Raw genomic sequence first — 41167 nt, forward strand, 5'->3', positions numbered from 1 at the left:
GCACAACTATGACCGAAGGCCGTAAAAAGCTTTGAACCCCACACCCCAACCGCAGCCCGCCCCGCAAACTCCAGCTTCTCAAAAAGAGGGGATCCGAGCCCCGAGTAGCGCCGCGCCCCGAGCCCGGAACCCCGAGTTCCGAGCCCCAAGCCCCGAGAGCAGGCAGTTATCCGCTTAGCTCAGGTGGGATGGAGGTCAGGGCGTTCGATCCCAGGCTTGCAACATCTGGCTGGCCATCTTCAGATCGTTCTTGGAATCGAACGTGAACTTCTGCCCGGGGATCCCCGGCAGCACACGGGCGACCATCACAGCGAAGCGGTTCCTGGCCAGCGCCGTCGTCAAGGCCGCGCGCTTCGGCCGGTTGCGTCGTCCCTTGTAGAGGTGTTCGGCCAGGCCGAGCCCGTGGACGATCGCGGCAAGGCTCACATCGCGTTCGCTCGGCCCCGGTGGCGACTCGCTCGACGCGGGCCCGGGCTGAGGTCGCGGCGTCGGTGTCGAGGAGATGGAAGCGGCCGTACAGGGCCGCCCTGTTCTGTGGTCTGTCCCAGGTGAGGACTTCTCGTCCTCGCAGTGACTTGAGGTGTGCGAACAGCGAAGGCGAGTGCCAGTTCTTGAGGCAGCGTTCGGGATGCCGATCGCCCTTCTGCGTCTGCCGGACTTCCAGCAGTACCTCCTCCAGGAGCAGCTCTTCCCCCAATGTCAGCACTCTTCGACGGTAGCCCCGATCGCCCGATCGTCCCACCCCGTCGGCCGCGAACCGACGCACTGTCAGATTTCCAGAACGTTACCCCGCCGTTATTGCCCAGCTGCCCCGCCGGGTGTTGACTGCTCCCCGGAACCGGTTTCGGAACCGGTGCCGTAAGCGGTCGCGAGACCGGTTCCGGTACCGCGGAGACTGATTCCGCAGCCGTCACCAGCCCCCGAAAGGCGCCGTCCATGCCGATCACCATCGCCGATGTCGCGGCCCGGGCCGGGGTCAGCAAGACCACGGTCTCCCGCGTGCTCAACGGCAAGGGCGAGCTCGACGCGTCCACCGTGGAGCGGGTGCGGCAGGTCATCGACGAACTCGGTTACGTGCCCAGTGCGCGGGCCGTGTCGTTGGCGCGCGGGCGTACCGGTGTCATCGGGATGCTGGTGCCCTCGCTCACCTGGCCGTGGATCGGTGAGGTGATCCAGGGCGCGGTGGACGTGGTGGAGAGCGGCGAGTTCGGGGTCATGCTGTTCACCTGCAATCAGGGGGACCGGTCCATGCGGCGGTTCGCCAGCCAGGTCAACGCCAAGGCCTTCGACGGGCTGCTCGTCATCGAGCCCGACGGGACCCTGGACTACATCACCGAGCTGCACACCAACGGGCTGCCGGTGGTCCTGATCGACGACCGGGAGAGCCGGCCGGGGTTCGCCTCCGTCGCCACCACCAATCGCGCCGGGGGACGGCAGGTGGCGCACCACCTGTTGGAGATCGGCCGCCGCCATCCGGTGGTCGTCACGGGGAATCCGGGCTTCGGCTGTGTCACTGAACGGCTTGAGGGCTTCACCGACGTCTTCGAGCAGGCCGGCATCCCCTTGCCGGCCGAAGCCGTGCTGGAGGGCGACTTCAGCATCGGGTCGGGCCATGCCGCTGTGGCGGGGGCCCTGGCCCGGGGAGTCGAGTTCGACTCCGTGTTCGCGCACAACGACCTCTCCGCTGCGGGCGCCCTACAAGCGCTGAGAGAGGCCGGAATAGCGGTGCCGGAGGACGTCGCCGTCGTCGGGTTCGACGACGTGGAGTTCACCGCGCTGACCGAGCCGCCGCTGACCACGGTCCGCCAGCCCCTGCGCGAGTTGGGGGCGACGGCGGCCCGGATGCTGACGGCGCACCTCGGCGGCGAGACCCTGCCGACCGAGCCGGTCGTGATCCCGACCGACTTCGTCATCCGGGGCTCCACCGCACCGAAGAGCTAGATCAACGCCAGATCACAGTCAGATCGACACCGGCCACACCGGCCATCGAGATCAACCCTAGATCAACGTCAGATCAAAGCCCGACCATACCGCGACCCCACCCGGATCCGTCCGGCGCCCAAGGCCACCGGCCAGGTGCCGCGCCGCCGCACACCCTGGCCCAGGGAGCGCGCAGCGGATCCCCCAGCTTGGAGGAGAAGCAATGACCCTCGCGACATCCGGCTCCGCAGCCCGGCGTCCGCTCGCCGCGCTGCTGGCAGCGGGCCTGGCCGTCACCCTCGCCGCCGGTTGCGGCGGCGGGAAGAGCGGCGGTTCCGGCGGTGGCAAGACCACGCTCAACGTCGGCATGCCGGACGGGGCGACGCTGCCCGCGAACAACAACCCCTTCCTGGACTCCTCGTTCGCCAAGAAGCTCGGCTACACCTGGCTGATCTGGGAGCCGCTGGCCATGCAGGACGAGGCCAAGCCGGACCAGGACCCGGCGCCGTGGCTGGCCACCAAGTGGACCTGGTCGCCGGACTACAGCCAGGTGACGCTGACCGTCCGGGACGGCGTGAAGTGGTCCGACGGCACCCCGCTCACCGCCGACGACGTCGCCTACTCCTTCCAGATCCAGAAGGACCACAAGGACGTCAACTACTACTCGCTGCCGATCAACAACGTGACCACCAGCGGGAACCAGGTCACCGTGTCCTTCGACGGCTCGCAGTACGTGAACCGGACGAAGATCCTGTCCACCCAGGTGATCAACAAGAAGCAGTGGTCGGCGATGGCCGACCCGTCCAAGGACACCGTCGCGAACCCGGTCGGCACCGGCCCCTACACCATCAAGACCACGACGCCCTCGACGGTCACCGTCAGCGCGCGCAGCGGCTACTGGGGCACGGCGCCGAAGGTGAAGACCATCAACTTCACCACCTACAGCTCCAACGACACCATGGGCGCGGCCCTGGTCGACGGCCAGGCCGAGTGGAGCTACTACTTCATGTCCGATGCCAAGAGCACCTTCGTGGGCAAGGACCCGGCGCACTTCAAGCTCTACTTCCCGGCCCAGCTCTCGGCCGACGGCCTGTGGTTCAACACCACCAAGAAGCCGTTCGACAACCCGCACCTGCGGCGGGCCATGAGCATGGTGATCAACCGGACCGACATCTTCAACCAGGGCGAGGCCGGGTACTTCAAGCCGGAGATCGACAACATCACCGGCATCCCGACCCCGCAGGGCGAGCCGTACATCGCCGCGGAGTTCAAGGGCGTCTCGCCGACGACCGGGGTGGCCGCGGCGAAGCAGGAGCTGACCGGCAACGGCTTCACCTACAGCGGCAACACCCTGATGGACCCGACCGGCAAGCCGGTGACGCTGACCATCACTGACCCGGCGGACTGGAACGACTACCAGACCGACCTGGAGATCATCAAGGACAACCTGGCGACCATCGGCATCACCGCGACCATCGACAAGGCCAACGACGACGCCTGGGACGACGCGATCGCCAAGGGCGACTTCGACGCGATGCTGCACTGGACCAACTCCGGCACCACCCCGTACGACATGTACGAGGAGATCATGGACTCCGCGGGCCTGGAGCCGATCGGCACCGCCGCCACCGCGGACTTCGGCCGGTATCAGAACCCTGCCGCCGACGCCGCGCTGAAGGCGTACTCCAACGCCACCGACGACAACAGCCGGACCGCGGCCATGGACAACCTGGAGAAGCTGTTCGTCCAGGAGATGCCGATGATCCCGACCTCGGCCGGCAACCTCGGCGCGGAGTACTCCACCCGCAACTGGGCCGGCTGGCCGACCGCGGACAACCCCTATGAGGCCCCGCAGCCGACCCGCTGGGGCATGGAAGACGTCGTCCTGCACCTGACCCCGTCCTCCTGACCGGCCGAACCACAGTCCCTGTGACCAGGGCCGGGCGGAGGCGTTGAGGGGCGCCGCCGCCCGGCCCGTGGAAGGAACCCATCGATGACCTCCGAGGTGGTCCTGGAAGCCGAGGCGCTGACCAAGCACTTCCCGGTGCGGGCCCGCGGCCGTGCGGCGCTTTCGCGCGGGCCCAAGGTGGTGCACGCCGTGGACGACGTCTCCCTGAGCCTGCGCCGCGGCCGGGTCACCGCGCTGGTCGGCGAGTCCGGCTCCGGCAAGTCCACGGTCGCCCGGCTGCTGGCCCAGCTGTATCCGCGCACCGGCGGCGACATCCGCATCGGCGGCGTGTCCACCGCGGTCAAGGGCGGCGGCCGGCACTTCAAGGCGTACGCGCGCCGAGTCCAGATGATCTTCCAGGACCCGTTCGCGTCGCTGAACCCGGTGCACACCGTGCGGCACCACCTGACCCGGGCGCTGAAGATCCACGGCCGGTACACCGGCGAGGAGTCCCTGGCCGAACTGCTGGGCCGGGTACAGCTGACACCGGCCTCGCTGTATCTGGAGAAGTACCCGCACGAACTGTCCGGCGGACAACGCCAGCGGGTGTCGATCGCCCGGGCCCTGGCCGCCGCCCCCGAGGCGCTGCTCGCCGACGAACCGGTGTCGATGCTGGACGTCTCGATCCGGCTCGGCGTGCTGAACCTGTTGCGGGACCTCAAGGAGCGGCTGGATCTGGCCATCCTCTACATCACCCACGACATCGCCTCAGCCCGCTACTTCGCCGACGAGACGCTGGTGATGTACGCCGGACGGATGGTCGAGGGCGGGGACTCCGAGACCGTCACGCAACGGCCCGCGCACCCCTACACGCACCTGCTGGTCCACTCGGCGCCGGATCCCGAACGCGTGCGGGGCGGACCGGCCCCCTACGACGACGAGGACACCGGCGAGCCACCGAGCCTGATCGACCCGCCGAGCGGCTGCCGGTTCCATCCGCGGTGCCCGAAGGCGATGGACGTGTGCCGGACGCGGGTGCCGGAGCGGACGCTGGTCGGCGACGCCCCGGACCACTGGGTCGCCTGCTGGCTGTTCGAGGACGAGGGTAGGGGCGAGGGTCAGAGCGCTGACGCCGAGACCGATATCGAAGTCACCGACATCGAAACCACCGATGTCGAAGGTGCCGAGCCCGAAGCCGCCGAGCCCGAAGCCCCAGAACTTGAGGGGGCCGCACCGTGAAGTACTTCGCCCGGCGCCTGGGCTTCTACATCCTCACCCTCTGGGCCGCCATCACCATCAACTTCTTCATCCCGCGCATGATCCCCGGCAACCCGGTGGACTCCCTGATCGCGCAGCGCCGCGGCGAGATCGACAGCAACGCGATCAAGTCGCTGGACATCCTGTTCGGCCTGGACAAGCACCAGAGCCTGCTGTCCCAGTACTGGAGCTACCTGGGCCAGCTCGCGCACGGCGACCTCGGCATCAGCTTCCAGAACTTCCCCGAGCCGGTGACCTCGGTCCTGGGCTCGGCGCTGCCCTGGACGCTCGGACTGATCGGCACCACCACGATCCTGGCGTTCCTGATCGGCACCCTGCTCGGCGTCTTCGCCGGCTGGAAGCGGGGGACCTGGGTGGACGGGCTGCTGCCGGTCACCACGTTCCTGTCGTCGATCCCGTACTTCTGGCTCGGCCTGATCTCGGTGACCCTGTTCACCGGCGTCGACAGCTGGCTGCCCAGCTCCGGCGGCTACGACCCGGGCCTGGTCCCGGGCTGGGACTTCGGCTTCATCGGCAACGCGCTGCGGCACAGCATCCTGCCGGCGGCCACCATCATCATCTCCTCGGTCGGCGGCTGGCTGCTGGCGATGCGGAACATGATGGTCACGGTCTCCGCCGAGGACTACATCACCGTCGCGCACGCCAAGGGCCTGTCCGACCGCCGGGTGATGACCAAGTACGCCGCGCGCAACGCGCTGCTGCCCTCGGTCTCCGGCTTCGGCATGGCGCTGGGCCTGGTGGTCGGCGGGACGTTCCTGGTCGAGTACGTGTTCTCCTATCCCGGCGTCGGCTTGCAACTGCTCAACGCCATCTCCGGGCACGACTACCCGCTGATCCAGGGTGTCTTCCTGACCGTGACCGTCGCCGTACTGGCCGCGAACTTCCTGGCCGACCTGGCCTACATGGCGCTGGACCCCCGCACTCGGAAGGAGGGCTGAGCCGTCATGAAGTTCCACTTCCGGCTGCCGGGCGTGAAGGTCATGGTCGGCCTGGTGCTGCTCGCCGTGTTCACGTTCCTGGCGTTCTTCGGCTCCGCGCTGGCCCCGTACGACCCGTCCGCGCGCAGCAACGACATCCTGCAGAGCCCGTCGGCCAAGCACTGGTTCGGCACCACGCACATCGGCCAGGACATCTTCAGCCAGATCCTGGTCGGCACCCGCAGCGTGATGTTCGTCGGCTTCTTCGCCGGGATCCTGGCCACGGTGATCGCCGTCATCATCGGCGTCACCTCCGGCTACCTGTCCGGGTGGGCCGGCGAGGCGGTGTCGACGGTGTCCAACGTGTTCATCGTCATCCCGGCCCTGCCGCTGATCGTCATCGTCACCAACGTGATCCCGAACTCCGGGGACTGGGCGATCGCGATGGTGATCGGCTGTACCGGGTGGGCCTGGGGCGCCAGGCTTCTCAGAGCCCAGACACTGTCGCTGCGGCAACGCGACTTCGTGCAGGCCGCGCGCGCCAACGGCGAGTCCACCTGGCGGATCGTCGGGGTGGAGATCCTGCCGAACCTGACCGCGATCATCGCCTCGTCGTTCATCGGCACCGTGATGTTCGCGGTGATGACCGAGATCGCGCTGGCGTTCGTCGGCGTCTCCGGCATCTCGCAGTGGAACTGGGGCGAGGTGCTGTTCTGGGCCCAGGGCCAGCAGGCGCTGGCGATCGGAGCGTGGTGGTGGTTCGTGCCGGCCGGGCTGTGCATCGCGCTGCTCGGCACGTCGCTGGCGCTGATCAACTTCGGGATCGACGAGATCGTCAACCCGCGGCTGCGCGGGGCGGGGCGGACCACGGTCCGCACCGCCGACGGCCGCAAGGCCCGGATGCGGTTCGGTTTCACCCCGGTGCTGACGCCGAGTGCGGACGAAGGAGGCGGCCGGTGAGTTCGGAGAACGTGATGAGCGCGCAGAAGTCCGCGAGCCAGCAGAGCCCGGACAGCACGACGAGCGCGACGAGCAAGACGGGCCAGGGCAACCCCGTCCTGGAGATCAGGGGCCTGTCGGTCGACTACGGCGTGGGCCCGCAGGCCGTGCGCGCCGTCAACGACGTGCACCTGACGCTGAACCGCGGCGAGGTCCTGGGCCTGGCCGGGGAATCCGGCTCGGGCAAGTCGACGCTCGCCTACGGCGCCACCCGGCTGCTCCCGCCGCCCGGCGTGGTCACCGGCGGATCAGTGCTCTACCACCCGGACGACGGCGATCCGGTCGACCTGCTGCGGATGACACCCGGAGAGCTGCGGGCCTTCCGCTGGAGCCAGCTCTCAATAGTCTTCCAGGGCGCGATGAACTCGCTGAACCCGGTCACCACGGTCGCCGCGCAGCTGACCGACGTCATCGCCGAGCACCGGCCGAAGACCTCGAAGGCCGACCGGATGGCGCGCGCCGCCGAGCTGCTGGCCCTGGTCGGCATCGCCCGGGACCGGCTGGACAGCTATCCGCACCAGCTCTCCGGCGGCATGCGGCAGCGGGTGATGATCGCGATGGCCCTGGCCCTGGAGCCGCGGGTGGTGATCATGGACGAGCCGACCACCGCGCTGGACGTCGTGATGCAGCGGCAGATCATGCGGCAGCTGGCCAAGCTCAAGGAGCAGCTGGGCTTCTCCGTCATCTTCATCACCCACGACCTGTCGCTCCTGGTGGAGTTCAGCGACCGGATCGCGATCATGTACGGCGGCCGGATCGTCGAGCAGGCGCCGGCCGTGGAGCTCTACGACAACTCCCTGCACCCCTACAGCGACGGCCTGCTGCACTCGTTCCCCGCGTTGCGCGGCCCGCGCCGGGAGCTGACGGGGATCCCCGGCTCGCCGCCGGACCTGCGGGACATGCCGGTCGGCTGCGCCTTCCAGCCCCGCTGCCCGAAGGCCTTCGACCCCTGCGGCGGCTCGCCCCCGCCGCTGGTCCGCCCGGCCTCGGATCCGGGGCGGTCCGTGGCCTGCTACTTGCATCCTTCTGCGTGAGCTAGCTGTATCAGATTATTGAGGAGAACCATGTCTTTGGAGCTTCCCCGCGACTTCCGGTGGGGCGTCGCGACCTCGGCGTACCAGATCGAGGGAGCGGTCGCTGAGGACGGCCGGACCCCGTCGATCTGGGACACGTTCTGCCGGGTCCCGGGCGCCGTCGAGAACGGCGAGGACGGGGACGTCGCCTGCGACCACTACCACCGGATGCCGGAGGACGTGGCGCTGATCAAGACGCTCGGGGTCGACACCTACCGGTTCTCCGTGGCCTGGCCCCGGATCCAGCCCGGCGGGCGGGGTCCGGTGAACCCCGCCGGCCTGGCGTTCTATGACCGGCTCGTGGACGAGTTGCTGAGCGCCGGGATCACTCCTTGGCTGACGCTCTACCACTGGGACCTGCCGCAGGAGTTGGAGGATGCCGGCGGCTGGCCGCACCGTGACACCGCCTACCGGTTCGCCGAGTACGCGGAGCTCGTATATGCCGGCCTCGGCGACCGGGTCGAGCACTGGACGACGCTCAACGAGGCGTGGTGCTCGGCCTGGCTGGGTTATGTCGAGGGCGTGCACGCGCCGGGGCGCCGGGACTTCGCCGACGGCGTCGCCTCCGTGCACCACCTGCTGCTCGGCCACGGCCTGGCGGTCCAGCGGCTGCGCGCCGCGGCGGCCGCCGCCGACCGGCCGATCGACCTGGCGATCACCCACATCCTGGGCAACGCGGTCCCGGCCTCGGACTCGCCGGTGGACGTCGAGGCCGCCCGGCGCGGGGACGCGCTGCACTTCCGGATGTACATGGACCCGATGTTCAAGGCCGCCTACCCGCCGGACCTGATCGCCGACCTGGACGCGGTCGGGGTCTCGATCCCGGTCCAGGACGGCGACCTGGAGATCATCTCGGCCCCGCTGGACACCCTCGGCGTCAACTACTACCGCTCGATGAAGACCACCGGCTTCGCCGAAGACGGCACGACCACCACCGACGAGGCCGGCCGCCCGGTGACCCGGACCGTCGACTTCGGCGACCGGCCGAAGACCTACATCGACTGGGAGGTCATGCCGGACGACTTCGCCGATCTGCTGGTCCGCATCGGCACCGACTACCCGGGCATCCCGTTGGTGATCACCGAGAACGGCGCCGCCTACGACGACGTCCCGGACGCCGACGGCTTCGTCGACGACCAGGAGCGGACGAACTACATCGCCGAGCACCTCGCGGCTGTGGCCCAGGCCCGCCGGCGCGGTGCGGACGTCCGCGGCTACTTCGCCTGGTCGCTGATGGACAACTTCGAGTGGGCCTACGGCTACGACAAGCGCTTCGGCATCATCCGCACCGACTACCAGACCCAGACCCGTACCCCCAAGCGCAGCGCTCTGTGGCTGCGCGACACCATCGCCCGCGCCCGACGCCCCCGCGGCGAGGACTGACGAGGGAACGAGGGACTCCCGGCGGCCGATCGCAGCCGGCCGCTGGGCGGTGGGGCGGGGACCGCGTGCGCGGGTTCCCGCCCCTTTCAACGGCCGGGAGCGCCGGTACGTGCCACGACGCGCACGGGGTTGGCTGGTCCAGGTCCCTACTTCCGGGTGGTCTCCCCCTGCCCGTGCCGCTTCGCCTCCAGCATCAGCAGGTCCGCCTCCCGGAACGCCTCCGCGAGTCCCTGCCCGGCGAGCGCCGTGAGCCCCATGGTCACCGTCACCGGCGTCCCGGGCGCGAGTTCGGCCCAGTCGTGCGCGGCGACCGCCGCGCTGAGCCGGGCCATCACCTCGCCGGCCTCGGCCAGGGTGGTGCCGGGCAGGACGATCACGAACTCGTCGCCGCCGTAGCGGGCCAGGAAGTCGCCGCCGCGCAGGGTCTGGGACAGGATCGCCGCCGCCTGCTTGAGGACCTCGTCGCCGACCAGGTGGCCGTGGACCGTGTTGACCTCCTTGAAGCCGTCCAGGTCCGCGACCCCCAGGACGCCGGAGCCGCCGTGGTCGGTCAGCTCCGCGACGTAGCGCTCCAGGTGGCGGCGGTTCGGCAGGTCGGTGAGGGGGTCGGTCTGCGCCTCGTCGGCGTAGCGGCTGGCGTTGCGGCGCAGTTCGTCGAAGTCCAGGCGGGCGGTGATGCCGTCGACGAAGAGGTCGTAGACCTGGTCGCTGGCCCGCGCCAGCAGGTAGGTCACCTCGCGGTCGGCGGCGTGCGCCGCGGCGTGGTCGCCGGAGGCGATGTGGGCCAGGGCCCTGAGGCGGGGGACCTCGGCGCGGCCCAGGCGGGTCTTGGAGGTGCGGGCGTCGCCGAGGATCTCCAGGGCTTCCTTCGGCCGGCCCTCGGTGATCTGCAGGGCCGCCTCGCCGAGCCGGGACAGCTCGATGCTCTCCGGGAACTGCTCGTTGCGCAGACGCAGCAAGCGTCGCGCGTCGCCTTCGTAGGTTCCGCCGAGCACGCCGTAGCGGGCCATCGCGTAGCCGAGGTAGGGAACCTCCATCGCGATCAGGTCGTGGGCGTTCAGCCGGTCGATCAGGTCGCCGAGGACGGCTTTGGCGGTGCCGGTCTCGCCGCGCTGGTCCAGGAACGCCGCCTGCCGGACGCGGATCTCGGGGTGGGCCGTGAGCCGGCGGTCCTCCACGCTGCCGAACCGGGCGATGTCCTCGGCGTGCCGCTGGGCCGCCACGGCGTGCCGGTGGAAGCCGACCAGTGAATAGGTGACGGACATCGAGATCCAGGGGAAGATCGCGCTCCGGTCGGGGGTCGTCGCCTCCAGGGCCTGCGCGCCGCGGACCAGGTCGGTGATGCACCGCTCCAGCGAGCCCTTGCGGTAGGCGAAGAACGCCGCGAGGGCGTGGAACTGGCCGACGTCGGCCGGGCGGGCGCCGTGGTCCCGGATGATCGCCCAGGCCGCGTCGATCACCGGCGGGCAGTCGCTGAGCCGGTCCATGTTCAGCAGCGAGGAGAGCTTGGCCAGCTGTACGCCCAGCACTTCCTGCGGGTCGGTCAGCTCCGCGATCAGCCCGTCGGCCATCACCACGGCCTCGGCCTGCCGGTTGGACCAGTTCAGCCGGCTTATCGCCGTGCGCGCGTCGTCCTGCGCGTGGGCCGATCCGTATTCGGCCGTGGAGGGCTCGGGCACCTCATCAGCCGTCATCGCCCCCGCCCCCCGGCGACGGAAACGACCAGCACACTCCCATCATCAATTACCCTCGACAGGCGCGCCACGGGATGCAGAGCACTCCGGCTGGCGTCGCGGTCGCCATTTGAGGGAACCTGTAGGGGTGAATGCCACGCGCCGGAGCGCGCGGGGTCAACGGCGCCACCCCGTCGTCGGTGTGGCCACCGCCCTACTGGAGGCCGACGGCCGCATTGTCCACTGGAGTGCCGGGGCCGAGGCCATGCTGGGCTTCTCCGCCGAGGAAGCCGAGGGCAGCTACGCCATCGAGCTGATGGGGTCGCTTCAGCGGCGTGCTGACATTCTGGCCATCTACGAGCGGATCCTGCACGGCCAGGACTGGTCCGGGGTCTTCCCGGTGCGCCAGCGGGACGGCCACATGGTGGATCTGGAGATCCACACCTACCGGATCGACTCCGGCGACCGGGCGCCGATGGTGCTGGCCACGGCCGTGGACGCGCGCGCCGTCCGCTCGGTCGAGGCCGACCTGGCCGTGCTCGACAGCTTCTTCAACCAGTCGCCGGTCGGGATGGCCGTCTACGACACCGAGACCAGGTTCGTGCAGGTCAACGCGGCGTTGGCGGCGGCGCACGGGATCGGGGTCCCCGAACACCTGGGCCGCCGGGTCCGCGACGTGCTGCCCGGCGGCGAGGGCGCGCGGATCGAGGCGCAGGTCCGGCAGGTGCTCAAGACCGGCGAGCCGATCGCCGACGCCCGCTGGGCCGGTCCGGCGAACGGCGACGCCCAGCACGGCGACGGCGTCCACGACCACACCTGGTCGGCCTGGTACTCCCGGCTCCAGGACGCCCGCGGCCGGGTGTTCGGCGTCAGCTCGACGGTCATCGACGTCACCGAGCGTCACGAGGCCGAGGAGCAGGCCGCCCGGGCCCGGCGCGGGCTGGCCCTGCTGGCCGAGGCCAGCGCGGCCATCGGCAGCACGCTTGACGTCCGGCAGGCGGCCGGGGAGCTGGTCACGGCGATGGTGCCGGAGGTCGCCGACGTGTGCGGCGTCCACGTGCTGGAACACCGGTCCCAGCCCGGCGACGCCGCGATGCCGGCCGATCCGGAGGTCTCGGTGATGCGCCGGGTGGCCTTCGGCGCGGTCAGCGAGGACTTCCCCCGCGACGACCAGCCGATCGGCCAGCTGCAACGGCTGGAGCCGGGCTCGCCCTACGCCGAGGCGCTGCGGCTGCGGGAGACGGTCGTCGTCGCCCCGGGCGAGTTACAGCCGGGCAGCGGGTCGGCTGGCGGTCCGGCCGGCGGGTCCGGCGGTGGGTCGGCCGGTGCGTCGGGCTCCGCCGGCTCGAACGGCCAGCTGAGCACCTTCGCCGCGCTCCGGGCCGAAACCGTGCGCGTCACCCCGCTGGTCGCGCGCGGCGCCGTCCTCGGCTTCGTCTCCTACGCCCGCCGCGAGGAGCGCGAGCCCTTCGACGACCAGGACATCACCCTCGGCGAGGAGCTCATCGTCCGGGCGGCCACCGCGTTCGACAACGCCCTGCTCTTCCAGCGCCAGCGGGACACCGCGTTGGCCCGGCAGGAGACGCTGCGCCAGGCGAACGCGGCCCAGGGCCGGCTCGCCCTGCTCAACGACGCCAGCGTGCGCATCGGGACCACGCTGGACCTGCAACGCACCGCCGAGGAACTCATCGACGTGGTCCTGCCGCGCTTCGCCGACTTCGCGACCGTCGACCTGCTGTCCTCGGTGATGCGCGGCGACGAGCCGATCTCGCCGCCGCTGGACCAGCCGGTGGTGCTGCAGGCGGTCGCGGTCGCCGAGTCCTTCCCCTCCGGGCTGACGTCCATAGCCGACGCGGTCGGGAAGACCACCACGCGCGACCCGCACAAGGGCTACGCCCGAAGCCTGCGAAGCGGGCGGCCGGTCCTGATCCCGATCGTGGACGAGGAATCGCTCGGCGCGATCTCGACGTCCCCCGAACGCGTGGCCCCGGGCCTGGCCGCCGGCATCCACTCCTACCTGATGGTCCCCTTGCGGGCGCGCGGCGTGGTCCTCGGCGGCGCGGAGTTCATCCGCATGCAGGACCGCGAACCCTTCGGCCCGGCCGACGTGGCACTGGCCGAGGAACTGGCGGCGCGCGCGGCGCTGTGCATCGACAACGCGCGCCTGTACCGGCGGGAGCGCGCGACCGCGCTGACGCTGCAACGCAGCCTGCTGCCGCAGAACGTCCACCACACGCTCGGCATGGAGATCGCGCACCGCTATCTGCCGAGCAGCCGGGTCAGCGAGGTCGGCGGCGACTGGTTCGACGTCGTGCCGTTGTCCTGCGGGCGGGTGGCGCTGCTGGTCGGTGACGTGATGGGGCACGGGATCCGGGCCGCGGCCACGATGGGGCAGCTCCGCACCGTCGCGCGGACCCTGGCCACGCTGGACATGGAGCCGGAGCAGGTGCTGACGCGGCTCGACGCGACGGCGGCGAGCACCGGGCAGGACCAGTTCGCCACCTGTATCTGCGCGGTCTACGACCCGGTGGAGCGTTCCGGCGCGATCGCCTCCGCCGGACACCTCCCGCCGGTGGTCGTGGCTCCGGACGGGACCACGACGCTGCTCGACGTGCCGCCCGGGCCGCCGCTCGGCGTCGGTGGCGTTCCGTTCGAGAGCGTGGAGTTCAGCCTTTCCGAGCACAGCGTTCTGGCGCTCTACACGGATGGGCTGGTCGAGCGGCGCGGGCGCGATCTCGACGACGGGATCAGCCTGCTGCGCAAGGCGTTGGCGCAGCGCGGGCGGCCGTTGGAAGAGGCCTGCGACGCTGTCCTGTCGGCGCTGGTCCCGGGCGGCGCGGAGGACGACGTCGCGCTGATCATGGCCAAGACCGTGTCGCTGGCCGGCGAACGCGTGGCCACCCTGGCGTTGTCCGGCGACCGCCGCATGGCCGGCCAGGCCCGGAGCTTCACCCGGGCCAAGCTGCGGTCCTGGGGCTTGGCCTCGCGCACCGACCTGGCCGAACTACTGGTCAGCGAGCTGGTGACCAACGCCCTCACGCACACCGACCGGCCCCGGCAGCTGCGCCTGTTCTGCGACCACAACCTCACCATCGAGGTCGCCGACTCCGACCCCCGCGCGCCCACGGTCCGCAGGTTCACGGACTACGACGAGAGCGGCCGCGGCATCGGGCTCGTGGACGAGCTGGCGCACCGGTGGGGGAGCCGGACCACCCGGCACGGGAAGGTCGTCTGGTTCGAGTTGGAGCTGCCGTCGGGGTGGCAGCCGTCGGCTGGGTCGGCTGAGTCGGCTGAGTAGGGACCAAGGCCGGCCACGTTCGGGGCGAGATAAACGGCGGCGTCCACACATGTGAGACGCACGCCGCTTGATCACTCAGGGGCGGGGGTTGCCCTGTGCCGCCCGCGGGCTCCCTACTTCTTGAAGGCGTCCTTCACGCGGTCCGCCACGTTCTCGGCCATGTCCTTGGCGTCGTCGGCGAGCTGCTTGAACTTGGACTCGGTCTGGTCGGCCTTGCCCTCGGCCTCCATGTCGCGGTCGCCGGTGAACTCTCCGACCTTCTCCTTGGCCTTGCCGACGGCTTCCTGCCCCTTGTTGGTGAGGTCGCTCATGGTGCGCTCCTTCCCGGCACTGCGTGCATGCCGACCGCGCAGTGTCGCGCGTTGACTCCACTTTGCGCAGACCCGCGCGCGGAGCGCATGTCCAGCTGTTCCCGTCCGTCCCACGCGTCGCTGCGGTCTCGGCGGGTCACTTGCTCCGCGCCTTGATCGCGCCGGTGACAGCCCCGGCCGCGAACAGCACGATGCCGATGACCAGCAGCCACAGCAATCCCTTGACCACGGCTCCGACGACCCCGAACACCAGCGCCACGATGATGATGAGTGCGATCCATGCCATGTCTTCATCATTCGCCGACTTCGCCACCCTCGCAGCCGCAAGGACCCGACCGCTGCGGGTAGCCGTCTAGGATCGCCGAAAGCCACCTCGCAGGGCGAAGGAGCTGGGAGCCATGCTGATCGCCTCGATGAGCGTCTCGGTCGACGGCTTCATCACCGACCGCGACGGCGGGATCGGGTGGACGGCCCCCACCGAGGACCGGTTCCGCTTCCATTTGGAGCAGACCCGCGAACTCGGCGCGCATCTGCTCGGCCGGAAGCTCTACGAGACCATGCTGGTCTGGGAGACGGACCCATCGCTGCGCGACGGCGAGCTCTCCACGGAGTTCGCCGACCTCTGGACCGCGTTGCCGAAGGTCGTGTTCAGCCGCACCCTGGACCGCGTCCAGGGCAACGCCCGCCTGGCCAGGGGACCGCTCGCCGACGAGATCGCCGCCGTCCTGGCCGCCACCGACAAGCCCGTCGGCATCGGCGGCGCCACCCTGGCCGGCGCGGCGATCGAGCTCGGCCTCGTCGACGAGTTCCACGTGTTCCGCAACCCGATCGTCGTCGGCGGCGGCACGCCCTTCCTGCCGCCGGTCGCCGAGCCGATCGCGCTGGAGCTGATCGAGACGAAGACGTTCGGCTCGCGGGTCGTCTTCGAGCGCTACCTGCGCGCGCAGGGTGAGTCGGACTGAAGCCTCGGTGCAGCTGTTTCTACGACTGCTGCGGTAGCACGCTGAAGTAGTGCCGGTCGCCGAAGGGCCCCAGCAGGGTGACGGCGGCGGCCAGGCCCAAGCCCACGAAGAGCGGGACGTTCGCCGGGTCGCTCGCCGAGTGCTCCAGCCGCTGCTCGATGAGGGCCGCGGCGATCACGATCACCGCCTTGCTCGCGACCAGCGGGATCAGGTGGACGTCGATGCGGGCCCGCTTCAGCCTGGCCTTCAGCACGGCCATCAGGACCGCGAACACCGCGATCGTGCGCAGCGCCTCCTCCCACGGCGGGCGGTGGCGGTTGAGGTACCAGAACCCGCCGATCATCACCCCGCCGAGCAGGTAGCGGACGGCTTTTGGCACTCCGGTCATGGTTCGTCTCCCCAGCGACTGTCGACGGCGACGTGCGCGCCGTTCACATAGGTAACGCTATTCGGATAACGATCGCTATGTCAATTGCCGCCGAGGGGGTGCGGACACGCGTCAACGCCGCCGCGGGCAGGGGCCGGCGGCGGCGTTGACGTGCGGGTTCGCGGGTGGGGGAGCTGGTCGGCGGCTCAGCCCTCGTCGGGCTTCGAAGCGTTGCCGGCGCCGTTGAACAGCCACCTCAGGGCGGTGCCGTAGAGCTCGGGGGGCACCAGCTCCGGGTCGGTGCGCCGCAGCTGGACGAGCCCTTGGAACAGGGCCAGCACCACGGTCGCCAGGTCCGTGAACGGAACCTCCTCGGACCGGCCCCGGGCCTGCGCGCGCCCGGCCAGCAGCTCGGTCAGCGCGTCGCGGTTGCCGCGGAAGCGTGCGGCGAGCTGTTCCAGCAACTCCGGGCGCCGGATCGCGTAGAGCCACAGCTCGGCTTGCAGCAGGGCGACGTCGTTGTCCTCGTCGGCGAACTCGACGAGGATCCGGTTCAGTTCGGCGCGGACCTGCTCCAGCGTCCGGTCCCCGCTGCCCACGACGGCGACCGCCGCCTCCTGGCGGAACCGGGTGCGGCTGGCCAGCAGCTCCATGAACAACTCGTCCTTGCCGCCGAAGTTGGAATACAGGGCGCCGGTCGAGTAGCCGGCCGTCTCGGCGATCTCATCGACCGAGGCGCCGCCGAATCCCTTGCGGGCGAACACTTGCGCGGCGGCGTCCAGGAGCCGGGCCCGGGTCTGGGCCTTGGCCTCGGCACGGGTGAGACGCCGCGGCGGGGCCTCGGCGTCGGGGGCGTCGCCGTCGATACTCACATAACGACGCTATTGGGATAGCGATCAAGATGTCAACGCGCGGACCGCTCGGCACCCCGGGCGTCACGGCGTAGACCGAGGTCACGCGGTTACCCTGATCCCCATGGACGAGAATCGAGCGCTCCGCGTCGTCGACGCCCTCCGCGAACGCGGAGTCGACGCGCACGTCGCCAAGGTCAGCGTGTACCAGTTCGGGATCCGGGTGATGCTCCCGGGCGGGCGGCAGGCCGAGTGGGACACCGATGACACCGCGGGGCTGGAAGCGCAGGTGATGAAGGACGGGATGCTGGTCGGGTACGTGCCGACGATCGAGGGTTCCGAGGACTTCGACGAGCAGCAGACCATCGACGCGCTGCTGCGCACCGACTACGACCAGCCCGTCGCCACCCGGCGGACCGAGGCCCCTCCTGCGCGGCCGCCGCTGCCGCGCGACGGCGGCGTGTTCCGGCGGTTCCTCGGCGGATTCCGCGAGCGCTGAGGCACCTGCCGGCGGCGATAGGATCGCAGTCCCCTCCGGTCCCAGGTGAGGACACGATCGCATGAGCAGCCCCGGTATCGTCCATGAAGGCCTGACCTACGCCGAGATCCAAGGCTTCCGGCCGCTGCTGCTGGACCTCCACGTCCCGGCCACGGCCAGTCCCGAGAACCCGGTGCCGCTCGTGGTCTGGATGCACGGCGGGGCGTTCTGGGCGGGGGACCGGCGCCACCTGCCGTCGAACCTCGCCCCCAACGCGGTGTTCGACACCCTCGTCGCGGCCGGTATCGCCGCCGCCACCATCGACTACCGGCTCTCCGGCGAGGCACGGTTCCCGGCGCAGCTGGACGATGTCCGCACCGCTGTCAGATATCTGCGTTCCAACGCCGCGCGGTGGGGGATCGACGCGACGCGCGTCGGGGTCTGGGGCGAGTCGGCCGGCGGGACGCTCGGTGCGCTCGCCGCCCTCGCACCCGCTGACACCGCGAATGACGACGACGCCTCGGGGGCTTCCGACGGTTCTGGCGTCTCCAACGTCTCCAGCGTCTCCAGCGTCTCCGACGCCGACCCGCCGCTCGCCGCAGCCGCCCTCTGGTGCTCGCCCACGGATCTGGTGCCGCTGCGCCACTTCAGTGCCATAGCGGCTTTCCTCGGCGGCACCGGCGAGGAGTTCGAGGCGGTGGCCGCGCAGGCCAGCCCGACGACCCACGTCCGCCGCGACGCGCCGCCGTTCCTGATCATGCACGGCGACGCCGACCGCACCTGCCCGGTCCAGCAGGCCGAGGCTCTGCACGAGGCCCTGCTGGCGGCCGGCGCGCGCTCGGAACTCGCCTTGGTCGAAGGCGCCGACCACGTCTTCAAAGGGCACCCCGACGCCCAGCGGCTCGTCGAGCAGGTCGTGGCCTTCTTCTCCCGGGAACTCGCCCCGACCGTCCCGTAGGCGGTGCGGTAGAAGGTATCCAGAGGAACTGCTCGCGGCGATCAGGCGGCGCGCGGCGGCCGGCGAACCCCACGTCCCAGCTGACGTCCTGCGCTACAACACCGAACTCGCCGCCCAGGCGATCCCCGAATGGCAGGCGACCCTGGACGCCCTCCTGGGCCTTCCCGAGATCACCGCACTCGGTTCGGCGGGGAAGACGCTGCACGCGAATCCCGGCGGGCACCAAGTGACGCCGCTGTTCGAGGTGGACAGTTCACTGCGTTTCTTCCGCCGTCATCTGCGCCGGCGCTGACCTTCTCGATCAGGGATGACTCATGCCGCCGACGGGGGGGATGGTCGGCGGCATGAGTGACCGCAGCTGTGGGGCGCAATCACCGACCCCGCGTGCGATGACGTGCGATCGGGGGTGCGCATCGTCCGAGCGGGTCCGTCGGGATTTACTGACCCTGCGGCCGGAACGTCAGGCTACCAAGGCAATCTCTTACATTTCGGACGTTCAACTGATGCCTTCTTCGCAGTCGAACGCGTGCATTGATCTGGTATATGCGCAGGTGGGGATGGGATAGCAGGGCTCTGGCGGGCAATGGCAGTTGGACGTGGGGACGGATTCGGCGGGCGTCGCCGTACGATCGGGGCGTTTCGCGGGGGCGGGGCCGCTGAGCCCGCCTTCGCCGGCGGAGCGTGCTGCCGATGGCGTCGTGACCGCGACGCCCACGGAAGGGGAGAAGGCTCGCCATGGTCCTCGTCCGGTTGTTGCGCGGCTACCTGCGGCCGCACGCGCGCAGCCTGACGCTGATCGGCGTGCTGGTCGTGATCCAGACCGCGGGCAACCTCTACCTGCCGAGCCTGAACGCCGCCATCATCGACGACGGCGTGCTCGGTGGCGACAGCGGGTACATCTGGCGGGCCGGCGGTGCCATGCTCGTCGTCGCGCTGCTGCTCGGCATCGTCGCGGTGCTGTCCGTCCGGCTCGCCACGCAGGTCGCGAGCGCGGTCGGCGCGGCGCTGCGGGACGGCGTGCACCGGCGGGTGCTGGGCTGGTCCGAGCAGGACCTGAGCCGCTTCGGCATCCCCTCGCTGGTCATCCGGAACGTCAACGACGTCCAGCAGGTGCAGCTGTTCCTTCAGGCGGCTCTCAATCTGCTGCTGTTGTCGGTGGTCACCGCGCTCGGCGCGCTGGTGATGGCGATCCGCTCCGGACCGCGGCTGTCGCTGCTGGTCTGGGCCACGGTCCTGGCGATGGCGGCGATCGTCGCGGTGATGCTGCTGGCCGTCGTCCCGCTGTTCCGGGTGGTGCAGGGCAAGATCGACCGGCTCAACCGGGTGGTCCGGGAACAGATCACCGGGGCCCGGGTGATCCGCGCCTTCGGGCGGCAAAGCGCCGAGGACGCGCGCTACCGCGAGGTCAACGACGACATGACCGGCACCGCGCTGCGGGCCAACCGGATCTTCGCCGCGCTGCTGCCCGCCGTCCTGGGCCTGGTCAACCTGACCAGTGTCGGTCTGATCTGGTTCGGCGGGCGCCTGGTCGGGGCCGGCGAGATGTCGATCGGCGACCTGACGGCCTTCCAGATCTACATCCTGCAGGTGCTGCTGTACGTCGCCATCGGGGTCAGTGTCATCATCTTGCTGCCCCGGGCGGTGGCCGGCGCCGAGCGGATCACCGAGGTGGTCCAGGCCGGCACCGGTATCGCCGATCCGCCGCGGCCGGTCGCGCCCGAGGCCGGCACCGGGACCGTGGAGTTCCGGGACGTCAGCTTCGGCTACCCCGGCAGCCGGCATCCGGTGCTCGCCGGCCTGTCGTTCACCGTGCGGCCGGGCCGGACCACGGCGGTCGTCGGCGGCACGGGAAGCGGTAAGACCACGGTGCTCCAGCTGGCTCTGCGGTTCTGCGCGGCGACCGGCGGCACCGTGGCCGTCAACGGTGTGGACGTGCAGGAGCAGGCGGCCGAACGGCTGTGGGCCCGGATCGGCCCGGTGCCGCAGACCGCCTTCCTGTTCGCCGGCACGGTCGCGGAGAACCTGCGGATCGCCCGGCCGGAGGCGTCCGAAGCAGAGCTCTGGCATGCCCTGGACGTCGCCCAGGCGCTCGACTTCGTCTCCGCCATGCCCGGCGGGCTGGACACCCCGCTCGACTCCGGCGGGCGCAACGTCTCCGGGGGCCAGCGCCAGCGGTTGGCCATCGCCCGCGCGGTGCTGCGCCGGCCCGACCTGTACGTGTTCGACGACTGCTTCTCCGCCCTCGACCCGGCCACCGAGGCCCGGCTGCGCGCGGCCCTGCGCGCCGAGACCGCGAACGCCGCGGTGCTGATCGCGGCCCAGCGCGCGGGCACCATCATGGACGCCGACGAGATCATCGTGCTCGAACACGGGACGGTCGCCGGGCGGGGCACGCACGCCGAACTGATCGAGGACTGCGTTCCCTATCAGGGGATCGTGGCCGCCCAACTCGGCGCCGGGGCGACCGCGTGAGCGCCCCGGCGGTCGGCGTGGCCGATGCGGATGCGGACGCTCAAGGCGACCTGCGGCGCGCGGGCGGGCAGAGCGGCGCGGGCGACCCGGGCCGCGCGGGCGGCGCGGCCGGCCCGGGGATCCGGACCGCACTGCTGGCCGGGGAACGGTTCCGGCTGTCCCTGGTCGTCCTGTTCGGGGTCGCGTCGGTCCTGTGCCTGATCGCCGGGCCGATCGCGCTCGGCGCCGCCTCCGACATCCTGTTCACCGGTCTGGTCGGGTCCCAGCAGCCCGCGGGGCTGAGCAAGGCGCAGGCGGTCGCCGAGCTGCGCGCGCAAGGGCACCAGCGCCTGGCCGAGATGGTCTCGGCGATGAACGTGGTGCCGGGGGTCGGCGTCGACTACCACCGGCTGGGCCGGGTGCTGCTGCTGGCCGCCGCGATCTTCGCGCTCGGGGCGGTGTTCGGCTGGGCGCAGAACCATCTGATGGCCGGCATCGCCATGCGCGTCGTGCACCGGCTGCGCGCGGCGGTGGCGGGCAAGCTGCACCGGCTGCCGCTGCGCTACTTCGACACCCACCCGCACGGCGAGATCCTGAGCCGGGTCAGCAACGACGTCGACAACCTCAGCACGGCCCTGCTGGAGGGTCCGAGCCCGCTGCTCACCTCGGTGCTCACCGTGCTCGGTCTGCTGGTCGTGATGTTCTGGCTTTCTCCGCCGCTGGCCCTGGCCTGCCTGGTGAGCATCCCGATGGTCATCGCGCTGCTGCTGGTCCTGGCCCGCCGCTCGGCGAAGTGGTTCGCCAGGCAGTGGAAGCTGACCGGGTCGCTCAACGCCATGGTCGAGGAGGGGTACACCGGACACGGGCTGGTCCTGGCGTTCGGCCGCCGGGCCGCACGGATCGCCGAGTTCGGGCGGCGCAACGACGAGGTGCGCGAGGCGGGTTTCCGCGGACAGTACCTGTCCGGGCTGACGGTGCCGGCCGTGCTGCTCGTCGGCAACCTCAACTACGTGGCCATCGCGGTGCTGGGCGGCTACCAGGTGAGCACCGGCGCGATCTCGCTGGGCGCGGTGCAGGCGTTCATCCAGTTCTCCCGGCGGTTCACGGTGCCGGTCGGCCAGATCGCCGGGCAGTTCACCATCATGCAGTCCGGGCAGGCCTCGGCGGCGCGGGTCTTCGAGCTGCTCGCGGCGCCCGAGGAGGCGGCGGTGGGACCGGCGGACGGACAGCCGGCGGCGGGCCCGTCGGCCGTGGACGCCGACGGCGGGCACCGGGTGGAACTGCGCCACGTGTCCTTCCGCTACCAGCCGGACCGGCCGCTGATCGAGGACCTGAGCCTGGTCGCCGAGCCCGGCCAGACCGTCGCGATCGTCGGTCCCACCGGGGCCGGCAAGACCACCATCGTCAATCTCCTGATGAGGTTCTATGAGATCGACGGCGGCTCCATCCTGCTGGACGGGGTGGACTATCGGGAACTGTCCCGGGAACGGGTGCGCCGGCGGTTCGGCATGGTGCTCCAGGACACCTGGCTGTTCGCCGGGACGATCTGGGAGAACATCGCCTACGGCCGGGCCGGCGCCACCGATGAGGAGATCCTCGCCGCGGCCCGGGCGGCCCATGTGGAGGAGTTCGTCGGCGCGCTTCCCGATGGCTACCGGACCCGGCTGGACGACGAGGCCTCGGTGATCTCCACCGGCCAGCGGCAGCTGCTCACCATCGCCCGGGCCTTCCTGGCCGATCCGGGCGTGCTCATCCTCGACGAGGCCACCAGCAGCGTCGACGTCCGCACCGAGGCGATGATCCGGGACGCGATGGACGGGCTGCGGCACGGCCGCACCGGATTCGTGATCGCGCACCGGCTCTCCACGGTGCGCGACGCGGACCTCATCGTCGTCATCGACGCCGGAAGGGTTGTCGAGCAGGGCACCCACACCGGGCTCCTCGCCCGGCGCGGGGCCTACCACCACCTGTACACCAGCCAGTCGGACCCGGACAGCGGTCCTGTGCGAGAGGTGTTCGATGTCGAAGTCTGATTCCCTGTCGGCGGTGACCCGGCCGGAGCCCGGACCGTCCGATCCCGGGCCGTTGGAAACCGGGTCGTCCCCGTCCCCGTCCCCGTCTCCGTCCGCGGCGGTGGCGGTGGCGACGGCGGCGCCCGCCGCGCCGGAACCACCCCCGGCGCCGGCGGCGGCCGAGCCCGTCGTCATCCACCCGTTCGACAAGCGGGTCTTCGGGGTCGCCCTGGCCGTCCTGGCCCTGATGATCGCGTTGGCCAGCCGCTACGGCTATTTCGTCGACGAGCTGTACTTCTTCGACTGCCTGCGCCACCTGTCGGCCAGCTATGTCGACCAGCCCGGGCTCGCCCCCCTGCTCATGCGGTTCTCGGTGGCGGTGTTCGGGACGTCGGCCACCGCGATCCGGATCCTGCCCGCGCTCGCCGCCGCGGCCACCGTCGTGATCGGCGCTCTGACCGCGCGCGAGTTCGGCGGCACCCGGCGGGCTCAGTTCGTCGCCGCCATAGGCGTGGCCACCATGCCCGAACTGCTCTCCAGCGCGCACGTCGCCAACACCACCTCCTACGACCTGCTGGCCTGGTCGGCCTTCGCCTTCGTGGCGCTGAAGGCCGAGCGCACCGGACAGCCGCGTTGGTGGCTGCTCGGCGGCGTGGTCCTCGGGCTCGGGCTCAGCGACAGCCGGCTCATCGTCTCCTTCGCCATCGTGTTGGTGATCGGCCTGTGGATCAGCGGCGGCCGTCGGCTGGTGACCAACCGCTGGGCCCTGGGCGGCGCCCTGATCGCGGCGCTGTGCGCGGTGCCCGACCTGTGGTGGCAGACCCAGCACAACTGGGCCGGCTACACGTTCACCCACTCGCTGAACCAGCAGAACGGCGGGCCCGGCAACATCCCGACCTGGTTCGTGGGCCAGCTCTTCCTGGTCAGCCTCGCCCTGGTGGGGGTGTGGATCAGCGGTCTGCGGCACCTGTGGCGCAGCCGCAACCCCATGTGGAAGGCGCTGTTCTGGTCCTACGCCATCCTGTTCGTGCTGTTCGCGGTCACCAGCGGGGGACGGATCTACTACCTGGCCGGTGCCTACATCTACCTGCTGGCCGCCGGCGCCGTGGCGATCGATGCCCGGTGGTCCTCGCGCCGCCGGCGCGTGCTGTACACCGTGGGCGGCACGCTGACCACGGCGCTCATGCTCATCATCGGCCTGCCGCTGTTGAGCGTGAACAGCATCGGCTGGACGTACGGCGTCAACCGCAACCTCGGCGACACCGTCGGCTGGCCGCAGCTGGTGAACTCGGTCGACGCGGCCTGGCGCTCGCTGCCGGCCGACCAGCGGGCCTCCACCGTCATCTACACCCAGAACGACGGCGAGGCCGGCGCCGTGAACCAACTGGGCGCCGGCACGGGCCTGCCGACCGCGGTGAGCGCCCAGAACACCGACTGGTTCTGGGGGCCGGGGAACCCGAACGCGACCACCGTGCTGGCCGTGGTCCCGGGGCCGGTCGGCGGGAGCGAGGCCGGATTCAAGGCCGCGCTCCAGGCGGATTTCGGCGACGTGCGCGAGGTCGGCACCATCAGCAACCCGTACGGCATCCACAACAAGGAGTACGGCGGCAAGATCTACGTGTGCACCCGGCCGCGTGAGTCGTGGGGCAAGCTCTGGCCCTCGCTCCTGCACTACGCGTAGCGGACAGCTGGCAGGCCCGCCCGGTGGGAACCGGGCGGGCCTGCAGTCGTTCTCTTAACCCAATTCGGCTTGCAGTTCCTGGACCTCGGTCTGCAGTTCCTTGGCGAAGTCCAGCCACATCTGCGCCACCTGCCGGGCCAGTTCCATGATCTGCGGCGTGCAGTGCGGCGGTACCACATTTATCAGATTGTTGAGATCGCTGGCACCTGAAGTGCAGGACCGCAACAGGATCAGCAGTTTGCGGCCCGCGTCGTGCTGACGCAGTGACGGGTCGCGGGACAGTTTGGTCAGCAGCAACGCCGCGTCGCTCACCGCCATCGCCGGCTCGGCCGGGACCGCGGGCTCGGCGACCTGCGTCACCTGCTGCCGGGCCGCCGGTGAGGCGCAGGCCACCTCGGAGACCGTGGACTGGCCGCCGGGCACCGGTTCGAGCCCGGCCTTCAGCCGCTTGCGGACGTCGCTCACCGTCGCCGGGGAGACCCCCGCCATCCGGGCCAGCTCCCGCAGCGAGGCGTGTGGCTGCTTGTCGATGAGCTCGGCGGCGCGCAGCCGGCCCGCGGCGCTGTTCAGGGGGCGCACCCGGCCGTCCCGCCCGATGCGGGCCTGGATCACCGGACCCGGGCCCTCGGTGCGCTCGCGCAGGGTGGCCACGGTCTTGGCGCCCAGCCCGGCGATCTGGGCGATGGCGCGGTCGGACAGGTGGGGGTGGGAACCGATGATCCGCTTGGCGGCCGCGCGCCGGTCGGCCTGCGACAGCGGGTAACCGTGGGTGACATTGGCCTGTACCGCATAAAGGAACGCGTCGTCGCTGGGCCCTTCGAAGAACTCGACTTCGATCGTCTCGCGGCCGCGCAGACACGCCGCCATCAAGCGGTGGGTGCCGTCGATCACCCGCATCGTCCGGTGATCCACCAGAATGGGGGGCAGTGGATTGTCGATCTCGGCGAGCCGGGCGATGTGTTCCTTGCTCAACCCGGCCAACCGTGGGGTGTCACCGGGGACGAGCGAGGCGGTGGGGACGGTCAGAGTACGGGCGCGACCGGCGGCCGCGATGAACTCCGCCATCGTGAATCGGGCGGTGTGATCGGGGGTGGGATGTGGACGATTGACCGTTTCAGGGTATGGCAAAGTCATTAGATTCCCCGTAGCTCGGAATCCCCGAACGGGATTTCAAGTAACGCAAATTGCAGGCGGATGCCTCAATTTCTTGCTTCTTCTTGTTATGTACGTCATGCCAGCCGTCGTCCGGACTGTCACAGCGTGCCACGTGCGGTCGCGTATTGTCGACGTCTGACTTAGTACTACCGAGGTCCGGCTGTCCGGCCGGTGCGCGGATCTTGCGAGGTATGGGCCCGTACCGGCCGGATGTTTGCCGGTGGGGGATCTGGGCAACGCTCGCGGACATCCGTCAGGGGTCTACATCGGATCCCACCAATCTGGGTTCTGACACCGGCTTCGGCAGTGCGGCGGCGCGCGCCACCACACCCAGACAACACGTGACGATCATGGCGCCGGCCATGAACACCAGGGCGTCGGTGACGGTGCCGGTCGCGACCCGGTGGGTCGTGCGCCATTGCGCGTACTGCAGGGGGAACAGGTGGACACAGCCGTAGGAGAACCAGGCCCGCGCGCCGAACACCGTGAACCAGACCAGGGCGTACGGCCAGCCGGCGTGGCTGGCCGGCCCACCGGTCCGTTCGCTGTGGAACACGTGGACCAGGCCCAGGGCGGCCAGGCCGCCGACCAGACCCGCCGCGACCCCGGCGAGTTCCACGGTGACCCCCATGCCCTGCGTGGCGATCGAGCGGACGTACAGCAGCACGATGCCGACCGCCACGACGAGCGGGGGGATCGGGCGCAGCATGGTGATCGGCCGTTCCGGCCCGAGCTCGCCGCCGAGCGTGCAGAGCAGGACCGCGCAGTCGACCAGCTGTGCCTGGGTGAGTTGGGTGAGCAAAAGGTGGCTCCTTCGGCGGTGCGGCGGAAAGGCCGGTGGCAGGTGCCTTTCCGCTGCCTCCACCTTCGCCGCCCGCCGCCCGCGCCGAATCGCGGCACGGGTCGCATTCCGGCATGATTTCCGCCGGCCGGGCTCGCCCGGGACTCATACCGCGGTACTAGGAGCCGGACCGCGGGGGTGCGTACCCAGGGCCCATGACACCACCCGGGGCCACCCGTCCCATCTCATACCGGGATGCGACCCCTGAGCCGAGGCGCCGCCGCCGGCCCGCGACCAGGATTGTCAGGGTCGGTATCCCCCGTCGGTGTTCCACTCAGGCCCGTGCGCGACGCCGGCGATCGGAGGAAGTAAGCCGTGTCCGTGACCTCAGTCGTCCTCACCCTGGGCATCATCGCCTACGTCATCGTCAGACAGGTGTGCGGCGAGTTTCTACACATCAAACGCACCGTGGTGCTGCCGGCGGTGCTCACCGTCGCGGGCTTCGTCCAACTGCACCTGAACCACGGCCACGTGGCGGCCGCCGACATCACCTGTCTGCTGTTCAGCGCCGCGGGCTCGGCGCTGATCGGCTGCGGCTTCGGCGCGCTCATGCAGATCGAATCCCGCGGCGGCTACCTGTGGGCCCGGCTGCGACCGGTCGGTCTGTGGCTGTGGGTGCTGATGGTCGCCTGGCGGTTGCTCATGACCGGGGTCGCGGGCGCGATGCACGCGCACATCGCCGCCTCCACCTCCACGATGCTGCTCACGCTGGGCATCAACCGGCTCGCGCAGGCGGCGGTCATCGTACCGCGGGCCATGTCCAAGGGGATCCCGTTCGCCCCCGACAACGGTTCGGGCGGCCTGCTCGGCGGCGGGCTACTCGGCGGCGGGGGCCAGGGCGGCCGCTCCGGCGGTCTGCTCCAGGGGTTGCTCGGCGGCGGTGACGCTCCCCGCCGCGATGACGGGTACCGCGACCGCTACGGGGCGGACCAGTACTCCCGCGACCAGTATGCGCGCGACCAACAGTTCGCCCGCGACCAGGCCGCACGGGACCAGTTCGCTCGCGACCAGCAGTACGCCCGGGACCAGCAATACGCGCGGGATCGTTACGAGCAGGACCGCTACGAGCAGGACCGCTACGAGCAGGACCGCTACGACCGGGGCCGGGACTCCCTGCTCGACCGGGGCCGGGACTCCCTGCTCGACCGGGGCCGGGACTCCCTGCTCGACCGCGGCGGGGATTCCCTGCTCGGCCGGGGCCGCGGTCGCCGGCCCGACCGGCGCGGTCGTCGGTGACCCTGCGCATTGCTGTTCGCACCTACCGAACGCAGTCCCGTCATACTGGGCCCATGCTGCGCGTCGCCGCCTGGTTCTCCCGCTTGGCGGGACTAGTCCCGATCGGCCTGCTCACCTTCCTGGTGAAGAAGCCGACCGAGCCGGGCGGCGCCGGCACCCAGGCCGTGGTCTACGTCGTGGCGTGCCTGGGCCTGCTGGCCCTGCTGGTGATCGACGTCTGGCCCGGCGGCCTGCCGGACCGGGCCGCGCGGGTGCTGCTGCCCGGCTGCCACGGTGTGGTGATCGTGGCCGGCTGCGTCGGCGCCTCCGCCGGCGGGACCGGCGACGTCCTGATCTCGTTCTCGGTCGGTTCGCTGATGGCCGCCGGCAGCGAGCTGGGCCTGATCGTCGTGCTCTGGCTCGCCGCGCTCGGCCTGCTCGCGGTCGAAGGCGGGGCGGTGGTGTTCGGCCAGGGCGTCGGCACCCTGGTCGGCTTCCCGCTGCTGCTCGTGGTCGGCACGCTGGTCGGCCGGAACCGGGCCGCCTACCGGATCCAGGCCGAACAGGCCGCCGCGCTGCTGGCCCGGCACGAGCAGCTGCGGGCCGAGGAGCGCTGGGCCGACATCCTCGGCGAGCGGGCGCGGATCGCCCGGGAGATCCACGACGTACTCGCGCACTCCCTGGGCGCGCTGAGCATCCAGATCCAGACCGCCCGGGCCCTGTTCACCGAGCTCGACGAGCCCGAACGCGCGCTGGACGTACTGGCCACCGCCCAGCGCATGGTCTCCGACGGGCTCACCGAGACCCGGCGCGCGGTGCTCGCGCTGCGCACCGACAGCCTGCCGCTGCACGAGGAACTGGCCCGGGTCGCCGCCGAACACGGCGACGTGTACAGCGTGTCCGTCCGCTGCGTCATCGAGGGCACCCCGCACCCGGTGCCGGCCGACGCCACCATCGCCCTGCTGCGCACCGCCAGCGAGTGCCTGATGAACGCGGCGAAGCACGCCTCCGGCCGGGCCGTCGACATCACCTTGGCCTACGTCCCGGACGGGGTGCGGCTGTCGGTCGTCACCGAGCTGGCGGACGGCTCCCGCGCCGCCGCGGACGAGCCCGCCGGCTCCGGCACCGGCGTGCCGCAGACCATCAACGGCGGCTACGGACTCACCGGCATACAGGAGCGGCTGCGCCTGCTGCGCGGTACCCTCGACGCTGGCGTCCGGGGCCGAGAGTGGGTCGTCGCCGCCGAACTGCCCCTCGTCCCATGTCCGACCCCGGAGAGAGCCGATCGATGACCGCGACACCAGGCCGTCGCCTGCGCATCATCATCGCCGACGACCAGGCCAGCGTGCGCCAAGGTCTGGAGCTGCTGCTCGGCGCGCTGCCCGACTTCGACGTCGTGGCCGCCGCCGCGGACGGCCGGCAGGCCGTCGACCAGGTCGCCGAGCACCACCCGGACGCCATCCTGCTGGACCTGCACATGCCGGTGATGGACGGCGTCGAGGCGACCAGGATCCTGACCGCCGAGTACCCCGAGGTCGCGATCGTCGTGCTCACCACCTACTTCGACGACGCCTCGGTCCTGGACGCACTGCGCGGCGGCGCCCGCAGCTACCTGACGAAGGACGCCGACCGCAAGGACATCGCCCACGCCCTGCGCGCGGCCGCCGACGGGCTGGCCGTGTTCGACCCGCGCGTGCACGCCGCGCTGCTGAGCGCCGCGGCGGCGCCCACACCGCGCGCCACCGCCGCTCCGGCCGGCCGGGTCCGCGCCGAGGACGGCACCACCCCGGACGGCCTGACCCAGCGCGAGGCGGAGGTCCTGCGGCTGATCGCGCGCGGCCTGACCAACATGGAGATCGCCGACCGGCTCTTCCTCAGCCCGCACACGGTGAAGTCGCACATCAACCGGATCTTCCTCAAGACCGGCTCGCGGGACCGCACCGCCGCCATGATCTACGCCCGGCGCCACGGCCTGGACCGCGACGTCTAGTGCTGTATCAGGCAACGTTTGCGCGGGAGTTTTCGCGGGGTGGTTCGCGGCGTGCCGGTCGGCGGGCGGGATCTGTTGGCGGGTGGAGTTTGCTGGGGGCTTGAGTTTGCTGGGGGCTGGAGTTTGTGGGCCGGGTTGCGGTTGGTGTTTGGGTTGAAAGGCGATTTTTACGGCCTTCGGTCATAGTTGTACCGGTTCGGGGTTCGGGGCGGCGTGTTTGTTTGTCGGCTGCCGGTTTCCGCGTTCACAACCCCGCCCCACCTCAGGCCTCTTCAACTCCAGCAAGTCAGAGCAAGAGCAAGAGCAAGAGCACAGGCAAGATCAAGAGCTGAAGGTCAAGGTCAAGGGCTGTGATGAAGGGCCGGGCCTCCGGCGGGCCTCGGCAACCTCAGGGAAACTAGCGCGGTTCCCTCGGGTGGCCGATCTAGTCTCAGCGGCTGCGGTTTGTGAGGTGGCTACGGTCCGTTCCCCTCGGTCGCGTCGTCAGCCCGGGGGGTACAGCACCGGTGTCCGGGGGTAAAGTCCGCGCGCTTGCGGTCATGCGTGTGAGCTGCGGTTTTGTGCAGCGCGAACTTGACCCCCGGCCACCGGCACTGTAGGCGAAGCCCTGCCGACGCGACCGAGGGGAACGAACCGAAAACCAGCCGGAGAAATACAAAACGCCGGGAACGAGGACACCGGTTGGTTGATACGGCTGCCGGTGAGGGTGTGGCGGCGGGCCGGTGGTTAGTTGGTCGAGAGCATGCCCGGGTGCGGTGCAGTGCAGTTAACAGGCCCAAGTGCAGTGCTGAACAGCCATGCCTGCGTTGAGAGTCGAAGGCCCGGACCGGAGGCAGTCCGGCGACTATCGCAGCCGCTCTCTGACGATCTTTCTCGGCAACCTGCTATACCGGCGGTGGTATCGATTGTTTGTTGCCGCCGGGCCGATCCGGCGCCCGCCAACCCGGAACGCGCACCTCGGATACCGGCGCGCTGGCCAGACCGGGACCGGTGGCCGAACTCGCCGGGCCGCCGGTACCGCACCCCCTGTTTTGTATTTCTCCGGCTGGTTTTCGGTTCGTTCCCCTCGGTCGCGTCGGCAGGGCTTCGCCTACAGCGCCGGTGGCCGGGGGTCAAGTTCGCGCTGTGCGAAACCGCAGCTCAGGCACCCAACCGCCGCGCGCGGACTTTACCCCCGGACACCGGTGCTGTACCCCCCGGGCTGACGACGCGACCGTGGGGAACGGACCGCACCACCTCACCGGCCGCAGCCGCTGAGACTGACCCGGCCACCCGAGGGAACCGCGCTAGTTTCCCTGAGGTTGCCGAGGCCCGCCGGAGGCCCGGCTCTTCATCACAGTTCTTGATCTTGCTCTTGCTCTTGACTGTGCTCGTGCTCTGACTTGCTGGAGTTGAAGAGGCCTGAGGTGAGGCGGGGTTGTGAACGCGCGAACCGGCAGCCGACAAACACACCCACCACCCCGAACCCCGAACCGGCACAACTATGACCGAAGGCCGTAAAAAGCTTCTAAAACCCACACGCCAACCGCACCCGGCCTCGCAAACTCCCGCCCCCAAAAGAACTCCCACAGCGCCGCTCGGCAACGGATCCCGCCCGGCAACGGATCCCGACCGGCAACGGATCCCCGCCGGCAACGGATCCCGACCGCCGCCGACAGCTCGCCCTACTCGACAGCAGAAACCTTGTCGATCACCCAAGCGAGCGTGAAAGCCTCCTCCTGCCAAGCCGTGTAGCGCCCCGACCGGCCGCCATGCCCGGCGTCCATCTCGGTCTTGAGTAGGAAGTCCTGCTCGCCGCCGGCCTCGGCTCGCAGCCGGGCGATCCACTTGGCCGGCTCGTGGAAGCCGACGCGGGTGTCGTTGAGGCTGGTGAGGGCCAGGATCGCCGGGTATTGGACGTTCGCGACGTTCTCGTAGGGGCTGTAGCCCTTCATGTAGCCGTAGATCTCGGGGTCCTCGACCGGGTTGCCCCACTCCTCCCACTCCATGACGGTCAGCGGCAGGTCGGGGTCGAGGATCGTGTTGAGCGCGTCGACGAAGGGGACCCCGGCGACGATCGCGCGGAAGTCGTCCGGTGCGATGTTTGCCACGGCGCCCATCAGCAGGCCGCCGGCGCTCGCGCCGCGTGCGGCGAGCCGGTCCGGGGCGGTCCAGTGGTCGGCGACCAGTTGGCGGGCGCAGGCGACGAAGTCGGTGAAGGTGTTGCGCTTGTTGAGGAACTTGCCGTCTTCGTACCAGTGCCGGCCCATCTCGCCGCCGCCGCGGATGTGGGCGATGGCGAAGACGAAGCCGCGGTCGAGCAGGCTCAGTCGTGCGATGGAGAAGGACGGGTCGATGGAGATCTCGTAGGCGCCGTATCCGTACAGGACACAGGGATTCGAGCCGTCGGCGACGACGCCCTTCTTGTGGACGAGTGTCACCGGGACGCGCGCGCCGTCCTGCGCGGTCGCCCAGACCCGCTCCTGTTCGTAGTCGGCGGGGTCGTAGCCGCCGAGCACGGGCTGCTGCTTCAACAGGGTCAGCTCGCCGGTCGTGACGTCGTAGTCGTAGACGCTGGAGGGCGTGACCATGGAGGTGTAGCCCAGGCGGTAGCGGGTGCTGTCGTAGTCAGGGTTCTGGCTCCCGCTGACGGTGCGGATCCGCTCCGGGAACTCGATCGGCTCGCCGTGGGCGGCCGGAGTTCCGCTGTCCGCGTCGATGCCGTGCACGGCCAGCCCGGTGAGCCCGTCGCGCCGGTAGCCGACGACGAGGTGGCCGGCGAAGACGTCGACGGCGTCCAGCCGGGTGCCCTGCCGGTGCGGGACGAGCGGGGTCCACGCTGTGTGGTCGCCGAGGGCGGAGACCGGCGCGGTGGCGAGTTCGAAGTCGGTCTTGCCGTCGGCGTTGTGCAGGACCAGGAGCAGGTCCCGGGACGGATCGCCGGGATGGCTCCAGTGGTCCACCGAGTACTCGACGCCGTCCCGGCGCGGTGCGGCGATCTGGAACGTCCCGGTCGGATCGTCGGAGTCCAGCAGCCGGACCTCGCTGGTGACCTGCGAGGAACAGGTGATCTCGATGAACCGCTCGCTGCGCAGCAGGCTGACGTCGACGAAGAACCGGTCGTCGTCCTCCTGGAAGACGACCTCGTCCTGCTCGGTGGGCGTCCCGAGCGCGTGCCGGTGCACGCGGTAGGGCCGCCAGGCGTCGTTGATCGTGGTGTAGAACAGCGTCGAACCGTCGCGGGACCAGGCGGTCGAGTAGTAGGTGTTGGCGACCTCGTCGGCGAGGTCTTCCCCGGTCGCCAGGTCGCGCACCTTGAGCGTGAACCGCTCGTCGCCGACGACGTCGAGGGCGTAGGCCAGGAGCTTGCCGTCGGGGGAGACCTCGAACGTGCCGAGGGCGAAGAACTCGTGCCCCTCGGCGAGCGCGTTGCCGTCCAGCAGCACGTGCTCGCCGGGCAGCGCGGAGCCGTCCTGGGGCAGTGCGGGCGGCGTCGGGCCGTCGGCGGCGACCCGGCAGGAGATCGAGTACTGGAGCCCTTCGACGCTGCGGGAGTAGTACCACCAGTCGCCCTTGCGGGTGGGGACGGACAGGTCCGTCTCCTTGGTCCGGGCCTTGATCTCCTGGAAGACCGTCTCGCGCAGATCGGCGAGCCCGGCCGTCGTGGCCTCGGTGAAGGCGTTCTCATCCTTGAGGTACGCCAGGACCTCGTCGTCCTCCCTGTCGATCAGCCAGGCATAGGGATCGTTGACGACGTCACCGTGGCGGGAACGCTCATGGTCACGGCGGGCTGCTACCGGCGGCTTCATGGGAGAAGTCTAGGTGGGGGTGAACTGCTATTCGGGGAAGGGCGGGTGCGGACCCGGTGAGGGACCGGTGTGGGACTGCACCCGGCCCGCACCCGGCCCCCACCCGCAACCGCCCCGAACGGCCGCCCCGCCTGGCGTCATCTGGCGCTAGGCTTTATGTTCTGCGCTGAGGGCGCCCTCATGAGCGTGGGGGGATCGGCGAGGAAAGAGGTGCGGGGAGCGTTATGAGCGAGGCCGCCTCCGCACCCCGCGTCGTCATCCTGACGGTCGACGACGACCCGGGCGTCTCCCGTGCCATCGCCCGGGACCTGCGTCGCCGGTACGGCGGCGACTACCGGATCGTCCGTGCCGAGTCCGGTGCCGCCGGGCTTGAGGCGTTGCAGGAGCTCAAACTGCGCGGTGACCTGGTGTCGCTGCTGATCGCCGACCATCGGATGCCGGAGATGAACGGCGTCGAGTTCCTGGAACGCGCCATCGACATCTACCCGGCCGCGCGCAGCATCCTGTTGACGGCCTACGCGGACACCGAAGCGGCCATCGACGCGATCAACATCGTGGACCTGGACCACTATCTGCTCAAGCCGTGGGACCCGCCGGAAGTGAAGCTGTATCCGGTGGTCGACAGCCTGCTCGAGGGCTGGCTGGCGGAGGACCACCGCGCGGTGTTGGAGACCCGCGTCGTCGGCCATCGCTGGTCCGCGCGTTCGACCGAGGTGCGCGAGTTCCTGGCCCGCAATCAGGTCCCTTACCGCTGGTACGCGTCCGACGAGCCGGAGGGCCGACGGCTGCTGCTGGCCGCCGGGCAGGATCCGGACGCGGCCGGCACCGGCGAGGCGCGGCTGCCGCTGGTGATCGCCCCGGACGGCGGCATCCTGCTGGAGCCGGACGATCAGGAGCTCGCGGACCACGTCGGTCTGCGGACGACGCCGGCCGGCGAGTTCTATGACCTCATCGTCGTCGGCGGCGGTCCCGCCGGCCTCAGCGCCTCGGTGTACGGGGCGTCCGAGGGGTTGCGGACGGTCCTCGTGGAACGGCTGGCGACCGGCGGGCAGGCCGGTCAGAGCTCTCGGATCGAGAACTACCTCGGCTTCCCCAACGGCGTCTCAGGCGCCCAGCTGACCGGCCGGGCCCGCCGTCAGGCCGCCAAGTTCGGTGCCGAGATCCTGACCGCGCGCGAGGTCGCCGGACTGGAGATGTGCGGCTCCTCGCGGCTGGTGCGGTTCGCGGACGGCACGGCCATCGGCGCGCACACGGTCATCCTGGCGATGGGCGTCGAGTACCGGCGGCTGGAAGCGCCGGGCATCGACGAGCTCACCGGCAAGGGGGTGTCCTACGGCTCGTCGTTGTCCGAGGCGATGAACTGCGAGGGCCGGCACGTCTTCATCGTCGGCGGCGCGAACTCGGCCGGGCAGGCCGCGGTGTACCTGTCGCGCTTCGCCAAGTCGGTGACGCTGGTCGTCCGGGCCGAATCGCTGGCGGCTTCGATGTCGTACTACCTGATCCAGCAGATCGAGCAGATCCCGACGATCGTCGTCCGGTCCCGGACCGAGGTCGTCCAGGCACACGGCGAGGAGCACCTGGAGCGGCTGACGCTCCGGGACTCGGACGCCGGCACCACCGAGGACGTCGACGCGCAGTGGCTGTTCGTGTTCATCGGGGCCGCTCCGACCACCGACTGGCTCGACGGCGTCGTGGAGCGTGACTCGCGCGGGTTCGTGCTCACCGGCCCGGACCTCGTCCCCGGTGGCGCGACGATCAAGGGCTGGGCGCTGGATCGCATCCCCTATCTGCTGGAGACGAACGTGCCGGGGGTGTTCGCGATCGGCGACGTCCGCTCCGAATCCACCAAGCGCGTCGCCTCGGCGGTGGGGGAGGGCGCGATGGCGGTCATGCTCGTGCACCGGTACGTGGAGAAGCTGTGACCCCCGCGGAGCCGGTACGCGGAGAGGCTGTGACCGCCGCGGAGCCGGTCCACGGCGAACCGCGGGTGTGCAGCGTGGATGAACTGCGCAGCCTGTTCCTGTTCGAGAAGCTGACCGGGGAACAACTGAACTGGCTGTGCGAGCACGGCACCGTCGAGGCCTACGAGCCCGGCCGGGTGTACAGCGAAGGCGAAGACGCGCAGTGGTTCTACGTCCTGCTGGAGGGGACGGTCGTGCTGTCGCGCCGGGTCGGGGCCGACGACGTCGAAGTGACGCGGACCTCCCAGCGCGGCGTCTACAGCGGTGCGTTCCAGGCCTATCTCGGCGACCGTGTGCAACAGATCTACCGGAACTCGTTGTCGGTGACGGTTCCCTCGCGGTTCTTCGTGGTGTCCGCCGAACTGTTCTCCACGATGATGCACGAGTGGTTCCCCATGGCGGTGCACCTGCTGGAGGGCTTGTTCTTCGGCACCCAGATCCAGCAGCAGATCGTCGGCGGCCGGGAGCGGCTGCTCGCGCTCGGTGCTCTGTCAGCCGGACTGACCCACGAGCTGAACAACCCGGCGGGCGCCGCCCTGCGCGCCGCTTCCACGCTGCGCGAGACAGTGGCCGGCGTCCGGTCCGACCTGGCCGCACTCGCCGCGCACGGGGACCGGGCACCGAGCCTGGACACACTGGTCTCGCTGCTGAACCGCGCCACCGAGCTCGCCGCGCAAGAAAAGGCCTCCGCGCTCGGCCCCCTGGAGATCTCCGACCGCGAAGACGCGATGTCCGACTGGCTCGAAGACCGGGGCGTCGAGAACGGCTGGCAGCTCGCCCCCACGTTCGTGCAGGGTGGTCTTGAGGCCGACGACCTGGAGCAGATCACCGGCAGCGTGGATGACAGTGTTCTGCCGGCGGTCTTGTCCTGGCTGGCCCGAACCCTGGAGACCGAGGGGCTGACGGCCGAGATCGAGGAAGCCACACACCGGGTCTCGGACCTAGTCGGGGCCGCGAAACAGTACTCGCAGCTGGACCGCGCCTCCCAGCAGGAAGTCGACGTCCACGACCTGCTGGACAGCACCGTGACGATGCTCTCGGGCAAGATCCCCAACAACGTGCGCATCGTGAAGCACTATGGCACGGACCTGCCCCGGATCCCCGCCTACCCCGCAGAGCTGAACCAGGTGTGGACCAACCTCATCGACAACGCCGTAGCGGCGATGGCCGACGGGGGAATGGCTGACGGGGCAAACGGCGGAACACTGACGATCAGCACCGGCCTGGACCGCGACCACCTGGTCGTCGACTTCCAGGACACCGGCCCCGGCGTCCCCGACGAGATCAAGGACCGGATCTTCGAGCCCTTCTTCACCACCAAGCCCGTCGGCAAGGGCACCGGCCTCGGCCTGGACATCTCCTGGCGCATCGTCGTCAGCAGACATCACGGCGACCTGAGCGTCGAGTCGAAGCCGGGGGAGACCCGGTTCCGGGTCCGGCTGCCGGTGCGGTGGGATGGCGAGGGTGAGGGTGAGGCGGGGCCGACCCCCGCGCCTGACGTCGCCTGACGCCGCCTGACGAACTACTGTCCGGGCACGGCGCCGGAGCGTAGATGTTCTCTCGCTACCTCTCCCGCTGTTTGCTGTAGTGCCGTGCCACGCGGGCCCGATTTCCGCAGCTCGTGCTGCACCATTCCCGCCGCGGATGATCCTTCACGAAGTACTGGACGCAGCCCGGCGCGTGGCACGCGCGCACGTCCTGGCGCTGATCGCCGCCGATCAACAGGACGGCGCCGCGGGCGACCGTTCCTCGGGCCTGATCCAGCGGGTCGGCGGCGGACAGTTCGATCACACCCCAGCCGCCGTCGGAGTCTGCCAACAGCGGTGCCCGTGCGGCGCGCGCCGAGGCGTCGTTGACGACGTCCACGGCGCCGGTCGGCAACGGCTCGCCTTCGGCCGTGGCGTGCAGCAGAGCGCGGATAGCGTCACGGAGTCCGATGAACGCCGGCAGGTCTGATTCCCCCGCGTCCGCCGGCAGCGAGTGCTCGCGCAGCCAGGTGGACAGGGCGTGGGGAGTCTCTAGGCCTTCGCGTTCCCTGCCTCGGACGGCATACCGGGTGTTCGCGAACTCGATGGCGAGCGGGCCGGCGGCTTCCTTCATTTTCTAACGATAGCAGTCGCTTGCATCCATTAGATTGTGCCGTCATTATCTAACTGTTGCCAGCCACTACAACCGTTAGAAAGTGGGGGACATGACGTCCACCGTCACCGCGGTGCCGGCCGCCGAGGAGCGCCGGGGCCCCGACGGGGCTTCCCGGCCCGCGTCGTTGTGGGGCAACCGGGACTTCCTGAAGTTCTGGTCCGGCGAGACGCTGTCCCTGTTCGGGACCCAGGTCACGACCCTGGCCATCCCGCTGACCGCCGTCCTGGTCTTCAAGGCGACACCGGCCCAGGTCGGTCTGCTCCGCTTCCTGCAACTGGTCCCGTACCTCGGGCTGGCGATGGTGTTCGGCGTGTGGGTGGACCGGGGGCGCCGCAAGCCGGTGATGATGCTGGCGAACGGTGCCCGCATGGTGTTGATCGCGTCCATCCCGGTGCTGTCGGCCACCCACCGCCTGACGCTCGGGCTGCTGCTCGGCATCGCCTGCGCGGTCGGCGTCTTCTCGGTGCTGTTCGATGTGAGCTGGATGGCGTTCGTGCCGACGCTGGTGAAGGAACCGGAGCACTACGTCGAGGCTAACCAGAAACTCGGTGTCACCTCCTCCAGCGCGGACGTGGCGGGCCCGGGGGTGGCCGGGGCCGTCATCAGCGCCCTGAGCGCGCCGACCGCGTTGGCCCTCGACGGCGTCTCCTACCTGATCTCGCTGCTCACGCTGCTGTGGATCCGCACCCCGGAGCCGCGTCCGGCCGCACCCGCGCAGCAGGCCGAGCGGCACCTGACCGCCGAGTTGCGCCAGGGACTGCGCTTCGTCTTCGGCGACCGGATCCTGCGGCCGCTGGCCCTGATCGCGCCGTTCTGCAACTTCTCGATGGTCGGCGTCTGGACGATGTTCCTGCTCTACGCGACGCGCGGGGCGGGGCTGAGCCCGGCACAGGTCGGGATCGTGTTCGCGGCCTCGTCGGTCGGCGGCCTGATCGGCGCGGCGCTCTCGCGCCGGCTGATCGCACGCTTCCGGCTCGGCGCGCTGTACGCGGTGTCGATGATCGCGGTGTTCGTCGCTCCGCTGCTCATCCCGCTGGCGTCCGGCCCGCGCCCGGTGCTGCTGACGGCGTTCATCGCCTCGTTCTTCCTGGCGTACCTCGGCCTGGGCGTCGCCAACGTCGTCGTGATCAGCCTGCGGCAGGCGTCCACCCCGCAGCCGCTGATGGGCCGGATGAACGCGGCGTTCCGCACGGTGCTGTTCGGCGGCGGGGCACTGGGCGGCCTGGCCGGCGGCCTCATCGCCGGGGCGATGGGCCCGCGGGCGGGTCTGGCGGCCGTCGCGACCGGCTCGGCACTGATGGTCCTGCCGGTGCTGCTCTCACCGGTGACCCGCTTGCCGGCCATGCCGGGCATGCCAGCCATGCCAGCCATGCCGGCCGACCCCGAGGGCCGGGAGTGACCGGCATGTATGTCAAAGAACTGTGGCGCTATCCGGTGAAGTCGATGCGCGGGGAGCGCCTGTCATCGGCGGAGGTGACGCCGGACGGTATCGCCGGCGACCGGCTGCTGCACGTACGGGACCGCCGCGGCGTCCTCACCGGCCGAACCCGCCACAACCTGCTCGGCATGTCGGCGACCACACATCAGAACGGCGAAATCCTCGTCGACGGCGAGCCGTGGGCGGGCGACCAGAGCGCCGCAGCCGTCCGCGCGGCCGCCGGCCCCGACGCCGAACTGGTCCGCTACACCGGCCCCGAGCGCTTCGACGTCCTCAACCTGATGGTCGCCACCGACGGCGCGATCGCCGCACTCGGCCACGACGGCCGCCGCCTGCGCCCGAACATCGTCATCGGCGGCGTCCCGGGCCTGGCCGAGCGGACCTGGCCGGGCCTGACCCTGCGGATCGGCGACGTGCTGATCGGAATGCTCAAGCTACGCGCCCGCTGCATAGTCACCACCATCGACCCGGATACCGGCGAGCAGAACCTGGACGTGCTGCGCACCATCCTGCGAGGCCACGACGGCCGCTTCGCGCTGGACTCGTGGGCAGCGGCCCCGGGAGTGATCCGGGTCGGGGACGATGTGGAGCTGATCGAGCCGCCCGAGGGCATCGACCCGCCTGCCGCCGGCGGATGGATCGTCGGCGCCCCCTACACGGTGCCGTGAACCGGGTGGACGGATACCGGAGATCTCCAGGTAGCTTTCGGCCTAGTGCTGTATCAGGCAACGTTTGCCCGGGAGTTCGCGCTTTGCTCGGGAGTTCGCGATGTGGTTCGTGATGTGCCGGTCGGCGGGCGGGATCCGTTGGCGGGTGGAGTCTGCTGGGGCTGGAGTTTGGGGGCCGGGTTGCGGTTAGGCTGTGGTTGTAAAGCTTTTTACGGCCTTCGGTCATAGTTGTGCCGGTTCGGGGTTCGGGGCGGTGGGTCTGTATCTCGGCCGCCGGTTCGCGCGTTCACAACCCCGCCGCACCTCAGGCCTCTTCAACTCCGGCAAGTCAGGGCAAGGACACAGGCAAGATCAACAGCACAGGCAAGATCAAGAGCTGAAGGTCAAGGTCAAGGTCAAGAGCTGTGGTGAAGGGCCGGGCCTCCGGCGGGCCTCGGCAACCTCAGGGAAACTTGCGCGGTTCCCTAGGGTGGCTGGGTGAGTCTCAGCGGCTGTGGTTTGTGGGGTGGTGCGGTCCGTTCCCCTCGGTCGCGTCGTCAGCCCGGGGGGTACAGCACCGGTGTCCGGGGGTAAAGTCCGCGCGCGGCGGTCGAGCATTTGACCTGCGGTTTCGTATGGCGCGAACTTGACCCCCGGCCACCGGCACTGTAGGCGAAGCCCTGCCGACGCGACCGAGGGGAACGAACCGAAAACCAGCCGGAAGAATGGCAATCGCAGGGACCGACAACGCGGGTCGGCGATGCGGCTGCCGGTGAGGGCGTGGCGGCGGGTCGGTGGTCAGTTGGTCGAGAACATACCCGGGTGCGGTGCGGGACACTGCGCCCACAACAGCCAACCGCCAGTTGCTGATATCCCGGCAGGCCTTGCTGCCCGCAGCATCGGCGTTGGCGGTCAGGTCAATCCGCTATCCGGCGGTGGCCATCTTGATAGTCGGGTCGATCCGGCGCCCGCCAACCAGGGATGTGCACACCGGCACTGGCGCGTTGGCCAGTACCTGGACCGGCGGCCGTATTTGCCGAGCCTCCGGTACCCGCACCCCCTGTTTTGTATTTCTCCGGCTGGTTTTCGGTTCGTTCCCCTCGGTCGCGTCGGCAGGGCTTCGCCTACAGTGCCGGTGGCCGGGGGTCAAGTTCGCGCCGAACAAAACCGCAGCTCACACGCATGACCGCAAGCGCGCGGACTTTACCCCCGGACACCGGTGCTGTACCCCCCGGGCTGACGACGCGACCGTGGGGAACGGACCGCACCACCTCACAAACCGCCGCCGCTGAGACTGACCCAGCCACCTGAGGGAACCGCGCTAGTTTCCCTGAGGTTGCCGAGGCCCGCCGGAGGCCCGGCTCTTCATCACAGTGGTCTGGCGCGTTGCAGCGCCGTCGTGTCGGCGCGAAAATGTGTCTGGCAGGTGCTGTTCGCGTGTAGGTCGGCATTGCTTGGCTTGTCAGCCCGCATCACAGTCTGGCACCGGG

General features: G+C 70.2%; 31 protein-coding genes. 21 read left to right on the forward strand and 10 right to left on the reverse strand.

What is annotated here, in order from left to right:
• Positions 1–195: 195 nt before the first annotated feature.
• Positions 196–426 (reverse strand): hypothetical protein, encoded by a 231-nt coding sequence (locus tag KGQ19_RS22105; protein ID WP_212011119.1) that lies wholly within the window; start codon positions 424–426, stop codon positions 196–198.
• Between the two features lie 510 nt (positions 427–936).
• Here KGQ19_RS22105 and KGQ19_RS22110 point away from each other — a divergent pair.
• From KGQ19_RS22110 to KGQ19_RS22140, 7 genes are all read left to right on the forward strand, one after another.
• A complete protein-coding gene (locus KGQ19_RS22110) occupies positions 937–1941 on the forward strand; it encodes a LacI family DNA-binding transcriptional regulator (protein ID WP_212011120.1) in 1005 nt (334 codons plus the stop codon).
• 202 nt (positions 1942–2143) lie between these two features.
• Complete coding sequence (locus tag KGQ19_RS22115; protein ID WP_212011121.1) at positions 2144–3829, forward strand: ABC transporter substrate-binding protein; 1686 nt, start codon at positions 2144–2146, stop codon at positions 3827–3829.
• An 84-nt stretch (positions 3830–3913) separates the two neighbouring features.
• On the forward strand, positions 3914–5047 hold the full coding sequence (locus tag KGQ19_RS22120; protein WP_212011122.1) for an ABC transporter ATP-binding protein: 1134 nt from the start codon (positions 3914–3916) through the stop codon (positions 5045–5047).
• The gene (locus KGQ19_RS22125; protein ID WP_212011123.1) at positions 5044–6024 is read left to right on the forward strand and encodes an ABC transporter permease; all 981 of its coding nucleotides are present in this window, start codon (positions 5044–5046) and stop codon (positions 6022–6024) included. Before KGQ19_RS22120 ends, KGQ19_RS22125 begins: the two co-directional genes overlap by 4 nt.
• A 6-nt stretch (positions 6025–6030) precedes the next feature.
• Entirely contained in the window at positions 6031–6963 is a 933-nt protein-coding gene (locus tag KGQ19_RS22130) for an ABC transporter permease (protein ID WP_212011124.1), read from the forward strand.
• Entirely contained in the window at positions 6960–8036 is a 1077-nt protein-coding gene (locus KGQ19_RS22135; RefSeq protein ID WP_307856474.1) for an ABC transporter ATP-binding protein, read from the forward strand. The genes KGQ19_RS22130 and KGQ19_RS22135 overlap by 4 nt, the downstream gene beginning before the upstream one ends.
• A gap of 30 nt (positions 8037–8066) precedes the next feature.
• On the forward strand, positions 8067–9458 hold the full coding sequence (locus KGQ19_RS22140) for a GH1 family beta-glucosidase (RefSeq protein WP_212011125.1): 1392 nt from the start codon (positions 8067–8069) through the stop codon (positions 9456–9458).
• A gap of 146 nt (positions 9459–9604) precedes the next feature.
• Here the strand turns inward: KGQ19_RS22140 and KGQ19_RS22145 are convergent, their stop codons facing one another.
• Positions 9605–11152: a GGDEF domain-containing protein gene (locus KGQ19_RS22145; protein ID WP_212011126.1), complete on the reverse strand. Its 1548-nt coding sequence runs from the start codon at positions 11150–11152 to the stop codon at positions 9605–9607.
• Positions 11153–11333: 181 nt separating this feature from the next.
• Here KGQ19_RS22145 and KGQ19_RS22150 point away from each other — a divergent pair, with 181 nt between their 5' ends.
• Entirely contained in the window at positions 11334–14429 is a 3096-nt protein-coding gene (locus tag KGQ19_RS22150) for a SpoIIE family protein phosphatase (RefSeq protein ID WP_307856475.1), read from the forward strand.
• A 113-nt stretch (positions 14430–14542) separates the two neighbouring features.
• On the opposite strand, the gene KGQ19_RS22155 is transcribed toward KGQ19_RS22150, so the two are convergent.
• Both KGQ19_RS22155 and KGQ19_RS22160 read right to left on the reverse strand, forming a co-directional pair.
• Positions 14543–14740 (reverse strand): CsbD family protein, encoded by a 198-nt coding sequence (locus KGQ19_RS22155; RefSeq protein ID WP_212011128.1) that lies wholly within the window; start codon positions 14738–14740, stop codon positions 14543–14545.
• A gap of 136 nt (positions 14741–14876) precedes the next feature.
• Positions 14877–15026 carry a hypothetical protein gene (locus KGQ19_RS22160; RefSeq protein WP_212011129.1) on the reverse strand — a complete coding sequence of 50 codons (150 nt, stop codon included), beginning with the start codon at positions 15024–15026 and terminating at the stop codon, positions 14877–14879.
• Positions 15027–15138: 112 nt separating this feature from the next.
• On the opposite strand from KGQ19_RS22160, the gene KGQ19_RS22165 reads away from it, so the two are divergent.
• Positions 15139–15702, forward strand: coding sequence for a dihydrofolate reductase family protein (locus tag KGQ19_RS22165; RefSeq protein WP_212011130.1), 564 nt, complete (start codon positions 15139–15141; stop codon positions 15700–15702).
• A gap of 19 nt (positions 15703–15721) precedes the next feature.
• On the opposite strand, the gene KGQ19_RS22170 is transcribed toward KGQ19_RS22165, so the two are convergent.
• On the reverse strand, positions 15722–16090 hold the full coding sequence (locus KGQ19_RS22170) for a hypothetical protein (RefSeq protein WP_212011131.1): 369 nt from the start codon (positions 16088–16090) through the stop codon (positions 15722–15724).
• 185 nt (positions 16091–16275) lie between these two features.
• Positions 16276–16941 carry a TetR/AcrR family transcriptional regulator gene (locus KGQ19_RS22175; RefSeq protein WP_212011132.1) on the reverse strand — a complete coding sequence of 222 codons (666 nt, stop codon included), beginning with the start codon at positions 16939–16941 and terminating at the stop codon, positions 16276–16278.
• A 103-nt stretch (positions 16942–17044) separates the two neighbouring features.
• On the opposite strand from KGQ19_RS22175, the gene KGQ19_RS22180 reads away from it, so the two are divergent.
• The 5 genes from KGQ19_RS22180 to KGQ19_RS22200 all read left to right on the forward strand — a co-directional run bounded on the left by KGQ19_RS22180 (position 17045) and on the right by KGQ19_RS22200 (position 24500).
• Entirely contained in the window at positions 17045–17419 is a 375-nt protein-coding gene (locus KGQ19_RS22180; protein WP_230419152.1) for a hypothetical protein, read from the forward strand.
• 61 nt (positions 17420–17480) lie between these two features.
• Positions 17481–18356, forward strand: coding sequence for an alpha/beta hydrolase (locus KGQ19_RS22185; protein WP_212011133.1), 876 nt, complete (start codon positions 17481–17483; stop codon positions 18354–18356).
• 735 nt (positions 18357–19091) lie between these two features.
• Complete coding sequence (locus KGQ19_RS22190; RefSeq protein ID WP_212011134.1) at positions 19092–20828, forward strand: ABC transporter ATP-binding protein; 1737 nt, start codon at positions 19092–19094, stop codon at positions 20826–20828.
• Positions 20825–22840, forward strand: a complete 2016-nt coding sequence (locus tag KGQ19_RS22195) for an ABC transporter ATP-binding protein (protein WP_212011135.1) — start codon at positions 20825–20827, stop codon at positions 22838–22840. Before KGQ19_RS22190 ends, KGQ19_RS22195 begins: the two co-directional genes overlap by 4 nt.
• On the forward strand, positions 22827–24500 hold the full coding sequence (locus KGQ19_RS22200; protein ID WP_212011136.1) for an ArnT family glycosyltransferase: 1674 nt from the start codon (positions 22827–22829) through the stop codon (positions 24498–24500). The genes KGQ19_RS22195 and KGQ19_RS22200 overlap by 14 nt, the downstream gene beginning before the upstream one ends.
• Before the next feature lie 54 nt (positions 24501–24554).
• Here the strand turns inward: KGQ19_RS22200 and KGQ19_RS22205 are convergent, their stop codons facing one another.
• Positions 24555–25565: a ParB/RepB/Spo0J family partition protein gene (locus KGQ19_RS22205; RefSeq protein WP_212011137.1), complete on the reverse strand. Its 1011-nt coding sequence runs from the start codon at positions 25563–25565 to the stop codon at positions 24555–24557.
• A gap of 343 nt (positions 25566–25908) precedes the next feature.
• On the reverse strand, positions 25909–26457 hold the full coding sequence (locus tag KGQ19_RS22210) for a hypothetical protein (protein WP_212011138.1): 549 nt from the start codon (positions 26455–26457) through the stop codon (positions 25909–25911).
• A 354-nt stretch (positions 26458–26811) separates the two neighbouring features.
• Between KGQ19_RS22210 and KGQ19_RS22215 the strand changes: the two genes are divergently transcribed.
• Genes KGQ19_RS22215 through KGQ19_RS22225 form a run of 3 tightly spaced genes read left to right on the forward strand, consistent with a single transcriptional unit; the run spans position 26812 to position 29701 of the window.
• A complete protein-coding gene (locus tag KGQ19_RS22215) occupies positions 26812–27732 on the forward strand; it encodes a hypothetical protein (RefSeq protein ID WP_212011139.1) in 921 nt (306 codons plus the stop codon).
• Positions 27733–27785: 53 nt separating this feature from the next.
• Entirely contained in the window at positions 27786–29003 is a 1218-nt protein-coding gene (locus KGQ19_RS22220; RefSeq protein WP_212011140.1) for a sensor histidine kinase, read from the forward strand.
• Positions 29000–29701 (forward strand): response regulator transcription factor, encoded by a 702-nt coding sequence (locus KGQ19_RS22225; RefSeq protein WP_212011141.1) that lies wholly within the window; start codon positions 29000–29002, stop codon positions 29699–29701. Before KGQ19_RS22220 ends, KGQ19_RS22225 begins: the two co-directional genes overlap by 4 nt.
• Before the next feature lie 1664 nt (positions 29702–31365).
• Here KGQ19_RS22225 and KGQ19_RS22230 read toward each other — a convergent pair.
• The gene (locus tag KGQ19_RS22230; protein WP_212011142.1) at positions 31366–33489 is read right to left on the reverse strand and encodes a S9 family peptidase; all 2124 of its coding nucleotides are present in this window, start codon (positions 33487–33489) and stop codon (positions 31366–31368) included.
• Between the two features lie 224 nt (positions 33490–33713).
• Here KGQ19_RS22230 and KGQ19_RS22235 point away from each other — a divergent pair, with 224 nt between their 5' ends.
• Together KGQ19_RS22235 and KGQ19_RS22240 are read left to right on the forward strand one after the other, a co-directional pair.
• Positions 33714–35411 carry an NAD(P)/FAD-dependent oxidoreductase gene (locus KGQ19_RS22235; protein WP_212011143.1) on the forward strand — a complete coding sequence of 566 codons (1698 nt, stop codon included), beginning with the start codon at positions 33714–33716 and terminating at the stop codon, positions 35409–35411.
• Positions 35412–35440: 29 nt separating this feature from the next.
• Positions 35441–36958 (forward strand): ATP-binding protein, encoded by a 1518-nt coding sequence (locus KGQ19_RS22240; protein WP_212011144.1) that lies wholly within the window; start codon positions 35441–35443, stop codon positions 36956–36958.
• Between the two features lie 55 nt (positions 36959–37013).
• Here KGQ19_RS22240 and KGQ19_RS22245 read toward each other — a convergent pair whose 3' ends face one another.
• Positions 37014–37550 carry a CGNR zinc finger domain-containing protein gene (locus KGQ19_RS22245; RefSeq protein ID WP_212011145.1) on the reverse strand — a complete coding sequence of 179 codons (537 nt, stop codon included), beginning with the start codon at positions 37548–37550 and terminating at the stop codon, positions 37014–37016.
• Between the two features lie 91 nt (positions 37551–37641).
• On the opposite strand from KGQ19_RS22245, the gene KGQ19_RS22250 reads away from it, so the two are divergent.
• The gene (locus KGQ19_RS22250) at positions 37642–38991 is read left to right on the forward strand and encodes an MFS transporter (RefSeq protein WP_212011146.1); all 1350 of its coding nucleotides are present in this window, start codon (positions 37642–37644) and stop codon (positions 38989–38991) included.
• Between the two features lie 5 nt (positions 38992–38996).
• On the forward strand, positions 38997–39698 hold the full coding sequence (locus tag KGQ19_RS22255) for an MOSC domain-containing protein (protein ID WP_212011147.1): 702 nt from the start codon (positions 38997–38999) through the stop codon (positions 39696–39698).
• The last annotated feature ends 1469 nt before the right edge of the window (positions 39699–41167 follow it).

The sequence above is a fragment of the Catenulispora pinistramenti genome (assembly GCF_018274385.1).
Classification (GTDB): Bacteria; Actinomycetota; Actinomycetes; order Streptomycetales; family Catenulisporaceae; genus Catenulispora; species Catenulispora pinistramenti.

Bases quoted from the DNA above. Each gene is read 5' to 3' on its own strand.
- KGQ19_RS22110 (WP_212011120.1), top strand. From the start codon at position 937: ATGCCGATCACCATCGCCGATGTCGCGGCCCGGGCCGGGGTCAGCAAG.
- KGQ19_RS22140 (WP_212011125.1), top strand. From the start codon at position 8,067: ATGTCTTTGGAGCTTCCCCGCGACTTCCGGTGGGGCGTCGCGACCTCG.
- KGQ19_RS22145 (WP_212011126.1), bottom strand. From the start codon at position 11,152: ATGACGGCTGATGAGGTGCCCGAGCCCTCCACGGCCGAATACGGATCG.
- KGQ19_RS22170 (WP_212011131.1), bottom strand. From the start codon at position 16,090: ATGACCGGAGTGCCAAAAGCCGTCCGCTACCTGCTCGGCGGGGTGATG.
- KGQ19_RS22245 (WP_212011145.1), bottom strand. From the start codon at position 37,550: ATGAAGGAAGCCGCCGGCCCGCTCGCCATCGAGTTCGCGAACACCCGG.
- KGQ19_RS22235 (WP_212011143.1), top strand. From the start codon at position 33,714: ATGAGCGAGGCCGCCTCCGCACCCCGCGTCGTCATCCTGACGGTCGAC.
- KGQ19_RS22120 (WP_212011122.1), top strand. From the start codon at position 3,914: ATGACCTCCGAGGTGGTCCTGGAAGCCGAGGCGCTGACCAAGCACTTC.
- KGQ19_RS22205 (WP_212011137.1), bottom strand. From the start codon at position 25,565: ATGGCGGAGTTCATCGCGGCCGCCGGTCGCGCCCGTACTCTGACCGTC.
- KGQ19_RS22165 (WP_212011130.1), top strand. From the start codon at position 15,139: ATGCTGATCGCCTCGATGAGCGTCTCGGTCGACGGCTTCATCACCGAC.
- KGQ19_RS22160 (WP_212011129.1), bottom strand. From the start codon at position 15,026: ATGGCATGGATCGCACTCATCATCATCGTGGCGCTGGTGTTCGGGGTC.
- KGQ19_RS22255 (WP_212011147.1), top strand. From the start codon at position 38,997: ATGTATGTCAAAGAACTGTGGCGCTATCCGGTGAAGTCGATGCGCGGG.
- KGQ19_RS22115 (WP_212011121.1), top strand. From the start codon at position 2,144: ATGACCCTCGCGACATCCGGCTCCGCAGCCCGGCGTCCGCTCGCCGCG.
- KGQ19_RS22190 (WP_212011134.1), top strand. From the start codon at position 19,092: ATGGTCCTCGTCCGGTTGTTGCGCGGCTACCTGCGGCCGCACGCGCGC.
- KGQ19_RS22185 (WP_212011133.1), top strand. From the start codon at position 17,481: ATGAGCAGCCCCGGTATCGTCCATGAAGGCCTGACCTACGCCGAGATC.
- KGQ19_RS22155 (WP_212011128.1), bottom strand. From the start codon at position 14,740: ATGAGCGACCTCACCAACAAGGGGCAGGAAGCCGTCGGCAAGGCCAAG.
- KGQ19_RS22250 (WP_212011146.1), top strand. From the start codon at position 37,642: ATGACGTCCACCGTCACCGCGGTGCCGGCCGCCGAGGAGCGCCGGGGC.
- KGQ19_RS22200 (WP_212011136.1), top strand. From the start codon at position 22,827: ATGTCGAAGTCTGATTCCCTGTCGGCGGTGACCCGGCCGGAGCCCGGA.
- KGQ19_RS22130 (WP_212011124.1), top strand. From the start codon at position 6,031: ATGAAGTTCCACTTCCGGCTGCCGGGCGTGAAGGTCATGGTCGGCCTG.
- KGQ19_RS22180 (WP_230419152.1), top strand. From the start codon at position 17,045: ATGGACGAGAATCGAGCGCTCCGCGTCGTCGACGCCCTCCGCGAACGC.
- KGQ19_RS22230 (WP_212011142.1), bottom strand. From the start codon at position 33,489: ATGAAGCCGCCGGTAGCAGCCCGCCGTGACCATGAGCGTTCCCGCCAC.
- KGQ19_RS22220 (WP_212011140.1), top strand. From the start codon at position 27,786: ATGCTGCGCGTCGCCGCCTGGTTCTCCCGCTTGGCGGGACTAGTCCCG.
- KGQ19_RS22225 (WP_212011141.1), top strand. From the start codon at position 29,000: ATGACCGCGACACCAGGCCGTCGCCTGCGCATCATCATCGCCGACGAC.